Source organism: Aurantimicrobium minutum, assembly GCF_029893825.1.
In the GTDB taxonomy this organism is placed as follows: Bacteria; Actinomycetota; Actinomycetes; order Actinomycetales; family Microbacteriaceae; genus Aurantimicrobium; species Aurantimicrobium minutum_C.
Map to the genome: position 1 here is coordinate 286,877 of NZ_JARXXV010000001.1, position 57,671 is coordinate 344,547.

Here is a 57,671-nt window from a genome sequence, read left to right on the forward strand (position 1 = left end):
CCGCCTAAGGAGACAAGTCCCACAACTTTCTCACCAGATTCAAGCTCGATGTAGTCGGAGCTGTTCACCGCTGCAGCGAGCGAAACGCTGGAGGCAGGAACACCAGGTAACGAAACAGGGGAGAAGTGAACCAGACGTCCTGTGCTTGTGACCGCACCAATGAGGCCACGACGAGTTGTGGCAATGTTCGAAACAATCCCATCGTGAGCGGTTCGGTGGGTTCCTTGAGCAATAGAATCACTTGCGTTCTCAAGATCAACCCGTGCCAACCTACCACTTGCAGAAAGCAGCACTCGGCAAGCGGTATCCTCCAGTTGAAGTGCTTCAGGCTGTGCGGCAGCTGCACGAGCTGCCGTGGTTGTTGGTGCCACTGTTGAGGTGGACAACACGGTTCTACGTGGTGTGCCTAGAGTCTTCGAGACTTCCTGGAGTTCCTTCACCACCACGTCGATCAGCTTCTTCTCACTACCGAGGATGGTCTCCAGCTCTGAGATTTCTTTACGCAAGCTATCTGCTTCAGCTTCAAGTTCTACCCGTGAGAACTTGGTGAGTCGTCGCAGACGCAGCTCAAGAATGTAGTCAGCCTGTGGAACAGAAAGTTCGAAGACCTCCATCAAGCGTGCGCGTGCTTGTTCGGTGTCATCGCTTTGACGAATCAGTTGAATAACTTCATCGATATCCATGATTGCAATGAGTAAGCCATCAACAAGGTGTAGTCGTTCTTGTCTCTTCGACAGCCGGTGTTTTGATCTGCGCTGAACCACCTGCTTGCGGTGATCAACGTAAACCTGAAGCATGTCACGAAGACCCATTGTCTGGGGGCCACCGTTGACTAGTGCAACGTTGTTAATGCTGAACGAATCCTCAAGTGGGGTGTAGCGATAGAGCTGTTCTAAGACAGCTTCAGGGTCGAAACCTGTTTTGATTTCAATAACCAACTTGAGACCGTGATGACGATCTGTCAGATCAATCACATTAGAAATACCGTTGAGTTTTTTACTTGTAACACCGTCTTTGATCTTGTCGATCACCTTTTCAGGACCGACAAGATAGGGCAGTTCAGTGACCGTAATGCCCATTTTGCGTGGGGAAATGCTCCCCATGGTGACCCTGGCACGTGTCTTGAAGCTTCCACGGCCAGTTTCATATGCTTCACGGATTCCGTCGAGGCCCATGATCACGCCGCCGGAAGGAAGGTCTGGACCTGGCACGAACGCCATCAGTTCATCCAGTGTTGCGTGAGGGTTACGTAAGAGGTGAATTGACGCTTCAATCACCTCGATGAGGTTGTGAGGTGCCATGTTGGTTGCCATACCCACGGCAATACCGCTAGCACCATTGACCAGCAGGTTGGGGTAGGCCGCTGGTAACACATCAGGCTGTTGAAACTGGTTGTCGTAATTTGGGACAAAGTCGACTACGTCCTCATCCAAGTTGGCTGTCATGGCCAACGCAGAAGCTGCGAGGCGTGCTTCGGTATAACGAGCCGCAGCAGGGCCGTCATCGAGTGAGCCAAAGTTTCCATGGCCGTCAATCAGTGGGAGACGGAGAGAGAAATCTTGTGCCAAACGAACCAGGGCGTCATAGATGGAGGCATCGCCATGTGGGTGAAGTTTTCCCATCACTTCACCGACAACGCGGGCGGACTTCACGTGTCCCTTTTCTGGGCGAAGACCCATTTCGCTCATCATGAACAAAATGCGTCGTTGAACGGGTTTCAGCCCATCACGCGCATCCGGAAGGGCACGTGAGTAAATGACGGAGTAGGCGTATTCGAGAAAGGAATCCCGCATCTCGGTGGAGACATCAATGTCTTCGATACGTTCGACTGCATCGTGTGCAGGGGAGTTGGGCGTCATCTCAGTTCTTTCGTTACGCATACATCGACAGCAGGCATATCTGGCAAACGCACAACTATGAAAGACTGACGTCGATGTCCATCATGTTACCGAGCCAGATTTTCGCTCAGTTGAGCCTTGCCGACGTGTTGCCAAGTTGCCTCGCGAGCATGGGTGCTGAGGATTTTCCCAATAACCTCGGACTTTCTCCCGCTCGTTCTGCGGTCGTGGTACTGGTTGATGGTTTAGGGCTTCACAATCTGAAAAATGCCCAAGCACATTCACGATTTTTAGCCAGCAATCTGGGTGCTTCTGCAGTTCTTTCCACGGTGTTCCCCAGCACAACAGCTGCAGCATTGGCATCTCTCACAACAGGAGTTACCCCAGGTCAACACGGGATGACTGGGTACAAAACCCGGAATCCGCTCTCGGGTGAAGTCCTCAACCTATTGACTGGTCTCGGTGCTCTCGAGGACCTTGACTCATGGCTCACCAGTTCCTCCCTCTTTGAGGTTGCCCGCCGAAATGAGATTGCATCATCTGTTGTGGCACATCCACGATTTGCAGCAACACCACTGACGCAGCTCATTCATGCAGGTGCCACCCAACTGAGTGCAAAAGACCTCGACGATCGGGTCTCTGCAACGGTGGCATCTGTTTCCGAACCGGGACAACAACTCGTTGTTCTTTATGTTTCAGAACTTGACGAGATTGCTCACAACAAAGGTGTGAATAGTTCTGAGTGGGCAGCAGCGCTCGAATCTCTCGATGGGGCTCTCAAACATCTTTCACAACGTCTTCCTCAGGATGTTGGAATGGTCATCACTGCTGATCATGGGGTGCTAGATGTCCCATCCTCAAAGCACTACCTCTTTGGGAATGACAGCGAACAGATGCAATATATCGACCAGGTTGGTGGCGAGCCGCGCTGTTTGCAGTTGTATTTCTCTGAAAACACTTCGCAAGAGCAGCGTGAGGCGACATTAGCTTCTTGGCGCCGGGATTGGTCAGAACTGGCTTATGTTTTGACCAGAGACGAGGTCGCCACCTCCGGGCTTTACGGACGAATCCGAGAGGGTAATGAAGAACGTCTAGGTGACATCTTTGTGATGGCCAAGAAAGACGTCGCCTTTTATGACGAACGAGATAAGTCCAAGAAGGGAAGATCCATGATTGGCCAACATGGCGGGATTTCACCTATTGAAATGGCAATCCCAGGAATACTTCTTGGAGCTTTCGCCTAGGCGGGATCGTCGTCAGAACGCGTTCCGAACACAATGTCATCCCAGGAAGGCATTGCAGGTCGGCCATTCTTGCCAATTTGCTTCGAGTCATTCTTTGACTCTGCCGGGGCAACAACCGGAGCCTCTTCAGAAACACTCATGTCGAATGGCTCAGTGAAGTTGATAGTCGCATCGAATTCCACTGTGTTACCACTGATAACCGTGTCATCGCTGACTACATCGATAGCTTCCGTGGCAGCGCTGACTTCGTCTTTGAGCCAGGCAGGTGTGGCTTCGCGCTCATTACGTCGTTTGCGTAATGCTTCCAATAAATCTGCAGTGGGACTGTGTTCCCGAGTTTGAGCGGCAGGGGCTTCTTCTAGCTCTGTTGAAACAACTGGAGCAATTCGAGGGGAATCCTCTGCAACGGGTTGAACAATGACGGTGTCAGCACTGTCAGGTGCTACAGCGCGAAGTTTAGGAATGAGTCCTGTGTTGAGTTCGCTCTTTTGAGACAAGGTTGATGCATCGCTGTTGACTGGGGTGAGCGTTCGCTTACGAGGTTCAAAAGACCACCGTGCATCGTGTTCAATCGAGTTTGCTGTGAACAAGAGCTTGACTATCCACGAGCCAGTTTCTTCTTTCCAGGTTGCCCAACGTTCAGAAGTGGCACCCAGGCTGTGGAGTCGCTGGGTTATCACGGTTCCAAAAGCAGTACTGAGGTTTCCGGTTTCAGTTTCTACAGTTGTTTGCGTAGGAACGGACAATGCAGAGCTAATAATGAATTCGCGTTCTGCCAGGACAGGCGTTTCGAATCGTTGAATCAAATCCAGAGTTGCACCAGTCAAGGCAGAGATTTCTTCATTAGAAAGACCGGCACGCAAGTGCGCTTGAATGTCCTTGGGTGAAACACGAGGGCCATCTTCGGAAGCGCGAGTGTGACGCAGACGGCGCAGTGAAGTTTCATCCACGGGAATACGGAATTCGTTCCCCTCGGGATCTGTGGCGATGAGGGTCGCGCCATCAACATCGGTGACAGTAAGTTCACGCATAACGAGGTGCTCCTTGGCCAAAAAACTGCTGTTTAGAGAATTCCATGTATTCGCACACTTGGTCTGTAGCCTTTGCGCGTGCCGAGGAATTACATTTCTGAAGCAACACGCCCTGTCAGGTTTTTGAAATTCTGAGCACAATGGGGCAAACTGTCCGCGCCGGGGCTTTTCAACCTCGGTGACGTGACGAATTGGAACCTGAAGATGGCAACTGACTACGACGCACCGCGTAAAAATGACACAGACGACACAGAATCGATCGAAGCGCTCAAGGAGCGCGTGCCTGACAAGCTCTCTGGAGCAGTAGACGCGGAAGACGCCGACAACCCTGGTGGTTTTGAGCTTGCAGGTGCAGACCTCTCTGACATGGAGCTTGATGTCGTTGTTTTGCCGCCTCAGGATGACGAATTCACTTGCGTGAGCTGCTTCCTGGTCAAGCACCGTTCACAGGTGGACCACGAAGAAAAACTTGGACCCGTGTGCAAGGAATGCGCTTTCTAAAGTCTTCTTAACTACCTAGGGCCGGCATTTGCCGGCCCTAGGTAGTTAACCCGTTGATTCACCCTTTGCGAGAGCTCCTCAAAGCGGCGACTAATTCTTCTGGTCTGCGGCTTGAGAATAACCAGTATGGAGTTGGGTCCTGAGGGTCAGTGATTTCTACCTTGACCACAGGGTTAACCCATCCGCGCAGAAAAATCCACGCACGGGCATCAAGTTCTGGTCCACGTGCAGCGACGGCATAGTTGCCGGAATACGCGCTTACAGAACCCACATAGGCAAGATCAATATGAGCCTTGCCCACGCGTAACTCATCAGAAGTGACAGTAATTGTGGGTGAGGTCGCAAACATGGGAATAACGATCAGCAAGTAAACCACGATGGAAATGATGATTCCCAAGATGAGGTTGATCGGCGCCATCACCAAAATGATGGTGGGAATCATGAAAGCTGCGATGAGATACATCCACCATGATGGGCGTAATACTTCACGAAAAGTCGACATACATCTATTCGACCACTGTTTTTGGGCTAACCTCGACACGTGGCCGAAACAGTCGAAGTTCTCATCAACGCGCAAAACATTCCTAGCTACTCTCATCCGGGAGATGCTGGAGCTGATCTGTCGTCGTCGGAGTCCCTCACGCTTGCTCCGGGGGAGCGTGCAACAGTTGGGACCGGAGTGTCTATCGCTTTGCCAGCTGGTTTTGTTGCCTTCGTAGTTCCTCGCTCAGGACTGGCTGCAAAGCACGGAATTACAGTTGTTAACTCTCCAGGCACAGTGGATGCTGGATATCGGGGAGAAATAAAGGTCACGTTGCTCAACACGGATTCGTCTGTGCCATTTGACATTGCCGTCGGCGATCGAATTGCTCAAATCATTGTGATGCCGGTTACTCAAGCACGTTTCATCCCTGTCGAGAAACTTCCGCTAAGTGAACGTGGTGAGTCTGGTTTTGGCTCTACTGGGCTTTCTGCACGGAAAGGAAACTAATTCATGACTGGACCAATTTCAGATGCAAAGAGCGCTCCCGCGGATCGCGAGACGACCGGGCCTTTTGATGAATCCGAAGTCAGTGGTGTTCGCCCATGGGTTGACCTAGGCTCCCTCAAACTCATACCCCGTGAAGGTCTGAACCTTCGTCTCGAAGTTGAGGAAGGGTCTGGACGAGTCGTTGCTGTAGCAATGGACTATCTGGGGTCAACCTTGCAGGTGCAAGCTTTCGCCTCTACGCGGTCCCAGGGACTGTGGCACGAGGTGCGCGCTCAACTCACCGAGCAGATTACTTCTCAGGGTGGAATCGTGGAGGATTCCCTTTCCGAACTAGGCCCAGAATTACTGAGCAAGGTTCCTGCACTACTTGATGGCAAGCAAGTATTCCAAGAAGTTCGATTTATCGGCGTTGACGGTCCTCGCTGGTTCCTTCGCGGAGTTATTGCCGGTCCAGCAGCGACTAACCCTGAACAAGGTGCGCGGATGATTGAGTTGTTCCGCGACATCGTCGTTGTTCGTGGTCAACAGCCGATGCCTCCACGTGAACTGATGCCACTACGTGTACCCGAGCAAGCATCAGGTATTGCTCCTACCCAGCGCTAGTCATGTCTGACAAGCAAGGTGTAGCGGCGTTAGCTGCTCAGTTGGGTGGAAGTTCAAACGGTAAGCATCCTTTGTGGAATGCCATGGGCGGTGCTTTGGGAATCGTCGAAACTGTTCTTCCAGGCCTGCTCTTTGTGGCAGTTTTCACTCTCACGCAAAATTCATGGCTTGCAATCGGTGTCTCTGTATCGATTTCTGTTGTATTTACTGCGTACCGTTTGATTCGCAAACAGGCGGCAACTCAGGCACTTGTGGGATTGCTGGGTGTTGTCATCTCCGCAGTGCTTGCCATCATGTCCAACAAGCCAGAAGACAACTTTGTTGTCGGCATGGTGACCAATGGTGTGTATGGGTTCGTGTTTCTTGTCTCTGTCCTCGTGGGTTGGCCCATTATTGGCGTCGTGGTCGGGATGGTTCGAGGTGAAGGCACGAAATGGCGGACCAACCGCCATCACAAACGTGTCTATCAGGGTGTTACTGCAATGTGGGTGGCGATGTTTGCACTTCGTCTGGCAGTCGAATATCCGTTGTATCTTGCGGGGGATATTGCAGGTCTAGGAACAGCAAAGCTTGTCTTGGGGCTGCCCTTGTATGTACCAGTACTTGCGTTAACCTGGTTGATCGTTCGATCGCTGTATCGAGAAAAATCTGTGAATTTACAGAAATAACTGTCAAAAAAGCCGACTAAGATATATCTTGATATCGAGAGACTTTTTGTTCTCTCGTTGCGCACCACAATTTATACCTGCGTAGTACGCCCAATGGAGGAGCAGCACGTGTCGGCAGTAAACAGCTTTGGAGCTAAGAGCACCCTCGAGGTATCGGGAAAGTCGTATGAGATTTTCCGCCTCGACTCCGTTCAGGGACACGACAAGTTGCCCTACAGCCTGAAAGTTCTTCTTGAGAACCTTCTGCGTACTGAGGACGGCGCAAACGTCACTGCTGAGCAGATCAAGGCATTGGGAAGCTGGGTACCTTCAGCTGAGCCAGACACAGAAATCCAGTTCACCCCCGCACGCGTCATCATGCAGGACTTCACTGGTGTTCCCTGTGTAGTTGACCTGGCAACCATGCGTGAGGCTGTAACTGAACTTGGTGGAGACCCCACCAAGATCAACCCGCTTGCACCTGCTGAGCTTGTCATCGACCACTCCGTCATCGCGGACCTCTACGGTTCGGCAGATGCTCTCGAGCAGAACGTGGAAATTGAGTACGAGCGCAACGGTGAGCGCTACCAGTTCCTCCGCTGGGGCCAGACCGCTTTTGATGACTTTAAGGTAGTTCCCCCAGGAACCGGTATCGTCCACCAGGTCAACATTGAATACCTGGCACGTGTCACCATGGCGCGTGAAGTTGCTGGCGTGCTTCAGGCATACCCTGACACCTGCGTGGGTACCGACTCTCACACCACCATGGTCAACGGTCTTGGTGTTCTTGGTTGGGGTGTTGGTGGTATTGAGGCCGAGGCAGCAATGCTTGGTCAGCCCGTATCCATGCTGATTCCTAAGGTTGTTGGTTTCAAGCTTTCTGGTTCAATTCCTACCGGTGTAACCGCTACCGACGTTGTGCTGACCATCACCGAAATGCTGCGTAAGCACGGTGTGGTTGGTAAGTTCGTCGAGTTCTACGGTCCCGGTGTTTCGTCTGTACCACTGGCAAACCGCGCCACCATCGGAAACATGAGCCCCGAGTTTGGTTCCACCGCGGCCATGTTCCCCGTTGATGATGTCACCTTGGACTACCTGCGTCTCACCGGTCGCTCCGAAGAGCAGGTTGCACTCGTCGAGGCTTACTCCAAGGCTCAAGGCCTCTGGTTTGACCCTTCCAACGAACCCAACTTCTCTGAGTACATGGAACTGGATCTTTCCACTGTTGTTCCTTCTATCTCTGGTCCAAAGCGTCCTCAGGACCGCATCGTGCTCTCCAAGGCTCAGCAGCAGTTCGCTGAAGATGTGAAGAACTACTCACACGGTGACGCAGTTAAGGTCAGCGTTGATGGGGGAGAAGAGTTTGAGCTGAAGAATGGTGCCGTCACCATTGCAGCAATCACTTCGTGCACCAACACTTCGAACCCTTCGGTCATGCTTGCTGCTGGTCTTCTTGCACGTAACGCTGTGAAGAAGGGCCTGAAAACCAAGCCTTGGGTGAAGACCACTCTTTCTCCTGGATCAAAGGTAGTGACCGACTACTACGAGAAGGCCGGAGTTACTCCTTACCTGGACGAACTCGGATTCTTTCCCGTTGGTTACGGCTGCATGACCTGCATTGGTAACTCTGGTCCTTTGAAGGAAGAAATCTCTTCTGCAATCAACCACAACGACCTTGCAGTTACTGCTGTTCTTTCGGGAAACCGTAACTTCGAAGGCCGCATCAGCCCCGATGTGAAGATGAACTACCTCGCCAGCCCTCCACTGGTCATCGCGTATGCACTTGCTGGTTCAATGGACTTTGACTTTGACAAGGATGCACTCGGAACTGGATCTGACGGCAACCCTGTCTTCCTCAAGGACATCTGGCCTGACACTGCTGAGGTTGAGAAGGTCATTGGCGAGTCCATTGATACTGCGATGTTCGACCACGAATACTCTTCTGTATTCAACGGTGACGAGCGCTGGCGTAACTTGCCCACTCCTACAGGTGCAACCTTCGAGTGGGACAACAAGTCCACCTACGTTCGCAAGCCTCCATACTTCGAAGGTATGAAGAAGGAGACCACCCCAGTTACTGACATTGCGGGTGCTCGCGTATTGGCAACTCTTGGTGACTCAGTGACTACTGACCACATCTCTCCAGCTGGAAACATCAAGGCTGGCACTCCCGCTGCTGTGTACCTCGATCAGCACGGTGTGGCACGTGCGGACTACAACTCCTATGGATCGCGTCGTGGAAACCACGAAGTCATGATCCGTGGAACCTTCGCAAACATCCGTTTGAAGAACCAGCTCCTGGATGGTGTTGAGGGTGGTTACACCCGTGACTTCACTCAGCCTGATGGTCCTCAGTCCTTCATCTACGATGCAAGTGCCAACTACCAAGCTGCCGGAACTCCACTGGTGATCTTCGGTGGAAAAGAATACGGTTCTGGTTCTTCACGTGACTGGGCTGCAAAGGGAACCGCACTTCTGGGTGTGAAGGCAGTGATTACTGAGAGCTTTGAGCGTATTCACCGCTCCAACCTCATCGGTATGGGTGTTCTTCCATTGCAGTTCCCTGCAGGTCAGAGCTGGGAATCCTTAGGGCTTGACGGCACCGAAATCGTCTCGATTGCTGGTGTTGAAGAACTCAACAAGGGTGTTACTCCCAAGACTGTTCGCGTAACAGCAGTTCCATCCGAGAACTCACCTGCTGGAAAGCAGACCATCGAGTTTGACGCAGTAGTACGTATCGACACCCCTGGTGAAGCTGACTACTACCGCAACGGTGGAATCTTGCAGTACGTACTGCGTTCGCTCGTCGCTTAGTCAGGGAATTCTTGGGCACAAACAGGTTCGTTTCCTCATAGACTCGATCCATGGCAATTCTTGAGACTGTTCACGGTCCACGCGACCTCGACAAGCTCACTAACGACCAACTGATCGAGCTTGCTGGAGAAATTCGTGAGTTCTTGGTGCGCGAGGTTGCCCGCTCTGGCGGGCACCTCGGCCCCAATCTGGGCGTTGTTGAAATGACGATTGCCATACACCGGGTTTTTGATTCGCCCAAAGATTCCATTGTCTTTGACACCGGTCACCAGTCGTATGTTCACAAACTACTCACTGGTCGTCAGGATTTCTCTAAGCTGCGCGAAAAGGGTGGCCTGGCAGGTTATCCGCAACGTTCAGAATCAATCCATGACATTGTCGAGAGCTCTCACGCCTCGAGTTCCTTATCGTGGGCAGACGGCATTTCCCGCGCCTATGCAATGTCCGGTCAAGAAGACCGTCACGTGGTTGCGGTTGTTGGTGATGGTGCCCTAACCGGTGGAATGACCTGGGAAGCACTCAACAACATTAGCCATGACAATGCTCGTAACCTGGTCATCATTGTCAATGACAACGGCCGAAGCTATGCACCCACAATTGGCGGTATGGCTCGTTTCCTGGATAGTGTTCGCACACGTAAGGGCTACCGAAATCTTCACTTCACCAGTAGTCGTCTATTCGCAATGATGGGTCCTTATGCCCGTGCGTTCTATCGGGGTGTGCGCGGCGGTGTCCACGGCTTCTTGAGCAGATTCACCAACAATCAAGACCTCTATGCCAACCTCGATATCAAGTATCTTGGCCCAGTTAATGGTCACGATGTGAAAGCGATGGAGTCAGTACTCCGCCAGGCAAAAAACTACGGAGCACCCGTCATTGTTCATGCAATTACCGAAAAGGGTAAGGGCTATGAACCTGCTCGTCGAGATCTTGATGACCAGTTCCACGCGGTCGGAAAAATAGATCCAGCCACAGGTAAATCGCTGGGTAACTCAACCTCTATTGGCTGGACCGATGTGTTTGGCGATGAACTCGTCGCCCAAGCCGAGCGCAACGATAAGGTCGTTGCCATCACTGCTGCGATGCTTCGCCCCACGGGTCTTCACAAAATGCTGGAGCGCTTCCCAGAGCGCACCATCGATGTGGGAATTGCAGAGCAGCATGCTGTTGCTTCTGCGGCTGGTTTAGCTTTCGGTGGCATGCACCCTGTCGTTGCCATCTATGCGACCTTCGTGAACCGTGCCTTTGATCAAGTATTGATGGATGTTGCACTCCACAAAGCGGGGGTCACGTTTGTTCTTGATCGCTCTGGTGTAACCGGACCAGACGGCCCAAGTCATCATGGTGTCTGGGACCTCGCTATCTTGCAGGTTGTCCCACACATTCGACTTGCGGCACCTCGTGATGCTACGCGCCTGCGTGAAGAGTTTGCAGAGTCACTTGACGTAAATGATGCGCCCACGGTTATTCGCTTCCCACGCGGCTCTGTGGGGGCGGATATTGATGCTGTGCGTCGCACTTCCGATGGGGTGGACGTGCTCGTTGAAGCCGCACACAAAGATGTTCTCATCGTTGCCATTGGTGTGTTTGCAGGACTGGGACTCGAAGTTGCTGCACGACTAGCTCAACAAGGTATTGGTGCAACCGTAATTGACCCACGCTGGGTCGTCCCCGTTCCCGCCAGTGTGATTGAGATGGCACGAGATCACCGTTTGGTCATCACTCTTGAAGATGGTGTTCGAGTCGGTGGCATTGGCACGCGCATCCGCCAAGATCTTCGCAATGCAGGCGTTGATACTGCTGTTGATGAGTTGGGTCTTCCCGATGAATTCCTCGATCACGCAAGCCGCGAAGAAATTCTTGCCGAAGCAGGATTGACTGCTCAAGACATTGCGCGAGATGTAGTCGCCCAGGTGCTCGGCAGCAAAATTCCTGTCGCCAGGCCATTGCCTGAAGAGTCACACATCAACGACTCTCTTCGCGCAGAATAACTCTCTTACTTCGTTGTGCCCGCAATAGGTGGGTTGTGGAAGGTTCCACCAAAGACTCGCTGACTTGCGCCAATACGGTCAAGGAATGGAGTTGCACCACCCATTTGGAAAGGCCAACCAGCACCCATGATCATGCAGAGGTCAATATCTTCTGCGGCAGAAACTACGTTCTCATCCAACATGCGGTGAATTTCATCGGCAAGACCATCCTCAATCCGAATGCGGATTTGCTCTGCAGTCATGGGGGATGTTCCACCCTTCACAATGGCTTCAGCACCTCTGTCATAGCCAGTGATTTTGCCTGTGCGACCGCGAACAATGATCGAGCCATGCTCTGCAAGTTTGTGCAGGTTGTCGCTGCGGAAGAAACGCTCTGGGAAGGCGGCATGGTGGGTGTCAAGAACGTGGGCGCCAACCTTGAGGCCTACGAGGTCCAGGAGCTCAAAAGGTGCCATAGGCATCCCGAATGTTGACACTGAGTCATCGACGGTCTTGAATGGTGTTCCAGTGTCAACAGCATGCATCGCTTCACCCAAGAGGCGTGCAAGTAGTCGGTTCACGACGAATCCGGGGGAGTCGGTCGTGATGACCGCAGTCTTTCCTAGTTTCTTTGCTGTGTCCATTGCGGTTGCGAGAGTTACCTCATTGGTTTGAGGTGCGTTGACAACCTCAACAAGGGGCATCACGGCAACCGGGTTGAAGAAATGGAAACCAACTAGGCGTTCTGGATGTGAAAGCTTTGCGCCGATTTCTTTAACTGACAAGCTCGAGGTGTTTGTGGCAAGAATGGCTTCTTCAGAAACGTATTGCTCGATATTGGCAAACACATCTTGCTTTACAGTAAGTTCTTCGAAGACTGCCTCAATCACCCAGTCTGCGTCAGAGAAAGCTTGTGGGTTAGTAGTTCCACTGACGAGAGCTTGTAATCGCTGATTCTCATCTGAGGAAATACGACCTTTGTCATGCATAGCCTGAATCTCGGCATGAATATAAGCGAGAGCTTCGTCGAGCTTGTCCTGGTTGATATCCGTGAGTACTACAGGAACTTTGAGTTTGCGTACGAAGAGCAAAGCAAACTGGCGGGCCATCAGGCCAGCACCGATAACACCAACCTTGCCCACTGGCTTAGCGAGCTTGGGATCAGGTGCACCAGCAGGCTTCTTCGCACGCTTTTGAACCAAATCAAACGCATACATCGAAGCTTGGAACTGGTCTCCAACAATCAGAGAAGCAATCGCTTCGTCTTCGCGGGCGAAGGCAGCTTCTTTATCAACCTTGCGTGCTTGTTCGAGAAGTTCGAGAGCAGCATAGGGGGACTTGGCAACTGTGCCCAGTTTCTCCTCAACGCTCTTTTTGGCAATGTTGACGGCCAAGTTCCACTTGGCCAAGCGCTCAACCTTGCCGGGCTGGTTGGGGCGATGAGGTTGGTGGCCGTTGAGGACAGAGTCTGCCCACACAATTGATTCTTCGAGGAAACGTGCAGAACCAAACATGGCGTCTGCAATACCCAATTCGAAAGCAGCCGATGCATTGAGCATGCGGTTGTTCTTCAGCGGGTTCTCAATAATGACCTTGAGAGCGTTCTCAATGCCAATCAAGTTGGGAAGCAGGTACGCACCACCCCAACCGGGAATCAGTCCCAAAAAGACTTCTGGCAATGCGATTGCTGAAACGTTTTCATCCACGGTGCGATAGTCGGCGTTGAGCGCAACTTCAAGACCGCCACCGAGGGCTAAACCATTGATGAAGACAAAGGAGGGAACTCCTAGTTGACCAAGTCGTCCCAGGGCGCGGTGACCAAGCTGTGCAAGCTTGACAGCCATTGCTTTGCTCGGAACATCACCAACTCTGCTGAGATCAGCGCCAGCGGCCAGAATGAATTCCTTACCGGTAACGGCAACACCATGAATTTCTCCCTGAGCAGCTCGGTCGCTGAGAGCAACCAGGGTCTTGTCCAGCTCCATCAAACCCTTGGGTCCTAGGGTGTTTGGGCGCTTGTAGTCCATGCCGTTATCGAGAGTGACGAGGGCAAGAACTTTGCCACTGGGCAAAGGAATATCGCGGACAAAGCTGTGGGTGACGACTTCTTCATCACTCAACGCGAGAAGGTCAGTGAAATCAATAGCATCGTAATTTGTCATTACTTCGCTCCCTTGTAGTGAGGGTTTTCCCAAATGACGGTGCCGCCCTGGCCTAACCCAATACACATAGTGGTCATGCCGTAACGCACCTCAGGGTGACGTTCGAACTGGTGTGCAAGCTGAATCATGAGGCGAACACCGCTACTAGCTAACGGGTGTCCAAGGGCAATAGCGCCACCGTATTCATTGACGCGGGGATCGTCATCTGCAATACCGAAGTAATCAAGAAACGCCAGAACTTGGACTGCGAATGCTTCGTTGACCTCAAAAAGACCAATATCAGCAATCGAAAGGCCTGCTTTACGCAAGGCTTTCTCTGTAGCAGGAACAGGGCCGATACCCATCACTTCTGGTTCCACGCCGGCAAATGCGAAGGAAACCATCCGCATTTTCACACCCAAGCCGAATTCTTCTGCTGCCTGTTCGCTGGCAAGCATGCAGATGGTTGCACCATCATTCAAACCACTGGCATTTCCTGCGGTTACTCGACCGTGAGGGCGGAATGGTGTCTTCAGACCTGCGAGACCCTCAAGAGTGGTCTCTGGGCGAGGCGCCTCGTCGACGGTTGCCAGAGTCCAACCTTCAGCGGTCTTTGCCGAGACGGGAATCAAATCTGGCTGGATATACCCAGCTGCATAGGCCGCAGTCACCTTTTGTTGCGAACGCAGAGCATACGCATCAGCACGTTCCTTGGTGAGGTGAGGGAATCGGTCGTGCAAACGTTCAGCGGTGGCACCCATGTTGAGGGCATCAGGGCTGACAAGCTTTTCTGCCAAGAAGCGAGGGTTAGGGTCTGCATCAAAACCCATGGGGTGACGACCCATGTGCTCGACGCCACCGGCAAGAACAATGTTGTAGGAACCCATTGCAATGCCACCAGCGGTGGTTGTCACTGCAGTCATAGCTCCAGCACACATGCGGTCAATAGCAAAGCCAGGAACGTGACGGGGGAGCCCAGCAAGAATTCCTGCAGTTCGACCCAAGGTAAGTCCCTGATCTCCCTGTTGAGTAGTGGCTGCAATAGCTACATCATCGATTTCTTCCACTGGGACGGCAGGATTGCGCTCGAGCAAGCCCATCATTGCTTTGACAATGAGATCGTCTGCGCGAGTGTTCCAATACATGCCTTTTTCGCCAGCACGGCCAAAGGGTGTTCTCACACCATCGACAAATACAACACGATTTCCCGCTGTCATGATTTCCTCTCGAAGCGACATTGCTATCTTGATGCTAGTTTGTGGGATTCAGCTGTGAAAGACAGATGTAAGACCCTTACGAATCTTCTGCGACTTCTTCGGCAAGTTTTTGGTCGGCTTCCACAAAAGCATTAGAAATCAGTGCGCAGGTTTCAGAAATTTGCCACACGCGTGCACCCTGCTTCTTCAACGCAGCAGTGATGCTTACAACGGTGATGGGGCTAGGTGGAGCCCAAGCAAGTTCACGCAGAATACTTGGTGTGAGTAGGTTTTCTACCGGCATAGAAAGTTCTTCAGCTTTTGATGTGAGAGCTTCACGTGCAGTTTGCAGGCGTTCTAGTGCTTCAGGTTTGCGATCAGCCCACGCACGCGGCGGCGGGAGAGTGTCACTGGGGACTCTCATGACAGGAAGTTGTTCGTCTTGGAGACCTGCCACAACGGCGTTCCACCACGTATCTAGCAAGCTTTTACTAGCCCGGCCATTGAACTCTTTGAGTTGAATGAGTTCTGCCTTGTTGGCTAATTGAGTGCGGCTAGCAGCAACGATTGCGCTATCTGGAATCAAACGCCCAGGAGAAACATCTCTGCGCTGCGCTATGTCATCACGTGCAAACCACAACGATCGCGCAACAGCAAGCTGTCGTGGTGTGCGCAGGGTATGTAGACCAGAAATTTTGCGCCAAGGCTCAGCACTAAGTACCTTTTCTGGTTTGTCCAGAGTCGCTTGGAATTCTTCGTGGGCCCAAGCTAATTTGTTCGATTCGATGAGCAGCTTTTCAATCTCATCTCGAACATCAACAAGAAGTTCAACGTCCAAAGCTGCATATGTCAGCCACGGTTCAGGCAGTGGTCTTGTAGACCAGTCAGCGGCACTATGTTCTTTTGCTAAGTGAATACCCAGTAAAGATTCCACTACAGGTCCTAGACCAACACGTTCCATACCTAGAAGGCGAGCAGAAAGTTCCGTGTCGAAAATGCGTTTGGGGGCGATCCCTACTTCACGCAAACAAGCGAGGTCTTGACTCGCTGCGTGGAGTACCCACTCTTCATCTTCGTTCTGGGTAAACAGCTGTGACATGTCACCAATTGCCGGCGGGTCAAACAAGAATGTTCCTGCCTCACGGCGGTGAACTTGAATCAAATATGCACGCTGAGAGTACGTAAATCCAGAAGCGCGTTCGGCATCAATCGCGATTGGTCCAGAACCTGAGGCGATAACAGCGCACGCGTGAAGAAAGTCTTCAGCGTTATCGATAACGTGAACGCTAACCACGCTCCCGGCGGCGTGCAGTCAGGCTGACAGCATCTGCGGTGGGTGGAAGTCCTGCCAACATACACAGCAGCTCACCCCACGCCTCTGCTTGTTCACCCATTTGAGGGGAAGCAGGGGACCAGGATGCCCTGAGCTCAATCTGTGCCCCTTCGCCAGAGTCGGCAAGTTCGCCAAAACCTGTCGAGAGAATACGTGTTGCTGTACCTGATGCGTTGAAGTAATCAGCTTCCCGAATAGCCAAGGCATCTGTTAGCCATGACCAGGCAACGTTTGCGAGGAAAGGATCAAGACCAATCTCTGCTTCAAGCGGAGCCTGAGCAAAGGCGACGACACGGAAAGGCCCACCCCAAGATTCAGGTTCTTCCGGGTCATAGAGCAAGATGAAACGACCGGTGCCGTGCTGAGATTCGTGCTCATGCTCTGCGATGAGAACATCAGCCGCTAATGCATAGCTGTAGGGAGCAACACCGGAAGGGGAGTCGATCTGGCGAACTGTGAGTTCGTCGCGAAAAGACACGGATTTGATGCTCTCGAGGGCAAGTTTGAACGCCTCAGGCAAGTTCTCGGTGTCTGTCACACTTCGACCCTAAAGTCGCGGCTTTACTGCTGCGCTTCGGCTCGCCGCCAAAATTGGAAAGTCATGTTGTGCTTGGTGTCAGTAAGTACCTCGCACAATTTGACTTCTTCCCCAATTCCCAGTGCTTCAGGAAGGGGCAGATCTGAGGTTCTTCCCATTCGAGTCAGAGCAATTTCGTCAAAACCTATCTGCTGCGCTAACTGCTGAGCTACTTCCAATCCGCCTTCACAGAGGATGTGTGTTTCATGCTCTTTCAAAGAATGAATCAGTGCCGAGATGCTGGGATACACATGAACTCTGGATCTATCTGGACAGCTTTCCCATGGAAGATTTCCCGAGCGAGAAAGCACCGCTAAGCGACCCAGGGGTGGAAGAAACCACCCCTCCGCACGAATAGATTTCGCCCCGGAGATAACCACATCTGCGGGTTGGCGGATCACACGAAGAATACGCCGGTCTTCTGAAGAAGTGAGGGTGTTGGATGTCCCGTCTACGCCTTGAGAATGCCCTGATTGATCAAGCACCATATTCAGGCGAAAAGTTCTGGTAGTAGGCCAGAGGTAAAGCTCAGAGAGCTGGAGGTCTGTGAGCTGCGAGCTCTCCATATTTAGCCTTGTGACTTCTCACGGATCTGGCGCTTCATGCGCCACAGCATTCCGGTCATTCCTCTCACGCGCAAGGGTGAAATTAACGAATTCAAGCCAAGAGTGCTCGGGAAGTCATCGGGGATATCCAGAGCTTCTTCAACGCTGAGACCGGACAGTCCCTGAGCAAGAATGCTGGCAAAACCTCGTGTGGTTGGTGCTTGCTCTGGTGCGGTGGCAAACACCGCAACCTTGCCGTCCTCTACTTCAACAAAGATATAAACAGGCGACTGACATTCCTCAACTTTTTCTAAGAGTTCAGGGTGGTCTGCGTATCTTGCGGGGAGTTCGGGGAGTTCTTCCGCAAACTCAATCAAGAGCTGGATCTTGTCCTTATCTCCCAAGTCAAGGAAATCGTCACGCGTTTGGGAAAGAACTTCTGGAAGGTCACTCATGATGCTTCCATCTTCTCAGTATTTGGAGGGATAAAAGAATGGGAGCCACCCGAAGGAGGCTCCCATCGCTACTAATCGACCAGTGCGCCTGGCGCTGTCCCCTTGACGATGGGGACGCGAACTGCAGACCCCCACTCGGTCCACGATCCGTCGTAGTTACGAACACCGGTAAAGCCAAGCAGGTAGTTCAACACAAACCAGGTGTGGCTGGAGCGCTCACCAATACGGCAATACGCGATGATGTCATCGCCTGGCTTGAGGCCTGCTTCACCGAGGTAAAGGGCTTCGAGGTCTGCACGGGACTTGAAAGTGCTGTCTTCGTTTGCAGCACGTGCCCAGGGCACGCTGGCTGCCCCTGGAATGTGGCCGCCACGCAGTGCGCCTTCTTCAGGGTATGCAGGCATGTGGGTGCGCTCACCGGAATATTCCTCGGGGCTGCGAACGTCGATCATGGGCTTGCCAATGTGGGCAAGAGTGTCGCTGAGGTAAGCGCGAATGGGAGCATCATTGCGCTCAGTGACGGGATAGTTGCTTCGCTGAAGAGCAGGTTGTTCCTTGGTTAGCTCTCGTCCTTCGGCAATCCACTTGTCACGGCCGCCATCTAGTAAGCGAACGTCTTCGTGACCGAAAAGCTTGAAAACCCAGAGAGCATAAGCAGCCCACCAGTTGCTCTTGTCTCCGTAAATCACAACAGTTGAGTCGCGAGAAATTCCTTTAGAACTCATCAATTCCGCAAAAGCTTCTCCCTGAACATAGTCACGAAGTACGGGATCGTTGAGATCGGTGTGCCAGTCGATTTTCACTGCACCGGGAATGTGCCCGATTTCGTAGAGAAGAACATCCTCATCTGATTCCACAATGACAAGATTTGGAGTGGCGAGATTCTCAGCAAGCCAGTGAGTGCTGACAATGGCTTCTGGGTGCGCGTATTCAGCAAATTTGGAATTGGTATCGATAGGTACGCTCATAGCTCCATCATTCTTTATCGAAGACATACACCACAAACGTTGTGTCGGATTTTGCCAATAGGCTTGAGGTGCACTTTCGAGACTACGTACACATTGTGTTTGTGCCAACCCCGATGGCCTGATTCACACCTAATGTTGAGGAATATTTCACGCGATGACTTCTCCCGTTTCACTGGTCGAACGTCATCCGACCCTCGATGCTGGCTCTATCGTGAGCAGCCTCGTCCCGCCTCCTCAGTTCGTGCAGGCGCGATTTGATAATTACATTCCCAACCCGGAATTCCCTTCACAAGAAGAAGCTCGACACATTCTTGAGGAATTTGCGTCACAGAACACGTCAGTGATCAAACAAAGCAAGTTATTTGGGCGTGCAAAAAAAGTTGAAGAAGTTCCACCAGGCGTTTACCTCGATGGTGGTTTTGGTGTGGGTAAAACTCACCTCTTGGCAGCTGCCTGGAACACTGCATCAGGAAAGAAGTATTTCGGTACCTTTCTGCAGTACACCTCATTGGTTGGTGCACTTGGTTATGTCAAGGCGGTTGAAGCACTCAAGGGTGCGAGCCTGATTTGTATCGATGAGTTTGAACTCGATGATCCAGGTGACACCATGATGATGACCCGAATGCTGGGTGAATTAGTTGCCGGTGGCACCCGCATCGCTGCAACCAGTAACACCCCACCGGCTGCCTTGGGCGAAGGTCGGTTTGCTGCAGCTGACTTTTTGCGAGAGATTCAAGCATTGGCATCACATTTCCGCACATTGCGCATTGATGGAACCGACTACCGTCAGCGCACAGCAGAGGGTGTTTCACTTGTGCTCAGCAATGCCGAATTCACCAAGACTGTCGAGTCCAAGGTTGCTGAAGGACTCACCGTGTCAGTCGATTCTTTCGATGCTTTACTGGAGCACTTGGCTACAGTGCACCCTTCTGTGTATGTGCGCATCCTTGAAGGTTTAGACGTCATTGCTCTAGAAAATGTGCATGTCATGCTGAATCAAACAGATGCACTGCGCTTGGTTGCATTTATTGACCGTGTATATGACGCTCAAATCCCCATCATCGCAACCGGCTCACCTTTGTCAGAGGTTTTCGGCGGTGACATGATTCACGGTGGTTACCGCAAGAAGTACCTCCGCTGTGTCTCTCGTTTGATCGCCCTGACAAATTCTTAGCCTGAAACCCATTGGTAACAATGGCTGTGGATTTGTAACATCAGCGTCACCTCGCTGAACAGTTTCGGTAATCCTGCTGCAGCACACTCATTTCATGAGATGGGTATGTCCCCGTCACAATTCGTGAAAGAGGTTGAAATGGATCAAGGCAACACAGCCTTTGTACTCATCAGTGCAGCATTAGTGCTCCTGATGACTCCCGCCCTGGCGTTCTTCTATGGCGGACTTGTCAAAGCTAAGAGCGTTGTCAGCATGATGATGCTGAGCTTTGGTTCACTCGCACTCATTGGTGTGCTGTGGGTTATCTATGGTTACGCCATCGCATTCGCCAACTACGGCACTGACACCTTCTACGGTATCGATGGTGTGATTGGTATCGACACCGCATTCATTGGCCTGGACGGACTTCTTACTACACCCGATGGAGCTGCTTTCCCTCCGCTTGCTTTTGCAGCATTCCAGGCAACCTTCGCCATCATCACTGTGGCTCTGATCAGCGGCTCGATTGCTGACCGTGCCAAGTTTGGCGCATGGCTAGTTTTCGCAGGAATCTGGGCGACTGTGGTCTATTTCCCAGTCGCATCGTGGGTATTCAACTTCACCATTGTTGACGGAAAAATAGTCGACGGTGGTTGGATCGCTTATAACCTCGGCGCAATCGACTTTGCCGGTGGTACCGCAGTTCACATCAACGCTGGTGCTGCTGCCTTGGCTCTGGCTCTTGTTCTGGGTAAGCGCATCGGTTTCGCTAAGGGTGTTGCCAAGCCTCACAACGTTCCACTTGTTCTCCTCGGTGCTGGTTTGCTGTGGTTCGGCTGGTTCGGTTTCAATGCTGGATCCGAACTCGCTGCTGATGGCATTGCTTCGCTTGCTTTCATCAACACCATTGCCGCTCCTGCTGCCGCTGTATTGGGATGGCTGCTCATTGAGCGCATCAAAGAAGGTAAGGCAACCTCAGTTGGTGCCGCTTCAGGTGCTGTAGCTGGTTTGGTTGCGATTACTCCCGCTTGTGCAAACCTCACGCCAATGTGGGCAATCGTGCTTGGTCTCTTGGCAGGTGCTGTTTGTGCACTAGCAATCGAACTCAAGTTCACCTTCGGTTTCGATGACTCACTCGATGTAGTCGGAATTCACCTCGTCGGTGGTCTGATCGGAACGCTGTTCCTTGGCTTCTTCGCAACTGACGTAGGACTGATCTTCTCTGGTTCATTTGAGCAACTTGGTAAGCAGGCAATTGCTGCCTTCACAGTTCTCATCTTCTCCTTCGTGATTAGCTACATCATCGGAACGATTATTGAGAAGACCATGGGCTTCCGTATCAAGAACGAAGATGAACTCGCAGGTATTGACACCATCGTTCACGGTGAAGAGGGATACGCGCTCCAGGACGCATAAATCAAAAAATATAACTGAACAAGCACGCGCTGGGCCCTGCAGAATACTGCAGGGCTTGGCCGCGTTAACGTGTTCGAAACATAATTGCTTCACAACTGAAACGCTGGTGGCAAAGAATCTCCTCTGGAGGTTCTCATGGATACAGGTAACACCGCTTTTCTGATCATCTGCACGGCGCTCGTTTTGATGATGACGCCAGCTCTTGCATTCTTCTATGGCGGATTAGTTCGCGCGAAGAGTGTGATCAGCATGATGATGCTGAGTTTTGGCTCGATGGCCATCGTCGGTGTTCTGTGGATTATCTATGGCTATGCCATTGCGTTCCCCGCGCTTGATAGTTCTTCCTTCTACGGCGTTCCTGGAGTTTTCGGGATTGACCTTGCGCACATTGGGTTAGAGAACCTTATCCAGATTCCAGATGGCGCAACAGTCCCGCCCCTGGTTTTCGCAGCATTCCAGGCAACCTTTGCCATCATCACAGTTGCACTGATTTCAGGCGCAATTGCTGACCGTGCAAAGTTCGGTGCCTGGATGGTTTTTGCTGGCGTGTGGGCAACCTTGGTTTATTTCCCAGTTGCTTCGTGGATATTCAACTTCACAGTCGCAGATGGTGAAATGACCAGCGGTGGATGGCTCGTCTATAACGTGGGTGCACTTGATTTTGCTGGTGGTACAGCAGTTGAAATTAACTCTGGCGCTGCCGCACTTGCACTTGCTCTCGTATTGGGTAAGCGCATCGGCTTTGCCAAGGGGGTTCATAAGCCCCACAACGTTCCATTTGTGCTCCTAGGAGCAGGTCTGTTGTGGTTTGGCTGGTTTGGTTTCAATGCAGGTTCAGCCGTGGCTGCAGATGGTATTGCGGCGGTTGCTCTGATCAACACGATGGCTGCTGGCGCTTCGGGAATTATTGGATGGCTCATCATTGAGCGATTCAAGGATGGTAAAGCTACCTCAGTAGGTGCTGCATCCGGAGCCGTGGCAGGTTTGGTTGCCATCACTCCATCCTGCGCGTATTTGACCCCAACCTGGGCGCTCGTACTCGGATTCGTTACCGGTGTGCTGTGTGCATTGGCAGTTGAACTGAAATTCACCTTCGGTTTTGATGACTCACTTGATGTGGTCGGTATTCACCTAGTTGGTGGACTAATCGGAACCTTGTACCTGGGAATTTTTGCTACCGAAGTTGGTCTGATCTACTCAGGTTCATTCGAACAATTGGGGAAGCAAGCAATTGCGGCCTTCAGCGTTCTGATCTATTCGTTTGTTTTGTCGTTCGCTATCGGTTGGGTCATTGATAAGACAATGGGCTTCCGAGTTCGCAATGAAGATGAACTTGCCGGTATTGACCTCGTCATGCACGGTGAAGAGAGCTACGACTACTAAATCTGCGTGTCAGGTTTTGCGTTAGAGCAAACTTCTCGATAAAGTTCCAAAGTACTCAATTAGAGTGCAACGCGGATGTGGCGCAGTGGTAGCGCATAACCTTGCCAAGGTTAGGGTCGCGAGTTCGAATCTCGTCATCCGCTCGAGTGTGGTCATTCTTTAGACTTACTCATTGTTAGCGTGGGCAACCACCTACGGTGGATTGGTCGAGAGGATAGGCAGCGGCCTGCAAAGCCGTCCACACCGGTTCGAATCCGGTATCCACCTCCAAAACTAGGTTGTAAGACTTAGCTTTGAGCGATTGGCGCAGCGGTAGCGCGCTTCCCTGACACGGAAGAGGTCGCTGGTTCGATCCCAGTATCGCTCACTGAAAACCCTCGGAATTCCGGGGGTTTTTCTTTTAGCTAGGCTGGTAGTTGAGAAAGTTCCTAGAGGAGTTCACTTCGTGTCTGATGTTCCCGGTGCACTAACCGTTCAAGCTTCAAGCGACGGGTTTGCGTTGTTTACAGATCGCAGCATTGTCGCCATGCGCGTCAATGGTGAATTGCGAGACCTGGCACACCTGCTTTCTGCAGGTGACGTGGTTGAACCAGTCACTATTGACTCTGCAGATGGACTGAACATTTTGCGTCACTCTGCTGCACACGTGCTTGCTCAGGCCGTACAGAATGTGAACCCTGAAGCAAAGCTGGGCATCGGCCCACCCGTCACCGATGGTTTTTATTACGACTTCGATGTTGAGCAGGCGTTCACGCCTGAAGACATGAAAGCTCTCGAGAAGGCAATGTCGAGAATTGTTCGTGCCGGTCAGCGGTTTATGCGACGTGTCGTGACAGAGGAAGAAGCTCGTGCGGAACTTGCCTCTGAGCCCTACAAGCTTGAACTCATTGGACTCAAGGGTGGTAACACTGGAGACGACAATGAAAGCGTTGAAGTTGGTGGCTCGGAACTGACAATCTACGACAACGTGGATCCAGCTACGGGGGAGACCGTGTGGAAGGACCTCTGTAGAGGCCCTCACATCCCCAACACTCGCATGATTGGTGAAGGTTTTGCCCTGACGCGTCTAGCCGCAGCGTACTGGCGTGGTTCAGAAAACAATCCTCAGTTGCAGCGTATTTATGGCACTGCGTGGCCATCGAAAGCAGACCTGAGGGCATACCAGGAACGTCTTGAAGAAGCTGCTAAGCGCGATCACCGTCGACTGGGCAGTGAACTTGATCTGTTTAGCTTCCCTGACGAAATTGGATCCGGTCTTCCCGTATTCCACCCCAAAGGTGGTGTGATACGTCGCACCATGGAGGACTACTCGCGTCGTCGCCACGAAGAGGGTGGATACGAGTTTGTGTACTCGCCCCACATCACCAAGTCGAACCTGTTTGAAACCAGTGGTCACTTGGATTGGTATGCCGATGGCATGTTCCCACCCATGAAATTGGATGAGATTCGCAACGAGGCTGGTGAAGTCACGCGCCAGGGTGTTGATTACTACCTCAAGCCGATGAACTGCCCTTTCCACATTCTGATTTTCAAATCACGTTCAAAGAGCTACCGCGAACTTCCGCTTCGCTTGTTTGAATTCGGTTCGGTATACCGTTACGAGAAATCTGGTGTTGTGCACGGTCTCACACGTGTTCGCGGTATGACTCAGGACGATGCGCACATCTTCACTACACGTGAAAACATGAAGGAAGAGCTCACCAAGGTGCTCAACTTCGTGCTCTCACTGCTGCGTGATTACGGTCTCGATGACTTCTACCTTGAGCTTTCTACGAAGGATCCCAAGAAGTATGTCGGTGATGATGCAATCTGGGATGAAGCAACAGAGACCTTGCGACAAGTGGCGGAGGATTCCGGCCTGACGCTCGTGCCTGACCCAGGTGGTGCTGCCTTCTACGGACCAAAGATTTCTGTCCAAGCTCGTGACGCTATTGGTCGCACGTGGCAGATGTCAACGATTCAGCTGGACTTCAACCTGCCTGAACGTTTCGATCTTGAATACACCGGATCAGATGGAAACCGTCACCGTCCGGTGATGATTCACCGTGCACTCTTTGGTTCTATCGAACGATTCTTTGGTGTTCTGACTGAGCACTATGCGGGTGCTTTCCCCATGTGGTTGGCGCCAATTCAAGCCATTGGTATTGCGGTTGCTGAAGAGTATGAGGAATACCTCTCTGGTGTTCTTGACCTGCTCACAGCAGAAGGTCTCCGTGTTCAGCTGGACGCAAGCGATGACCGCATGCAGAAGAAGATCCGTAATGCAGCGGCACAGAAGGTTCCTGTTCAAATCATCGCTGGTGAAGAAGACCGAGCTAACGGTGCGGTCAGCTTCCGATTCCGGGATGGAAGTCAGCGCAACGGAATTCCGGTTGCAGAGGCAGTTTCTCTTCTCATAACCGCAGTGAAGGACCACCGACAGATTCTGAGTTCAGAGGACCTATGAACCACTATGGCGAAGGTGAATTCGAGGGAGTAGATCTCCGCTCTGCTTCAAGCTACGCAGCTGTGCCTGATGAATTTCAACGATTGTGGACTCCACACCGCTTGGCTTACATCGAAAACGGTCAACAACCTCCAGAGGCAGACTGCCCGTTTTGCCTAGCACCGGAAATGTCTGATGAAGATGCACTCATTGTTCACCGGGGGACTCATGCCTTTGTTCTCCTGAATCTGTATCCCTACAACAGTGGACATTTACTTGTCTGCCCCTACAGACATGTTGCAATGTATGACGAGGCAACTGTTGAAGAGACAGCAGAAATAGCTAGTCTTACTCAGGAAGCAATGCGAGTGCTTAAGAAGGTTTCTCGCAATGACGGTTACAACATCGGCATGAATCAAGGTCGAGTTGCAGGTGCCGGCATAGCAGATCACCTTCACCAGCATGTAGTACCAAGATGGGCTACAGACTCCAATTTCTTCCCCATCATTGCCAAAAGCAAAGCTGTGACTGCTTTGCTGGGTGATGTGAGGGCAGCTGTTGCGCAAGCTTGGCTGGAATCAAACTAAACTTTTTCATCTCACCTAATACACAGAGAAGTTGATACAACATGACTGAAAAGAACAACGCTCCACTCACTGGCAGCAACCGCGTCAAGCGCGGACTCGCTGAGCAGCTTAAGGGTGGTGTCATCATGGACGTCGTAAACGCCGAGCAGGCACGCATTGCTGAAGACGCAGGTGCGATTGCTGTGATGGCTCTCGAGCGTGTTCCTGCTGACATTCGTGCACAGGGTGGTGTTGCACGAATGAGTGACCCCGACCTGATCGAAGGAATTCAGGCAGCAGTAAAGATTCCTGTGATGGCAAAGGCACGTATTGGTCACTTTGTCGAAGCACAGGTTCTTGCTGAGCTGAAGGTTGACTTCATTGATGAGTCCGAAGTTCTCAGCCCAGCAGATTACGTCAACCACATTGACAAGTGGGCCTTTGATGTTCCCTTCGTGTGTGGTGCAACGAACTTGGGTGAAGCTCTTCGCCGTATCAACGAAGGTGCTGCCATGATTCGCTCCAAGGGTGAAGCTGGAACTGGTGACGTTTCTGAAGCAACTAAGCACATCCGCAAGATCAACTCTGAACTGCGCTGGTTGTCTTCGATGGCTAAGGATGAACTCTACGTTGCCGCAAAGGAACTTCAGGCTCCCTACGACCTCGTTGTTGAGGTAGCTGCAGCAGGCAAGCTTCCTGTGCCCATGTTCACTGCCGGTGGCGTCGCAACCCCTGCTGACGCAGCAATGATGCTTCAGCTTGGTGCTGATGGTGTTTTCGTAGGCTCTGGAATCTTCAAGTCAGGTGACCCTGCCGCTCGCGCAAAGGCCATCGTGAAGGCAGCTGCTTTCTACGACGACCCCAAGGTCATCGTTGAAACTTCGCGCGGTCTTGGTGAAGCAATGGTCGGTATCAACGTTGCTGACATTCCTGCACCACACCGCCTCGCAGATCGTGGCTGGTAACTTTCACCACCTCCGTATTGGCGTTCTCGCCTTTCAAGGTGATGTTCGTGAACACATCCTTGTTCTTGAAGAACTAGGGGCTCAGGTCGTCAAAGTTCGTCGCCCAGACGAACTGGCTACTGTTGATGCACTGGTTATTCCCGGCGGGGAATCTAGTGTGATGGACAAACTGGTTCGTTTGTTCGGAATGCAGAAACCTTTGCGTGAGGCAATTGCGTCTGGTTTGCCGGTGTTTGGCACCTGTGCGGGACTGATCATGATGGCAGACCACATCGTTGATGCAATCGCAGAACAAGAATCACTCGGTGGATTACATGTCGATGTTCGTCGCAACGCTTTTGGCACCCAGATCGATTCTTTCGAGGTTGACCTGGACATGCCTGGAGTCACTTCAGAGCCTGTTCCAGCTACCTTTATTCGTGCACCGATTGTCGAACGGGTGGGTGAAGGTGTCAGAGTTATTTCCCAATTGGCCGATGGTCGCATCGTGGCAGTTGAGCAAGGGTATTTGCTCGGAATTTCTTTCCACCCTGAAGTTAACGGCGATACCCGAGTTCATGAATACTTCCTTGGGCGCGTAGCCCAATCTGTAGCCGAGAAGAAAGCTAGTATCTAAGGCATGTCTGGACACTCCAAATGGGCAACTACAAAGCACAAGAAAGCCGTCATTGACGCTCGTCGTGCAAAGTCGTTTGCCAAGCTGATTAAAAATATTGAAGTTGCTGCCAAGCTCGGCGGTGCTGACCTTTCTGGAAACCCCACTTTGGTGGATGCGGTTCAGAAAGCTAAAAAGACAAGTGTCCCCAACGACAACATTGATCGCGCCATTAAGCGCGGTGCAGGTCTCACCGGAGACTCTGTTGAGTACACCACCATCATGTATGAAGGCTATGGCCCCAATGGTGTTGCTCTGTTGATCGAATGTTTGACCGATAACAAGAACCGTGCTGCAGCTGAAGTCCGCACTGCAATGAGCCGTAATGGTGGCAACATGGCCGACCCAGGTTCTGTCGCATATAACTTCACACGCAAGGGCGTTATTCGAGTCTCTGCACAAGACGGAATTAATGAAGACTCCATTCTTGCTGCCGTACTGGACGCAGGTGCTGAAGATGTTGAATCTCACAACGGATCTTTTGAAGTAATTTCTGAACCACAGGATCTTGTGAAGGTTCGTGAAGCACTTCAGGCCGCAGGAATTGACTACGACTCTGCAGACGCAGAATTTGTGCCGAACCTCGAGGTTGAAGTCGATGCAGACACTGCTCGTAAGGTGTTCAAGCTCATCGATGCACTTGAAGACTCTGACGATGTTCAAAACGTTTTCAGCAACTTTGACTTGAGCGAGTCCGTGCTCGCTGAGCTCGAGCAGGACTAACTTGCGTATTCTCGGAGTCGATCCGGGACTCACCCGTTGTGGTGTCGGAATTATTGACGCCTCTGCGGATCGAAAAGTTTCCTTAGTCTCGGTCACTGTTCTCAAAACAGATAAAGATCTCGAGTTACCTGCTCGTTTATTGCAATTGCAGAATGAACTGGCTGCGCTTATTGAAGAATTCCAGCCAAAGCGGATTGCCGTTGAAAGAGTTTTCGCGCAACACAACCTCCGCACAGTCATGGGTACTGCCCAAGCAAGTGCTATTGCTTTTGTTGAAGCTGCACAGCGAGGTATTCCGGTGGATCTGCACACCCCTAGCGAAGTGAAGGCCTCGGTTACCGGTACTGGTCGAGCGAATAAGGTTCAAGTCGCCACCATGGTGGGCAGGCTTCTCACTCTTCCTGACGGGAAATTGCTCCCTGATGCAACTGACGCACTTGCTTTAGCTATCTGTAATGCGTGGCGCGGGGGAGCTGGCACTGCGCCCCAGGGCACCTTGACCCCTGCCCAGAAGCGTTGGAGAGATGCGGAGCGTCAGGCCAAGAAACGTGGCTAACAACGCTTAAGCTGGGCTGGTGATTGCCTCCCTCCGTGGAACCGTTTTGGCGGTTCGCGAAAATACATGCATCGTTGATGTCAACGGTGTTGGATATGCGGTTAATGTCACCCCGGCTCACAAATTCAGCGTGACTATTGGTGCAGAACACACTTTTTTAACTTCTCTGATTGTTCGCGAGGATTCACTCACGCTCTTTGGTTTTGAAAATCCTGAAAGCCTCGAACTTTTTGAACAACTCCTCTCCGTCTCGGGTGTAGGTCCCCGTTCTGCTTTGGCGGTATTGGCAGAGATGTCACCTGCCGAAATATTGACTGCAGTTGTCAACGAAGATGACAGCGCTTTCAAGAAAGTTTCTGGGGTAGGCCCCAAGACAGCAAAGTTAATCATTGTTCAACTTGCAGGCAAGCTCACTGCTTTGGCGGATTCAGAAACCATCTCTCATGCTGCGCAGACGGTGTCACCTATTTCGCTCAGTGTCGTCCAAGCCCTTGTTGGATTGGGATGGAACGAGAAGGTTGCACGAGAGGCAGTTGATTCACTCGATTCCTCAAGCCCCGCCGCAACAACTGCCTCGATTTTGAAAGAAGCCTTAGTGTCTCTGGCAAGGAATAGTTGATGTCCGAGGAAAGTGTGATGTCTTCTGAGCCGTTGGATGCTGCAGAACTCGACTTTGAAGGGGCATTGCGTCCTGCCTCGTTGAGTGAATTCGTCGGACAACGTCGCGTCGTGGGACAGCTGGATTTACTTCTCAGAGCTGCAGAACTAGATAGCCGCACACCAGACCACATCCTTCTTGCAGGGCCTCCTGGGTTGGGAAAGACAACTCTGGCAATGATTGTGGCGCATGAGACCGGACGTGCATTGAGAATGTCTAGCGGTCCTGCAATTTCTCACGCGGGTGATCTTGCAGCACTTCTTTCTTCGCTCGTGCCAGGGGAAGTTCTCTTCATTGATGAAATTCACCGGATGGCACGTTCTGCCGAAGAAATGCTCTATTTGGCTATGGAAGACTTCCGCATCGACATCATGGTGGGCAAGGGAGTGGGCGCCTCGAGCATTCCACTCGAGCTGCCACCATTCACGTTGGTGGGAGCAACCACTCGTACAGGTCTGCTTGCCAACCCTCTCCGTGATCGTTTCGGCTTCACCGGGCACCTTGAGTTTTATGAAACAAATGAACTTCTCAATGTGTTGACCCGTTCATCTGCACTTTTAGGGCTAGAGATTCCCCAACCCGCTTTGGCTGAGATAGCTGGACGAAGTAGAGGAACACCTCGAATTGCGAACCGATTGCTACGCCGTGTTCGCGACTACATGACAGTTCATCCACGCGAGGGTGCACTCGAGGCAGTCAACAACGCGCTTGCGCTCTATGACGTAGACCCACGCGGTCTAGATCGACTTGACCGGTCTGTTCTTGAGGTTCTCATCAATCGTTTTGCTGGGGGACCAGTTGGTGTTTCTTCCCTTGCGGTCTCAATTGGTGAAGACGCCGAAACGATTGAGGCAGTTGTTGAACCATTCCTTATTCGTGAAGGACTCATTGTTCGAACACCACGAGGCCGTGTGGCAACACCTGCAGGCTGGGAACACCTCGGACTCACGCCACCGGCAAATGACCTCTCGCTTTCGTGACCTATACTCAATTAGCGGTGATTATTCACCATTTCACCCATTAACTAAGGACTTCTCGTGGATCCAATGACACTCTTCATGATGGCCGTATTGGCTGTTCTGGTCTTCTTCATGTTCCGTAATGGGCAAAAGCGTAAGAAGGCAGCTCTTGAGCTTCAGAACCAGGTAGTGGTTGGTGCACATGTCATGACCACTTTTGGTGTGTATGGAACCATCAAGTCCATTGATGATGCAGAGAACATTGTTGTTCTTGAGACCTCACCAAAGAACACACTCAAACTTCACCGTCAGGCGATTGCCCGTGTCGTTGAGTCTGCAGCAGTTGCTCCCTCCGCTGGTGAAGCTATCGGTGCTGACCTCACAAACCTTGCTCTCAACCCTGAAGCTGAATCTGGTGCGCTAGAAATCGACCCTCAGTTCGGTGAGCGTAAGCCTAAAAACTCGAAGTAATGGCACGTTCTCAGTCATCGCGCAAAGCTCTGCGCTCTCTGACCTGGCTCCTCGTCCTCGTTGCAGGCCTGTTCGGCATCAATGCTGCTGGTGTGCTCTGGGGTGGGGGTTCCTGGCTTCCCAAACTCGCTCTTGACCTTGAGGGTGGTACGCAGATTGTTCTCTCTCCCCAGTTAGAGAGCGGTCAGACTGTCACTGCTGAGCAGATGACTCAAGCTGTTTCGATTATTCGTCAGCGTATTGACGCTGCCGGTGTCTCGGAAGCTGAAATTAATACACAGGGAAACAACAACATTGTTGTGTCCATCCCTGGTACTCCAGATGATGCAACACTGGCCCGTATTGAAGCATCTGCCAAGCTTGACTTTCGTGCAGTGCTGGTTGCCGGTGCTCCTACGTCGACTGCAGTCGGTGCTGATGGAACTGCAACCCCAGTTCCTCAAGGAACTGTTGACCCTAACTTGTCTACGGTTCCCGCAGTGGCTCCGTCAAACGGAAGTGACCTCAACTGGATCACTCCTGCGCTCCAGGCACAGTATGAACAGTTTGATTGTGCTTCTGAGAATGCCCAGGCCGCAAATACTGCTCCTGAAGATCTTCCTCTGATCACCTGTGACTTCACGAATACTGTGAAGTATCTCTTGGGTCCTGTTGAGGTTTCCGGTTCAGATATTTCTAACGCAACTGCAGGAATGGTCACCACATCCACTGGTGCTACTACTGGACAGTGGGCAGTTGACCTTGCCTTTAACGGCAAGGGAACCAAAGCATTTGGTGACGTAACTACTCGTCTGAACGGTCTGACTGGTTCTCAAAACCAGTTCGCCATTGTTCTTGACGGCAAGGTGCTCACAGCTCCTTCAACGAATGCGGCAATTACTAATGGAAATGCGCAGATTACCGGTGGCTTTACCCAGGCCAGTGCCAAGACTCTTGCTGATCAGCTGAAGTACGGTGCATTGCCCATTGGCTTCCAGGTTCAGTCATCAGACACTATCTCCGCGACATTGGGTTCCACCCAGTTGATGAGTGGTCTGCTTGCCGGTGCCATCGGTTTGTTGCTGGTTGTTCTCTACTCGCTCTTCCAATATCGCATGCTTGGTTTAGTTACAGTTGCTTCGCTCGTCGTTGCTGCAGTGTTGACCTACCTCGTAGTGACGATTCTGTCGTGGCGTGAAGGCTACCGCCTGTCCCTAGCCGGTGTTGCTGGTTTGATTGTGGCGATTGGTATTACCGCTGACTCCTTCATCGTTTACTTTGAACGTATTCGTGACGAACTTCGAGATGGTCGTGGGCTCGAATCTGCTGTAGATGCGGGTTGGAAGCGTGCCATCCGAACCATCATTGCAAGTGACACCGTCAACTTCCTTGCCGCAGGTGTGCTGTTCATCCTTGCTGTCGGTAACGTGCGAGGCTTCGCGCTAACTCTAGGTTTGACTACCGTTGTCGACCTCTTTGTCGTCTCGCTCTTCACACACCCACTGTTGCAATTGATTGCACAGACAAACTTCTTTGCAAGTGGACACAAGTTCTCAGGTCTTGACCCACAAGCTCTTGGTGCTGCGTATCGTGGCCGTGCACAGTTTGCGCCGGCTCCAACTGTAACGTCAGGCAAATTGGCCAAGTCTTCTAAGGAAGCTCTCAAGCGTCAAACGATTGCTGAGCGTAAGGCTCAACTCTCCTCCGGTGAGAAGGGAGAAGACTAATGGCTAGTTTTTCTCAGTTCGGTAATGATCTTTACACCGGTGCGCGTTCACTCAACATTGTTGGTCGTCGCAAGCTTTGGTACACCATCTCTGCGGTATTGATTCTGGTCAGTATCGTCGGCCCCATCCTGCGTGGTGGTTTCAACTTCGGAATTGAATTCACAGGTGGTAGTGAGTTTGTCGTTTCCAACGTTTCTGACACCTCGCAAACCATTGCCAGTGATGCAGTAATTTCTGTTGACCCCAACACCGTTCCCAAAGTTTCTAGACTGGGTGATAGCAGTGTTCGTGTTCAGACCGAACAACTCACTGATGCTCAGACCCGTGAAATCAGAAACGCTCTGGCGACGGGGTATTCCGTCCCCGTAGAGAACGTTACAAGCTCATTTATTGGTGCTAGCTGGGGTCAGGACATTACTTCCCAGGCAATACGTGGTTTGTTGGTATTCCTTGTGCTTGCTGCACTTGTGATGGCAATTTACTTCCGAACCTGGAAGATGTCCTTGGTTGCAATCATTGCTTTGCTCCACGACTTGATCATTACTGCAGGCATTTACGGAATCACTGGTTTCGAAGTTACGCCAGGTGCAGTAATTGGTCTTCTGACAATCCTGGGTTATTCGCTTTATGACACCGTTGTTGTCTTCGACAAGATTCGCGAAAACACACGAGGTTCTTCACGAGAAGCGGGACTGACCTTCTCACAACAGGTCAACCTGGCTGTCAACCAGACTCTAGTTCGTTCCATCAATACCTCTGTCGTTGCGGCTTTGCCTGTTGCCTCGATTCTGTTTATTGGTGCTTTCGTACTGGGTGCTGGAACTCTGCGTGACATTTCTCTTGCACTGTTGATCGGCATCATGGTTGGCACCTACTCCACCATCTTCCTTGCAACTCCTCTCTACGCTCAGATTCGTCAGAATGAGCCAGAAATCAAGAAGAGCGACAAGAAGATTTTGGCTTCACAGGGCAGGGCAGATGCTGCTGCTGAGCCAGTCTCTGCTTAAATTCAGCTGAGCCCGTCATAATGGAAACCTCAAGGAGGCGACATGGTTGATACGACGGGAACGACGTCACTACGTCGCCTTGTGCCACGTATCTTTAGCCGTGCGCAACCAGCTGATGGTTTCGACAAGCTCGTCAAGACTGTACGCCAGCACCATCCTCGTGCCGACCTTGTGCAATTGGAACTTGCTCACGAAGTTGCGCGCAAGGCACACGAAGGTCAAAAGCGCCGCTCAGGCGAGCCATATATTACGCACCCGATTGCTGTTGCACAGATTTTGGCAGAGCTCGGTATCGGACCCAAGACTGTTATTGCAGCTTTGCTGCATGACACAGTTGAAGATACTGAATACACCTTGGAAGAATGCCAGGCACAATTTGGTGCAGAAGTGGCAATGCTCGTAGATGGTGTGACCAAACTCGACAAGGTCAAATACGGGGATAGTGCGCAAGCAGAAACCGTTCGCAAAATGATTGTCGCCATGTCTAAAGACATTCGCGTTTTGGTTATCAAGCTTGCTGACCGGCTTCACAATGCTCGCACCTGGGGTTTTATGCCTGTGGAGTCTGCCCAGAGAAAAGCGCGTGAGACTCTCGAGATTTATACCCCACTGGCACACCGTCTCGGTATTCAAACGCTTAAGTGGGAGCTGGAGGATTTATCCTTCGCCGTGTTGCACCCCAAGATTTACCAAGAAATTGAAAATCTTGTTGCTCAACGAACCCCACAGCGTGAGTCCTTCGTTACTTCTGTGATCCAAGATATTGAAAACGACCTCAAAGCTGCACGTATACGTGGTGAGGTGAAAGGTCGACCAAAGCAGTATTACTCCATCTATCAAAAGATGGTTTTGCGCGGTCGTGAATTCGATGAAATCTATGATCTTGTCGGAATTCGTGTCATCGTCAACAGCGTTCGTGACTGCTACGGCATACTCGGTTCAATCCACGCTAGGTGGAACCCTATTCCTGGGCGCTTCAAGGACTACATTGCCACACCAAAATTCAATCTCTATCAGTCACTTCATACGACAGTGATGGGTCCTTCTGGACGTCCCGTTGAAATTCAGATTCGTACTCCAGAAATGCATCAGCGAGCTGAGTTCGGTGTTGCAGCTCACTGGATGTATAAAGACCGAATGAATTCAGGCAAGAGCGATAGCCTCTCCGTTCAGGACACAGATATGGCTTGGCTTGCACATATTTCTGACTGGCAGGCAGAAACTGAAGATCCGGGGGAGTTCCTTGACTCCTTACGCTTTGAAATCGGTGCCAAAGAAGTTTATGTATTTACGCCAAAGGGTCGTGTTATCGGTCTTCCCGCGGGTGCTACCCCAATTGACTTCGCCTATGCGGTGCACACCGAAATCGGTCACCGAACGATGGGGGCAAAAGTCAACGGACGTCTCGTCCCACTCGAAAGCAAGCTTTCTAGCGGCGATGTGATTGAGGTCCTCACTTCAAAAAACCCAGATGCTGGTCCTAGTCAGGACTGGTTGAGCTTTGTTCAAAGCACCCGCACTCGAAACAAAATCAAGCAGTGGTTCACTAAAGAACGCCGTGATGAGGCAATTGAGCAAGGTAAAGACGCTATTGCTCGAGCAATGCGTAAGCAAAACCTTCCCCTGCAAAAGCTGATGACTCAAGATTCATTGGCAGAGGTAGCAAGCAACCTTCGTTATGAAGATGTCTCCATGCTCTATGCAGCAGTTGGTGAAGGTCATGTTTCAACGCAATCTGTGATTGAAAAGATCCTTGCGAGCATTCGTGAAGATGGAGACACTGAAGACGCCGAATTTGTTCTGCCTACTCGGGGGCCCTCAAAGCCCCTCTTACACAGTGATTCTGGTGTGCTCGTTCGTGGTGCTCCAGACATTCTGGTGAAACTTGCCAAGTGTTGCACTCCAGTTCCTGGAGATGCCATTTCTGGTTTCGTCACTCGTGGACAGGGTGTCTCAGTGCACCAAACCAGTTGCCACAACGTGGCTAACATGCTTTCTGAACCAGAACGCATGATTGAGGTGGAATGGTCCCCATCGTCTAAGAGCGTCTTCTTGGTGCAGATACAAATTGAGGCGTTGGACCGTTCTGGACTTCTTTCAGACGTGACCCGTGTTCTTTCGGAACATCACGTCAACATTCTTTCTGCCACGGTCAGTACAACGCAGGATCGTTTAGCTCTCAGTCGCTTCGTATTTGAGATGAGCGAAGTGACCCACCTCGATCGAGTACTTAACGCTGTAAGACGCATTGATGCTGTGTATGACGTGTATCGCGTCTCAGAAGGCTAATTCCTGAGATCTTCTAGCCTGTGAAGTGCCTGCCTTACGTAAGGGTAGAACGGCATCGAATTGAGATTCGATCGTATTGATTCGTAAGTGATGCCATAGTTGTTCATGAGTGCAACAACTGCTGTTGTGACATCTGTTGAACTGTGCTGCTGTGAGCGCAAAAGGTCTGTGATTGTTCTCAACGGTCTGGTAACACCGGTATGACCATTGATCAACATTTCAGTGTCCAAGAGATTACGTTGCTCAATTTTGAGTGAAAGATGTTTTGGGGCTCGTATGCGGTGGACAGTGATTGTTGAGGCAGTGTGCCCTGATGGTTCAGTAATGACGCCATGAGCCCACGCTGCTGAAAGTCCTGTGAGCACGAGCGGGTGCAGTTCTCGAGAGAGTACTTTCCAAGAACGTGTTCGCCAATCGTCAGATTCTTCCCACATTTCGTGGGCAGGCGAGATGTCGCCGTTCAAGCGCAGAGCTGAGAGCTCAGCAAGAGTGAATGTGTTGAGGGAAAGAAAGTGGCCCATTCGCACAGTGTGCAAGATGGGCCACAATTTCATTGCTGAATTTTCACAAATGTGGAAAACCTACTTCAGAACAGCAAGCCATTCTTTTTGGGTTTTGATAGCTGCTTCGAGTTCAGAAACAGCCGCTTTGTCCTTTGCTGCTTGAGCAATGTGCAACTCTGCTTCGAGCTTCTCAATCTTTTCTTCGATTTGACCTGCAAGACCCTCAGATCGTGCAAGCTTCTCAGGGTTAGATGCGTTCCAGTGGTTATCTTCAAGCTTGCGAACTGCTTGTTCGACCTTGCGCATACGCTCTTCAGTCGACTTGAGTTGTGCGCGAGGAACCTTGCCTGCTGCGTCCCACTTCTTCTGAAGTGCGTTGAGCTTTGCTCTGGCTTCTACCCGGTCAGTAGCGTCGAGGAGTGCTTCAGCTTCCACCAGGATTGCAAGCTTTACCTCGAGGTTGCCGGCAAATGAAGCGTCCTCTGCTTCGTCTTGCTCTTTCTTCGCAGCATAGAGCGCATCTCCAGCAGCCTTGAAGCGAGCCCAGAGCGCATCGTCAATTTTCTTTCCCGCACGTGGGGCGAGCTTCCACTGATCTAGGAGAGCACGATAGGCGGCTACACCATTTGCTCCCTGAGCCTGAAGGGCTTCAGCCTTGGCGATCAGCTCTTCCTTGGCATTCTTTGCGCCCTTGTTCTTTGAATCGAGGTCAGCAAAGAATGCACGGCGGTGCTGGTCAAGCTTTTGGCGTGCATCTCGGAAACGCTTCCACAACTCATTCGACTCAGTCTTTGAAAGCCGAGGACCACCCTTTTGTGCTGCCTGCCACTGGGCGAAGAGTTCATCAACTTTTGCCGTAGTTGTCTTCCATTGAATCTTTGCTGGATCGGTAGCGGCGAGCGCTTCGATCTGTTCAACAATTGCAACACGTGCCTGACGAGCCGCTTCTACTGCGGCAGCGTTCTTCTCTTTCTCTGCTTCGGAGAGTTCACTGAGTGAACCGAGCAGCTTTTCAAGACGCTCAGAAAGTGCTGCATAGTTTCCGATGCCATTGCGAGCTTCGATCTGCTCAGCAATCTTTTTGGCGCTGTCAGATATTTCTGAAGCAGGTGCTCCACGCTTTGCGCGCTGTTCGAGCAGCACGAGTGCTGAATTGGTGTCGTTGAACTTTCGTTCGAAGAAAGCAAGTGCTTCTTCTGGAGTCACATCGGCATACTGGCCAATCAGACGTTCACCGTCAGCTTCGACGACATATACATGGCCGGCTTCGTTGACACGCGCCGTTGTCTTTTCAGACATAACAATCCACCTCATAGGGATAAGGAACAACCAGCCTCAAGCCTAGAGCACCGGTTCCTTTTGTGGAGACTGTTACTTGATGGTTACTCCGGTGAGGGTGACGGGAATCTTAGGTGCCCCATCCCCAGAACCGTCTGAAGTTCCCTGGCTGGTTACTTGTGAGATGAGTTCAGGAAGTCCACTGGTGATGTGGCCTATCACGGTATATCCACCTGCAGCGTCACTAGGAATAGTGCTGTCTTCATAAACAATAAAGAATTGGCTTCCCATCGAGTTAGCGTTGCCACCTTGACGGGCCATTGCGATTGTCCCAGCAGGGTAAACATTGTCTGCAGGGGCGTTCTCTACTGGGCCATATGAGTATCCGGGTCCGCCGGAACCGTCACCGTTGGGGTCGCCGCATTGCAAGACATAGATTCCTTGCGTGGTGAGGCGGTGGCAGGAAATTCCTTCATAGAAACCTGAACCAATGAGTGAGATGCTGCTTGCTACAGCCTGTGGAGCGGCTGCGCCATCGAGTTCAAAGGTGACGGGAACTCCAGCCACACTCATCGAACCTTCCCACGTGCGGTTTTCGCTCAAGGCAGCATCGGGAGCAGTTCCTTGTGAAGCTGATGGAGTTGGCGTAGCTGATGAGGAGGTTGCGGGGGAGGTCATTGACACGACGGCCGAATAAACGCCAATACCGAGTGCAAGGATAAATACACCTGAAATAGAACCCACAATCAGGCGGTTGCGTACCTTCTTCGCTTTTTGAGCACGCTCGTATGCCGCCTTGCGGTCTGAATAGGACTTAATCCTGTCGCGGTCTTCTTTGGTTACGCGGTTGTCGTTCGTCTTTGCCATAGCAAGCAACGCTAATCTAAAGCAATGGCTCATGGTGAATCGACACTCGGTGGACAGACCGCACCACTTGCTGTCCGCATGCGTCCACGAAGCCTCGAGGAAGTAGCTGGACAAGAACAGCTCCTCAAAACTGGATCGCCGTTGCAGGTCTTAGCTACCCCTGGCTCACAGAGCTCAGTATCTGTCATTCTCTGGGGTCCTCCAGGCACGGGCAAAACCTCTTTGGCACATGCCATCGCCACCTCATCTGATCGGCGCTGTGTGGAACTTTCTGCCGTGACGGCAGGTGTCAAAGATGTGCGCACCGTGATGGAAGAAGCTCAGTCACAGCGCGATCTCTATGGCGTGCGAACTCTCTTATTCCTTGATGAGATCCATCGTTTTAGTAAAGCTCAGCAGGATGCACTTCTTCCCGGAGTTGAAAACGGTTGGGTTACCCTCATTGCTGCCACCACCGAAAATCCATCCTTCAGTGTTGTCACTCCATTACTTTCACGGTCACTCCTACTTCGACTGGAGCCACTTTCCAACGAAGCTCTGGATGGACTTATTCAGCGTGCCCTCGATGAACCTTTTGGGTTGGCAAAGAAATTCAATGCTGATGCCGATGCTCGGTCTGCAATCATCAACTTTGCTTCTGGTGATGCTCGTCGTGTGCTCACCTCACTAGAAGCCGCCGCCGCCATCGCTCAGCAGACCTCAAAAAAGAAGACTGGAGTCATTGCAATCACTGCTGAACACGTCTCAGCAGCGGTTGATTCTGCACTTCTTCGTTACGACCGTAACGGTGATGAGCATTATGACGTCATCAGTGCTTTCATCAAATCAATCCGCGGATCTGACCCCGATGCGGCTGTGCACTATCTGGCTCGAATGATTGCTGCGGGGGAGGACCCACGCTTCATTGCGCGGCGTTTGATCATTTCTGCCTCAGAAGATATCGGTCTTGCAGACCCGCAAGCTCTGGGCATTGCTACCGCTGCAGCGGATGCTGTGGCGATGATTGGTATGCCTGAAGGGCGAATTCCACTTTCGGAAGCGACCATTTACCTGGCTACTGCCCCAAAATCTAATGCCGCTTACCTAGCAATCAATCAGGCATTGGCAGATGTTCAGGCCGGAAAATCGGGATCAGTTCCGAAACACCTTCGTGATGCTCATTATGCCGGGGCAAAGAAACTTGGTCACGGCAAGGGATATGACTATCCCCATGACAATCCGCTCGGCGTGGTGGAGCAGCAATATTTACCGGACACTCTCAAACAGGTTGAGTATTACTCACCAACAGATCACGGTGCTGAACGAGAAATTCATGCTCGGTTAGAGAAACTCAGAGCAATCACCAAGAAGCGTCGATAGTACCTCGCCGGATAGTGGTAAGGTTTTAGAGTCTATTTCGACTGTGAAGCGCGGCTGCATCACAGAAACGAAAGAACTGGATCGCCCTGTAGCCGGGCACCGTGACAAACCCCTCGATTTTCGCTCTCTATGAGCGTGTTCATTTTGTTTGTTCAATCGAAAAGGAAATTGTGTCTACTAAGTCACGTACCCGTAGCAAGACCCGTCTTTCGCGTGCCCTCGGCATCGCTCTGACTCCTAAGGCAGCAAAGTACCTGGAAAAGCGTCCCTACGCTCCAGGTGAGCACGGCCGCACCAAGCGCAAGGCAGACTCTGACTACGCAGTTCGTCTGCGTGAAAAGCAGCGTCTTCGCGCACAGTACGGTATCCGCGAAGCTCAACTGCGCAATGTTTTCCAGGAAGCCCGTAAGACCCAGGGTCTTACCGGTGAGAACCTGGTTGAGCTCCTCGAGATGCGTCTTGACGCCCTCGTATTGCGTGCAGGTTTTGCTCGCACCACCGCTCAGGCTCGTCAGCTGGTTGTGCACCGTCACATCCTCGTTGATGGCCAGCTGGTTGACCGTCCATCTTTCCGCGTAAAGCCTGGACAGCTCATCCACGTCAAGCCACGCTCTGAGGTTCTTGAGCCCCTGCAGGTAGCTGCTGCTGGTGGACACGCAGAGGTTCTTCCTCCCGTGCCTGCTTACCTCGATGTTGAGTTGGACAAGCTCCACGCAACTCTGGTACGTCGTCCAAAGCGTTCTGAAGTTCCCGTCACCTGTGACGTTCAGCTCGTTGTTGAGTACTACGCAGCTCGCTAAATTATTAGCTCTGAAAGGGTGTGGATCTTCGGATCTGCACCCTTCCTGTTTTAACGCTCGGGTGCTCCTCCCGTAGACTGGTGTTTCGCTATTGCACCGTTCATCTGGAGAAATCATGAAGCAGCTTTTTTGGCTAATTGTTGGCGTAGTTGCCGGCTTCTTTGTTGCGCACAAAGTTAACCAGACAGAACAGGGCCAGGCCTTTTTCGCCAACTTGGACGCGAAGACTCGTGATTTCACCGATGCACTGGTTGAAGGCTACAAAGAGCGTGAGGCAGAGCTGCGTTCAGCTCGTAAGAACTAATCATGCAGACTGCTGAAATTCGCCAACGTTGGCTTGACTTCTTTGCTGCGCGTGGACACACCGTTGTTCCTTCGGCTTCACTCGTTAGTGATGACCCCACCTTGCTGTTCACCGTCGCAGGTATGGTTCCTTTTATTCCCTACCTCTCAGGTGTTGTTCCACCTCCATACCCTCGTGCAACGAGCGTTCAGAAGTGCATCCGAACACTAGATATTGAAGAGGTAGGTAAAACTACCCGCCACGGAACTTTCTTCCAGATGAACGGTAACTTCTCGTTTGGTGATTACTTCAAAGAACAGGCCATTGAATATGCCTGGGAGCTACTGACTACTTCTCAATCAGAAGGTGGCCTCGGTTTCCAGGAAAAGGACCTCTGGGTCACCGTCTATGAAGACGACGACGAAGCAATTGGTTTCTGGAAAAAGACCGCTGGGCTTCCTGACGAGCGTATTCAACGCCGTGGCAAGGAAGACAACTACTGGTCTACAGGACAACCTGGCCCTGCAGGCCCCTGTTCCGAGATCTATTTCGACCGTGGACCTGCCTATGGTATTGAGGGTGGTCCGGTAGCAGACGAAGATCGCTACATCGAAATTTGGAACCTTGTGTTTATGCAGTATCTGCGTGGCGAGGGAACAAGCAAAACCGAGTTCGAAATTTTGGGTGAGCTTCCCAATAAGAACATCGACACAGGTATGGGTCTTGAACGTGTTGCTTTCCTCAAGCAAGGTGTTGAAAACCTGTATGAAATAGATCAGGTTCGCCCTGTGCTTGACCGCGCTGCAGAGCTTGCAGGTGTTACCTACGGCGCAAACCACGAAAACGATGTTCGACTACGCGTCGTAGCCGACCACGTGCGTTCTGCTCTCATGTTGATGGCAGACGGTGTGCAAGCCTCTAACGAAGGTCGTGGATACATCCTGCGCCGTTTGTTACGTCGTTCAGTTCGTGCAATGCGGTTGCTTGGAGTTGATTCTGCAACTTTCCCCGAGCTTTTTACTGCCTCACGAGATGCAATGAAGGCTGCGTATCCAGATGTCGAATCTGAATATGCACGTATTTCACAGATTGCCTATGGCGAAGAAGAGACTTTCCTCAAGACCCTTGCCTCAGGAACCACCATTCTTGACACAGCTGTCTCAGAAACCAAGAAGTCTGGTTCATCAGCGTTGGCGGGGGATACCGCGTTCTTGTTACATGACACCTTCGGTTTCCCCATTGATCTCACTCTTGAGATGGCCGAAGAAGCAGGACTGTCAGTAGATCGAGCAGCTTTTGATGCTCTCATGCTCGATCAGCGCACCCGTGCCAAAGCAGACGCGAAGGCAAAGAAATCAATCCTTGCTGATCTATCTATCTACACAGACCTTCGTGCTCAGGGTGAAACAGTATTCACTGGTTACACCGACCTCGAAACCGAAACAAGCATTCTCGGCCTGTTGAAGGATGGTCTGCCCGTTCAATCTGCTTCCGCTGGTGACGTGGTTGAAGTCATCGTTGGCGCCACGTCACTCTATGCAGAATCTGGTGGTCAGGTTTCTGATGCAGGTTCGATTATTGGCGACGGTTTTGATTTGGAAGTACTTGACGTTCAAAAGCCCGTCAAGGGCTTGGTCAGCCACACCGTTGAAGTGCGCAGTGGTCAGGTAAACGCCGGTGCAGCTGCGACGACAGTTGTTGACAAAAACTATCGCGCTGCTGCTGCCGCTGCACACTCAGCAACTCACCTCGTTCACGCAGCACTTCGTGAAGTTCTAGGAGAAACTGCACACCAGGCTGGTTCGCTCAACAAGGCGGGCTACATGCGTTTCGACTTCTCCTGGAACGAGGCACTTTCTGTCGATACCCGCACAGAAATCGAAGAGATTGCAAACAATGCAATTCTCGCTGATTACGACGTGGTCACCCGTGAAATGGCCCTTGACGATGCCAAGAAGATGGGTGCGATGGCACTCTTTGGCGAAAAGTATGGTGAGACCGTCCGCATGGTTGATATCGGTGGCCCCTGGTCCCGAGAATTGTGTGCTGGTACTCACGTAACTCACTCTTCGCAAGTTGGTTTGATCAATTTGGTCAGTGAGTCTTCTGTTGGTTCATCCAACCGTCGTGTTGAAGCGCTGGTTGGTGCAGACGCATTCAAATCACTAGCTGCAGAACGAGCAATTGTGCATGAACTCAGCTCTTCTTTGAAGGCCCCCCGTGAGCAGGTCACCTCTCGTGTGGCGGACCTTATGGCAAACCTCAAAGCTGCGGAACGCAAGATTGCCGAATTTGAAGCTGCTGCAGTTCGTGAACAGATTCCTGCTCTGGTTTCGAAAGCTTCACCTGCAGGTAAAGTCACAGCAATCATTGAGTCAGTCGCTGGTGTTGCTTCGGTCGATGATCTGCGTAACCTCGTCACCGGTGTACGCGAAAAAGTTCAGTCAACGAACACAGTTATTGCTCTTGGCGCCGTCATTGATGGAAAGCCTGCGGTCATTGTTGCAACTACTGAAGGCTCACGACACGACGGTGCCAAGGCCGGTGCGCTGGCTAAGGTTGCCGCCGGAGTTCTCGGCGGTGGCGGTGGCGGTCGTGACGACATGGCTCAAGGTGGAGGCACTAATGCTGACGCCCTGGATGCTGCAATTGCTGCAATTGCCTCGGAGTTGCGAAGCCTCTAATGCGTTCAGGCGTTCGCGTTGGGATCGACGTCGGCACAGTACGCATCGGGATTGCACGGAGTGATCGCGACGGGCTCATGGCTACGCCAGTAGAAACTGTTGATCGAACCTCAGGAAATGCAGTCGAACAGATTGTTCAGATCGTGCATGAACTCGAAGCTCTGGAGGTAGTGGTTGGCTTACCCCTATCCCTCAGCGGTAAATCAACCGCTTCAACTGAAGATGCCCTATTTGTCGCACGTGAAATTGCCGGGGCAGTAGATGTCCCCGTGCGACTTGTAGATGAACGTTTGACAACTGTTTCTGCTCACTCAGCCTTACGTGCTTCTGGGAAGAAGGAAAAACAAACTCGATCGGTCATCGATCAGGTAGCTGCAGTAATGATTTTGCAACATGCGCTGGATTCTGAGCGCTCTAGTGGCAACCTTCCGGGGAAAGACATCAGCGAGTTTCCAGCTCAGTCTTAGGTTGTCTCGATAGGCTGAAAATCAGTCCCTCCACGAAACAGGCTGTGATGTCAGACGAAAACTACTCTCCGCTTTCAAGCAACTCGGCACCTCAAGCGTCCTCTGGTTCCACAGTGCCCGGAAAGCGTCGCAGAAAAAGTAGTAAAAAGTCTGCAGTGGTCATTGGCTCGATCATTGGCGTAGTCGTGCTCATCGGCGCCGTGCTTGGTGGTCTCTTTTTTACTGGCGTCATAGGCGGTAACGCTAACGACTACTCAGGTTCAGGGCATGGTGAGGTCAATTTCAAAATTAATGAAGGTGAAATTGGCGATCAGATTGCGAACAACCTGGTGGAGGCAGGAGTAACGAAGAGCTTTGATTCGTTTTATCAATTGCTTCTCGAAACCAAGCCAGAACCTGTCTTCACTCCTGGTGTTTATCGTTTGAAGTTAGAAATGTCAGCAAAGGCCGCTCTAGCGGCTTTGCTAGACCCAGCAAACCGTGTGGAACTTTCGGCAACCATTCCTGAAGGAACAACTGAAAAGAACGTTCTCAAAATCCTCGCTGAAGGCCTGTCCATACCTTTGGCTGACCTTCAAGCAGCTGCTGCAAATCCTGCTCAATATGGAGTTCCTGCGGAAGCGACAACCCTAGAGGGATTCCTTTTCCCTGCCACCTACACTTTCTCTCCTGGAGTAAGTGCAACAGAAGTTATTCAGCGACTTGTTGATGAGTCTCTTGCTGCTCTTGACGCAGCTGGTGTTCCACAAGACCAGCGTTGGGATGTCATTCGTCTTGCATCAGTAATTCAACGTGAGAGTGGACCAAATCCTGATGACATGTACAAAATCTCGCGGGTATTTCACAACCGCCTAGATCAAGGAATGAATCTTGGTTCTGATGTGACCACCTGTTACGGTGCAGGATTGACCGGTAAGGATTGCTTGCTTATTACGCAAGCAGCCTTGGATGACAAGACCAACCTCTACAACACGCGTATCCTTCCAGGGCTACCTATAGGTCCAATTTCTAACCCAGGTGCGGAAGCCATTGATGCGGCCTATCACCCAACTGAGGGTCCTTGGTTGTTCTTTGTAACCGTGAACCTCACCACGGGCGAAACGGTCTTTAGTGAAACTGCAACGGAGCATGAAGCAGCGGTAGAGCAATATTACGCATGGCTTGATGCCCACCCTGAAGCAGTTGGCTAACCCATTATGAGCTCTATTCAGACTCTTGCAGTGGTGGGGCATCCCATTGCTCATTCGCTTTCACCTGCACTTCATTCAGCGGCGTATAACTGCCTTGGGCTTAACTGGAAATATGTGGCAGTTGATGTTCAACCCGGTCAGCTTTCAGATTTCATCAATTCAACAGACAGTTCGTTACGCGGACTCTCTGTGACGATGCCTCACAAGGTTTCTGCACTTGAGCTATCGGATTCAATCGACCTGATCGCTGAACGAACTCATTCTGTAAACACTCTTCGTTTTGAACATGGTGTTGATGGTGGACGTTCCGTTACTGGCTACAACACAGATGTTGCCGGGATTGTGAATTCCTTCACTGACGCGGGAGTTGTGAAAGCTAGTCATGTTGCAGTCATTGGTGGGGGTGCAACAGCTTCTTCCGCTGTAGTCGCCGCGGCCGAAAAGGGTGCTGAACATGTCTCCGTCATAGCGCGCACACCCGAAAAGGCCCTCTTTCTTGAGCAAGTTGGTCAACAGGTGGGAGTGAATGTATCCGTGCACCCGCTAGAAACAATGGAGACCTTGTCGCCCGTTGATGTCGCTATCTCAACACTGCCTGGGGATGTTGAACTCTCTTTATCTCCACTTCCCAGGACAGCACGAGCAACTCTTCTTGATGTGGCATACAACCCTTGGCCCAGCAAGCGCGGTGCACAATGGTCGCAAGCAGGGGGAGAAGTTGTCAGCGGTTTACGTATGCTTGCTCACCAAGCACTGATTCAAGTCCGTATTTTTGTCAACGGTTCTCCCTGTGATGAACTCCAGAACGAGACTGATGTCAAGGTAGCTATGTTTCATGCAGTGGGCCTCGAAACACTCTGAGTGCAAAATCACCTCTCTGGACTGTGACAAACTTGATACATGCTTAGATGGCTTACCGCAGGTGAATCGCACGGACCAGAACTGATTGCCGTGATTGAGGGTTTGCCTGCAGGTGTTCCCGTTCTTGCGGAAGACATCCAGCTTGACTTGCAACGTCGCCGCCTTGGCTATGGCCGCGGTGCACGCATGAAGTTTGAAAAGGACGAGCTCAACATTTCAGGTGGTGTTCGCCACGGGAAGAGCTTGGGTGGACCCATCGCACTTCGCGTAGGCAACAGCGAATGGCCTAAGTGGGTTGATGTTATGAACCCTGCACCTGTTGATCCTTCTGTGTTGGAATCTGGCCGTGGAGCAGCTTTGACAAGGCCACGTCCAGGTCACGCTGATCTAGTTGGTATGCAGAAATATGACTTTGATGAGTCGCGACCCATTCTGGAACGTGCAAGTGCGCGTGAAACTGCAGCACGAGTTGCTTTAGGTGCTGTCGCTCGATCTTTCCTTCAGGAACTAGGCATTACTTTGGTAAGCCACACCATTGCAATTGGCCCTGTCAGTGTCCCAGAAGGCACACCTTTGCCACGTCCATCTGACGTGGATGCTTTAGACGCCGATCCGCTGCGTTGCTTTGATCAAGCCACCAGTGAATTAATGTTTGCCGAAGTAGAACAAACCCACAAAGACGGTGACACCATCGGTGGTGTCGTTGAAGTTCTGGCATACGGCCTGCCACCAGGACTCGGATCTCATGTTCACTGGGATCGTCGTTTAGATTCACAGCTTGCTGCTGCTCTGATGGGTATCCAAGCAATCAAGGGCGTTGAGGTTGGTGACGGCTTCGAAACTACTCGTCGCCGCGGCTCTGTAGCGCATGATGAGCTTTTCGCGACAGAAGAGGGCATCGCGCGTGAAACAGATCGCGCTGGTGGCATTGAGGGTGGAATGAGCACTGGAACAGTACTTCGTGTTCGTGCAGGGATGAAGCCCATTGCGACAGTTCCTCACGCTCTGCGCACCATAGATACTTCAACAGGTGAAGCAGCCCCTGCACACCACCAGCGCTCTGATGTGTGTGCTGTCCCTGCTGCTGGTGTTGTAGCGGAAGCTATGGTCGCTTTGACTTTGGCCAATGCTGTTCTCGAGAAATTCGGTGGCGACAGTATTGGGGAAACCAAACGCAACCTTGAAAACTACCTCGCTCACATTCCTGAGTCTGTCCACACTGTGCAAAGCAAGTAACCAGTGGCCTCACCTGTAGCCGTTTTCATTGGCGCTCCTGCCTCTGGTAAATCGAAGATTGCCAAAAGAGTGTCTGCTTTGCTTGAAATTCCTCGCGTAGACACCGACAAGGTGATTGTGGCGGCACATGGACCCATTGCTGAGATTTTCGATACTCAAGGCGAAACTGCCTTCCGTGAGCTCGAACGAGCTGCAGTTGTAGAAGCGCTCTCACAACAAGCTGTAGTGAGTTTGGGCGGTGGAGCAGTTCTGGACCCCGCCACTCAGGCTGATTTGAGGAATGTTCCAGTAGTTCTGCTCACTGTTTCCCAAGACGCTGTGGCGGAGCGAATTACTGACCCTAAGCGGCCTTTATTGCGCGATGGTATCGATGCATGGGTGAATTTAGTTCAGAAGCGCATGCCGATCTATCAGGAACTTGCTTGGGTTACCTTTGATACATCTGATGGAGATTTAGACAGAATTGCGTCAGAGGTTGTTTCCTGGATTTCTGCTGGCTACCCACGACAAGGTGTGTGAAATGAGTAATACCGAGATTCACGTCACTGGTGGCGGGGACTACAACGTCACTATTGGCCGGGGAATGCTTGCTAACCCTGAACCTTTTTTTGCTCCAGTCTTTGGTCCTGCCGTGAATAAGGTGCTCATCATTCACCCACCGACCATGGGAGCAATTGCCAACAAATTACGCGAACAACTCATGGGGGAGCGCGAAGTGCTCCTCGCTGAGGTTCCTGACGCAGAAAACGCTAAGCGGGTTGAAGTTGCTGCTTTTTGCTGGCAGGTTCTCGGACAGGCCGATTTCACACGTTCTGACGCCATTATTGGCCTCGGCGGTGGTGCTGTTACCGATCTTGCTGGATTTGTTGCTGCTACGTGGCTTCGTGGTGTCAAGCTGATTCAAATCCCGACGACGGTGCTTGCAATGGTGGATGCCTCGGTAGGAGGCAAAACTGGAATCAACACCGCTGAAGGTAAGAATCTTGTTGGTTCTTTTTATGCACCTCATGCCGTGGTGTGCGATCTTGATGTGTTAGAAAAACTTCCCCGTAATGAGTTACTTGCGGGCTTTGCTGAAATCGTCAAGTGCGGTTTCATCGCTGATCCAGAAATCCTCGACATTCTTGAAGCTGATGTCGATAAAGCAACGGATCCAACCACTGAAGAATTTCAACGACTGATTGAACTCTCGGTAGGTATCAAAGCACGTGTGGTCTCAGAAGATTTCACGGAGCAAGGTCAACGCGAGATTTTGAACTATGGTCACACTTTCGGTCACGCAATTGAACACGCAGAGCGCTACACCTGGAGGCATGGCGCTGCCATCAGTATTGGCATGGTTTTCGCTGCGGAGCTGTCCCGAATGACTCAAAACCTTCCTGATGAAGTTGTTGATCGTCATCGTCGAATACTGGAGTCCTTAACTCTTCCCACAACATACAATCCAGATGCGTGGGAGCACCTCCTGGCAACTATGAAGCGCGATAAGAAAGCGCGAGGATCCATGCTGCGTTTCGTTGTTTTGCGTGATGTTGGTCAGCCAACCATCTTGAACGTGCCGGACACCTCGATACTCTTCACCGCTTACCAAGAGGTCAGTGCTTAATCTTCGTTAGGCTTGAAGTTATGGCACGCATCCTCGTACTCAATGGCCCAAATCTCGGGCGTCTTGGTTCGCGCGAACCTGATGTTTATGGAAGTCAAGATTTAGAGGCTCTTGCCACAGTGCTGAAATCAGATGCTCCACGTTTCGAGATTGAAGTTCGACAAACCGACTCTGAACCTGAACTCATGTCGTGGTTGTTCGAAGCTGTTGACACAAAGACTCCAGTCATATTGAATCCTGCAGCATTCACTCACTACTCATATGCTTTGCGCGATGCTGCAGCAATGGTGACCAAAGCCGGTGTTCCTCTCATTGAGGTACACATCTCAAATCCACACTCTCGTGAAGAATTCCGGCACAACAGCGTAATTTCTGCTGTTGCTACGGGCGTTATCGCAGGTTTTGGCTTTGACTCCTACCGACTCGCATTGAGTCAGCTAACCCGTTAGACCCAGAACGGTCAGTTCACTGCGACCGTCTCCCATAGACTTGACTGTTGGGTCACCACCCACAGTTTTGCCTCTGAGGCATTTTGATTCATAAAAAGGAAAACTCATGGCTTCTACCGCTGATATCAAGAACGGCATCGTCCTCAACATCGATGGTGCACTCTGGACCATTATTGAGTTCCAGCACGTAAAGCCTGGTAAGGGTGGTGCGTTTGTTCGTACCAAGATGAAGAACCTGATGACAGGCAAAGTAGTCGACAAGACCTACAACGCAGGTACCAAGATTGACATCACCAACGTTGATCGTCGTGATTTCCAGTACCTCTACAACGACGGTAACGAATACGTCTTCATGGACAAGACCAACTACGAGCAGCTTTCTGTTCCTGAGGTTGTTGTTGGAGACGCAAAGAACTTCATGCTCGAAAACCAGGATGTTCAGATTGCTCTGCACGAAGGAACTCCACTTTACGTAGAGCTTCCAGCATCCGTTGTACTCGAGATCACTTACACCGAGCCTGGCCTACAGGGTGATCGTTCAACCGGTGGTAACAAGCCTGCAACTGTAGAGACTGGCTTCGAGATTCAGGTTCCTTTGTTCCTGGAAATTGGTACCAAGGTCAAGGTAGACACCCGTGACGGTTCCTACCAGGGCCGCGTAAACGACTAATTCATGAGCGCACGCAGTAAAGCACGTAAACGTGCTCTAGATGTGCTGTTTTCTGCTGATGTCCGAGATATCTCGGTTGCAGAAGCGCTTGAAGCTGAAGCACAACGTGCCGCCAGTGAGCCTGAGCGCGCAGCATCGTGGCTTTATGCCCGCGAAATTCTTGATGGTGTGATTGACCACAGCGTGGAAATCGACGAAACAATCGAAACCTACGCTCGCGGCTGGTCACTTGAGAGAATGCCCGCAGTTGACCGTGCAATCGTACGTATTGCGGTGTGGGAAATCCTCTACAACTCTGAAGTTCCCAATGCCGTTGCGTTAGACGAAGCTGTCGAGGCAGCTAAGAGCCTTTCAACAGAAGAGTCTTCAGGTTTTGTTAATGGGCTTCTTGCTACTATCGCTTCCACCGCAAACTGATACACTAATCAGACCACCGACATCCTTTAATTTCCGTCCAGAGAGGCGGGGAAGGAGGTCAGAATGACTGCACGAGCCATCATGCAGGCGACTGACATGCACCGCGCGTTGACGCGGATTGCTCACGAGATCCTCGAATCTAACCGAGGCGCTCAGTCCCTTGTTCTTCTTGGCATCCCAACTCGTGGTGTCACACTCGCACATCGACTGGCTTCGATACTTGAATCCATCGTCCCTGGTGCTTCGGTTCCCGTGGGTTCACTTGATGTGACGATGTATCGCGATGACCTCTACCAACACCCCACTCGATCGACTGCGCCAACTGAAGTGCCAGTGTCTATCGACGATGCAACCGTGGTTCTTGTTGATGACGTTCTATATAGTGGCCGAACCGTCCGTGCAGCGCTGGATGCGCTGACCGACCTTGGCCGCCCTAAGGTAGTGCGCTTGGCAGTACTTGCTGACCGCGGTCACCGTGAACTTCCCATCCGAGCAGATTTTGTTGGTAAAAACCTTCCTTCAGCCCACGGCGAGCGCATCAATGTTCGATTGGTGGAACATGACGGTGAAGACGGTGTCGAAATCGAAGAGGCGGTGACCGCATGAAACACCTTCTCAGCACACGTGATCTCTCACGAGAGGAAGCTATTCAGCTTCTAGATATTGCTGAAGACATGGCTGCAGTCAACGAGCGTGAAGTGAAGAAGCTCCCTGCTTTACGAGGCAAGACCGTAGTGAATCTGTTTTTTGAAGATTCCACTCGAACACGCATCTCCTTCGAGGCAGCTGAAAAGCGCCTTTCGGCAGATGTCATCAACTTTGCAGCCAAAGGTTCCAGTGTTTCTAAAGGTGAAAGTCTCAAAGACACGACTCAGACTCTCGCGGCGATGGGGATTGACGCTGTAGTTATTCGACACGGCGCTTCTGGAGCTCCTCAGGTGCTTGCACAAAGTGGCTGGATTGATGCACCTGTGATCAATGCAGGTGACGGCACACACGAACACCCCACCCAGGCACTGCTTGATGCATTCACTATGCGCAAGCGACTGCACGGTACTGGTTCTCGAGGTAAAGGTCTTGACGGAGTCAAAGTAACCATCGTGGGGGATATCCTGCACTCGCGAGTAGCCAGGTCTAATGTGTGGCTTCTTGAAACACTTGGTGCTGAAGTTCAACTCGTGGCTCCACCCACACTGCTTCCACATGCCGTTGATAGCTGGCCTGTATCTGTGAGCTACAACTTGGATGAGGCCCTTGCATCTAGTAAGCCAGATGTGGTGATGATGCTCCGCATTCAGCAAGAGCGTATGCATGATGCTTTCTTCCCCAACGAGCGTGAATATTCAAACTTGTGGGGTCTTACTCAAGAGCGATTCTTAGCTCTTCCAGCTAAGACAATGGTGATGCACCCCGGCCCGATGAACCGCGGTCTTGAAATTAGTTCTGCCGCAGCAGACTCACCACAATCCACAGTGCTCGAACAGGTCGCCAATGGTGTCTCTGTGCGAATGGCAGCTCTATACATGGTTCTCACCGGTGAACGAGAGGTAACTCATGACTAATCCAAACCTGCTCATCACTGGAGCTACACTTCCTGATGGCACACGATCAGACATTCTTATTGAAGGAACTCAGATCACTGCAGTTGGCAGTGGACTCAGCTCTGCTCATGCAGAAAAGATTGATGCTGATGGTCTCGTAGTTCTTCCTGGTTTAGTAGATCTTCATACACACCTTCGTGAACCTGGTTATGAGCAGTCAGAAACTGTCCTCACTGGCACTCAAGCGGCAGCTCTTGGTGGGTTCACCTCCGTATTTGCGATGGCCAACACACTCCCGGTCGCTGACACTGCTGGCGTTGTTGAGCAGGTTTTGCGTCTTGGTTCCGAAGCTGGTTATGCGACCGTCAGACCAATCGGGGCGGTGACCAAGGGACTCGAAGGCGTTCAGCTGGCAGAACTTGGCGCAATGGCTAACTCTCGTGCACAGGTTCGCGTGTTTTCTGACGACGGTAAGTGTGTCTTTGATCCCCTGATCATGCGTCGTGCTCTTGAATACGTCAAGACTTTCGGTGGCGTGATTGCTCAGCACGCACAGGAACCACGTCTGACGGTTGATGCTCAAATGAACGAGGGTGAGGTTTCGGCTCGCCTTGGGTTGGCAGGATGGCCAGCAGTTGCGGAAGAATCCATCATTGCCCGCGACGTCTTACTTGCCGAACACACAGGCTCGCGCCTGCACATCTGCCACCTCTCAACAGCCGGTTCTGTTGATGTCATTCGTTGGGCTAAGAAGCGAGGAATCAACGTTACTGCTGAGGTAACCCCTCACCACCTTCTGCTCACAGATGAACGTGCTGAAAGTTATGACGCACGATTCAAGGTGAACCCACCACTTCGTCGTCAAGAAGATGTTCTTGCTCTGCGTGAAGCTCTTGCAGATGGCACCATCGACATCGTTGCTACAGACCACGCCCCACACCCTGTTGAAACCAAGGACTGCGAATGGGGAGCTGCTGCCTTCGGAATGGTCGGTCTAGAATCAGCACTTGCCGTCGTTCACACCACCATGGTTGAAACAGGACTCATCGGTTGGAAAGATGTTGCCAGAGTACTGTCTGAGGCTCCAGCTCGAATTGGTGGGCTTGCCTCACACGGGCACGCAATCACTCCTGGTGTTCAAGCAGAACTGGTCTTGGTTGATCCCACCACTCGCCGCAACTTTGGTGTTGACGACCTAGCAAGCCTTTCGCACAACACTCCCTATCTTGGTGTTGAACTCTCGAGTCAAGTAGTGGCCACAATCCACCAGGGATATCTGACGGCATCTAATCGTGCGATTGTTGATGCAGAGTCAGTTGCTGCTCGTGCACAGGCGGTGCTGCGTGGATAAGGCTCTCGTCAGCGCGATTGTGGTCGCACTCATTGCGTTGGCCATCTTTGGCATGGTGATGTCATGGCGTAAGCGTGTGGCCAGAGACCGTCGTTTTTCTGTTGTGCTTCCTGGAAGCACTGCTACTTCTCATACTCAATCACCTGCTGAGTTTTCCGGCCTCTATGTCGCGACAACCCTCGCAAACGATCCACTTCAGCGAGTGACACTTCCTGGCCTTGCTTTCCGTGCAGATTCTCACCTGTTGATGAGCACTGAGGGTGTGAGCATTGCGCCCCGGGGTGAAAAGGAAACTTTTATTCCTGCGGCACAGATTGTTCAGATTCATCGCTCACAGGTGACCATCGACAAAGCAGTTGAAAAAGATGGTCTGACTGCCATTTCATGGACTGCTTATGACAACGAACTCTCTGAGCCTGTTGAATTCACATCATTTTTCCGCATGTCCATTCCAGAAGTTCGTCTGGCATGTGAAAACGCACTGACGACATATTTCCCCCACGCCACATCGAAAGAGGTTGCCTCGTGAGTCTCACGACCCCCAATGCCGTACTCGTCCTTGAAGACGGTTCCACCTATGAAGGCCGCGCCTATGGCGCAGAAGGAACCACCTTCGGAGAGATCGTGTTTGCGACCGGAATGTCTGGTTACCAAGAGACACTCACCGACCCTTCCTACGCGGGACAAATTGTTCTCATGACTGCTCCTCACATCGGTAATACCGGTATGAACGATCTGGACATGGAATCTCGTCGTATCTGGGTTTCTGGATACGTCGTTCGTGATGCGTCACGCATCGTGTCCAACTTCCGTGCAGAGCGCAGCCTTGACAATGATTTAGACCACGAAGGCATCGTGGGTATTCAAGGAATAGACACCCGTGCAGTTACCCGCCACATCCGCTCTAAAGGTTCGATGCGTGCTGGAATTTTCTCAGGCGCTGCCGCTGATTTGAGTCACGAAGACCAGCTTAAAAAGGTTCTCGAAGCCAACCAGATGGCTGGTCAAAACCTTTCAGCTCAGGTTTCAACTCAAGAGGAATATGTTGTCCCAGCAGTGGGGGAGAAGATTGGTTCTGTTGCCATTCTTGACCTGGGTGTGAAGACTTCCACGGTCAACTACATCGCTGAGCGTGGATTCGACGCCCACGTACTTCCCCAGACGGTAACTGCTGAGCAGATTCTTTCAATGAAGCCTTCGGCACTGTTCTTCTCTAATGGCCCAGGTGACCCAGCTGCTAGTGACAAGCACGTAGAGCTCCTTCGAAGTGTGCTGAAGGAAGGGATTCCCTTCTTTGGTATTTGCTTCGGTAACCAGTTGCTTGGACGAGCCCTGGGTTTCACCACGTACAAGCTGCCTTTTGGTCACCGTGGTATCAACCAGCCCGTTCTGGACAAGGCAACTGGCCGTGTTGAAATTACGAGCCAGAACCACGGTTTCGCTGTAGACGCTCCTATTGATGGTGTGCTCGAATCTCCCGCAGGTTTTGGACGCGTCGAAGTAAGCCACTACAGCCTCAATGACCAAGTTGTTGAAGGACTTCGATGCTTAGACATTGATGCATTCTCTGTTCAGTACCACCCAGAAGCTGCTGCAGGTCCCCACGACAGCAACTATCTCTTTGACCGTTTCCGCGACATGGTCCTCGCGTCCGCTACTACTTCGGGAGCATCACTCTAATGCCACGTCGTTCAGACATTAACTCCGTCCTCGTTATCGGTTCCGGGCCGATTGTGATCGGTCAAGCTTGTGAGTTTGATTACTCGGGTACTCAGGCTTGCCGCGTGCTTCGCGAAGAAGGCATCCGAGTCATTCTGGTGAATTCAAACCCAGCAACCATCATGACTGATCCTGATTTTGCTGATGCAACCTACGTAGAACCCATTACCCCTGAGGTAATTGAGTCCATCATCATCAAGGAAAAGCCAGACGCCATCCTTCCAACCCTTGGTGGCCAAACAGCTCTCAACGCAGCAATTGCACTGCACGAGAATGGAGCTCTAGAGCGTCACGGTGTTGAACTGATTGGCGCCAAGGTTGAAGCAATCCGTAAGGGCGAAGACCGACAGATCTTCAAGGATCTGGTTATTGCCTCAGGTGCAGATGTTGCGAAGTCATACATTGCACACACCTTGGAAGAATGTTTGGAAGCCGCCAAGGATCTGGGTTACCCCCTCGTGGTGCGTCCATCGTTCACCATGGGTGGTCTGGGGTCAGGTTTTGCTTATAACGAAGAGGACCTCATCCGCATAGCCGGTGATGGTATTCACTCCAGTCCGACCAGTGAAGTGTTGCTTGAAGAGAGCATCTTGGGCTGGAAGGAATACGAGCTCGAGCTCATGCGTGACACTGCAGACAACACTGTTGTTGTGTGTTCAATTGAGAACGTTGACCCCGTCGGTGTCCACACCGGTGACTCCATCACCGTCGCTCCAGCTTTGACGCTGACTGACCGTGAGTATCAAAACCTTCGAAACATTGGTATCGAAATCATCCGTTTGGTCGGTGTTGACACCGGTGGATGTAACATCCAGTTCGCCATTGATCCCAAGGACGGTCGCGTCATTGTGATTGAGATGAACCCTCGTGTTTCTCGCTCATCCGCTCTTGCATCTAAGGCAACGGGATTCCCCATTGCCAAGATTGCTGCCAAGTTGGCAATCGGGTATCGACTGGATGAAATTCCTAACGACATCACCAAAGTCACTCCAGCATCTTTCGAGCCCACACTCGATTACGTTGTGGTGAAAGTTCCTCGATTCGCTTTCGAGAAATTCCCTGCGGCAGATGCCACACTCACCACGACGATGAAATCTGTCGGTGAAGCTATGGCAATCGGTCGTAACTATGCAACGGCGCTGCAGAAGGCACTTCGATCGCTTGAAAAGCGTGGAAGTTCATTCCACTGGGGTGAGGAAACACGCACTGTCGAGGAACTTCTCACTATCTCGAAGATTCCTACTGACGGTCGAATCGTGACGGTTCAGCAGGCACTTCGCAAGGGTGCAACGCTGGAGCAAGTCTTTGAGGCAACCAAGATTGACCCTTGGTTCATCGACCAAATCGTCTTGATCAACGAGGTTGCCGCAGAAGTTCAGGCTGCACCAGCAATGGAGCCTTGCGTGATTCGTTATGCAAAGGACTTCGGCTTCTCCGATGCTCAGATTGCTCAATTGCGAGGTTTATCTGAGCAAGAAGTTCGTGATCTTCGTTACGCACACAACATCCGTCCTGTTTTCAAGACTGTTGACACCTGTGCTGGTGAGTTCCCGGCACTGACTCCGTATCACTACTCCAGCTATGACTTGGAAACTGAAGTGATGCCAAGTGACCGCAAGAAGGTCGTGATTCTCGGTTCTGGCCCCAACCGTATTGGGCAGGGTGTGGAGTTTGACTACTCCTGTGTTCACTCATCCTTTGCGCTCTCGGATGCTGGTTATGAAACCATCATGATTAACTGCAACCCAGAGACTGTATCCACCGATTACGACACAAGTGATCGCCTCTACTTTGAGCCCCTCACCCTTGAGGACGTTCTAGAAGTGATTCACGCTGAGAGCGCCTCGGGCGAATTGGTCGGCGTAGTTGTGCAGCTGGGTGGACAGACTGCATTGGGACTTGCCAAGGGTCTCAAGGCTGCCGGAGTCCCTATTTTGGGAACCACCCCAGAAGCAATTGATCTTGCTGAAGAGCGTGGTGAATTCTCTCGAATTCTCGAGGAAGCAAACCTTCTGGCTCCACGAAATGGTACTGCAACCGATGTTGAGGGTGCAGTCAAGGTCGCAGAAGAAATCGGCTATCCAGTTCTCGTTCGTCCCTCCTATGTTCTCGGTGGTCGCGGAATGGAGATTGTCTTTGATACGGCAACTCTGCGTGACTATTTCGTTCGCATCGATGGCCAGGCCATCGTGGGACCTGATTCACCTTTGCTTGTTGACCGTTTCTTGGACGATGCTATCGAAATTGATGTGGATGCACTCTTTGATGGAGAGCAGCTCTACGTCGGTGGCGTGATGGAGCACATTGAAGAAGCTGGGGTTCACTCGGGTGACTCTGCGTGCACGTTGCCTCCGATTTCTTTAGGCAAGAAGGACGTTGACCGAGTCCGCGAAGCAACTCTCGCCATTGCGCAAGGCATTGGTGTGAAGGGCTTACTCAACGTTCAGTTCGCTATCGGTGCTGGTGTTCTCTACGTCCTCGAGGCAAACCCACGTGCATCACGAACAGTTCCCTTCGTCTCGAAGGCACTGGGTATTCCCTTGGCCAAGGCGGCCAGCCGCATCATGGTGGGGGAGAGCATTCGAGATCTCATTACTGAAGGTC

54 protein-coding genes and 3 tRNA genes (2 of these 57 running past the window's edge) are annotated in these 57,671 nt (G+C 51.7%); 44 read left to right on the forward strand and 13 right to left on the reverse strand.

The window, feature by feature from the left end:
* Positions 1-1,859 carry the 5' portion of a DNA gyrase/topoisomerase IV subunit A gene (locus M2120_RS01345; protein WP_280796936.1) on the reverse strand. 595 nt of this gene lie to the left of the window's left edge, so the window shows 1,859 of its 2,454 coding nt (coding positions 1-1,859); its start codon is at positions 1,857-1,859; the stop codon falls past the left edge of the window.
* A 74-nt stretch (positions 1,860-1,933) separates the two neighbouring features.
* Between M2120_RS01345 and M2120_RS01350 the strand changes: the two genes are divergently transcribed.
* Positions 1,934-3,082 carry an alkaline phosphatase family protein gene (locus tag M2120_RS01350; RefSeq protein WP_280796937.1) on the forward strand — a complete coding sequence of 383 codons (1,149 nt, stop codon included), beginning with the start codon at positions 1,934-1,936 and terminating at the stop codon, positions 3,080-3,082.
* Here M2120_RS01350 and sepH read toward each other — a convergent pair.
* Positions 3,079-4,113 (reverse strand): septation protein SepH, encoded by a 1,035-nt coding sequence (gene sepH / locus M2120_RS01355; protein WP_280796938.1) that lies wholly within the window; start codon positions 4,111-4,113, stop codon positions 3,079-3,081. The two genes, M2120_RS01350 and sepH, sit on opposite strands and share 4 nt — an antisense overlap.
* Positions 4,114-4,317: 204 nt before the next feature.
* Here sepH and M2120_RS01360 point away from each other — a divergent pair, with 204 nt between their 5' ends.
* Positions 4,318-4,614, forward strand: coding sequence for a DUF4193 domain-containing protein (locus M2120_RS01360; RefSeq protein ID WP_280798138.1), 297 nt, complete (start codon positions 4,318-4,320; stop codon positions 4,612-4,614).
* Positions 4,615-4,672: 58 nt separating this feature from the next.
* On the opposite strand, the gene M2120_RS01365 is transcribed toward M2120_RS01360, so the two are convergent.
* A complete protein-coding gene (locus M2120_RS01365; protein ID WP_280796939.1) occupies positions 4,673-5,116 on the reverse strand; it encodes a DUF3093 domain-containing protein in 444 nt (147 codons plus the stop codon).
* A 39-nt stretch (positions 5,117-5,155) separates the two neighbouring features.
* Between M2120_RS01365 and dut the strand changes: the two genes are divergently transcribed.
* From dut to dxs, 5 genes are all read left to right on the forward strand, one after another.
* Positions 5,156-5,605, forward strand: a complete 450-nt coding sequence (gene dut, locus M2120_RS01370) for a dUTP diphosphatase (RefSeq protein ID WP_280796940.1) — start codon at positions 5,156-5,158, stop codon at positions 5,603-5,605.
* 3 nt (positions 5,606-5,608) lie between these two features.
* A complete protein-coding gene (locus tag M2120_RS01375; RefSeq protein WP_280796941.1) occupies positions 5,609-6,208 on the forward strand; it encodes a DUF3710 domain-containing protein in 600 nt (199 codons plus the stop codon).
* 2 nt (positions 6,209-6,210) lie between these two features.
* Positions 6,211-6,876, forward strand: a complete 666-nt coding sequence (locus M2120_RS01380; RefSeq protein WP_280796942.1) for a DUF3159 domain-containing protein — start codon at positions 6,211-6,213, stop codon at positions 6,874-6,876.
* A gap of 93 nt (positions 6,877-6,969) precedes the next feature.
* Positions 6,970-9,669 (forward strand): aconitate hydratase AcnA, encoded by a 2,700-nt coding sequence (gene acnA, locus M2120_RS01385; protein ID WP_280796943.1) that lies wholly within the window; start codon positions 6,970-6,972, stop codon positions 9,667-9,669.
* A gap of 50 nt (positions 9,670-9,719) precedes the next feature.
* Positions 9,720-11,660: a 1-deoxy-D-xylulose-5-phosphate synthase gene (gene dxs, locus M2120_RS01390; RefSeq protein WP_280796944.1), complete on the forward strand. Its 1,941-nt coding sequence runs from the start codon at positions 9,720-9,722 to the stop codon at positions 11,658-11,660.
* 5 nt (positions 11,661-11,665) lie between these two features.
* Here dxs and M2120_RS01395 read toward each other — a convergent pair whose 3' ends face one another.
* The 7 genes from M2120_RS01395 to M2120_RS01425 form a co-directional block, all read right to left on the reverse strand.
* Positions 11,666-13,801, reverse strand: coding sequence for a 3-hydroxyacyl-CoA dehydrogenase NAD-binding domain-containing protein (locus tag M2120_RS01395; RefSeq protein WP_280796945.1), 2,136 nt, complete (start codon positions 13,799-13,801; stop codon positions 11,666-11,668).
* Positions 13,801-15,018 carry a thiolase family protein gene (locus M2120_RS01400; protein WP_280796946.1) on the reverse strand — a complete coding sequence of 406 codons (1,218 nt, stop codon included), beginning with the start codon at positions 15,016-15,018 and terminating at the stop codon, positions 13,801-13,803. The genes M2120_RS01395 and M2120_RS01400 overlap by 1 nt, the downstream gene beginning before the upstream one ends.
* Positions 15,019-15,073: 55 nt before the next feature.
* Positions 15,074-16,270 carry a ribonuclease D gene (locus M2120_RS01405; protein ID WP_280796947.1) on the reverse strand — a complete coding sequence of 399 codons (1,197 nt, stop codon included), beginning with the start codon at positions 16,268-16,270 and terminating at the stop codon, positions 15,074-15,076.
* The gene (locus M2120_RS01410) at positions 16,263-16,847 is read right to left on the reverse strand and encodes a DUF3000 domain-containing protein (RefSeq protein WP_280796948.1); all 585 of its coding nucleotides are present in this window, start codon (positions 16,845-16,847) and stop codon (positions 16,263-16,265) included. Before M2120_RS01410 ends, M2120_RS01405 begins: the two co-directional genes overlap by 8 nt.
* Positions 16,848-16,870: 23 nt before the next feature.
* Positions 16,871-17,452, reverse strand: a complete 582-nt coding sequence (locus M2120_RS01415; RefSeq protein ID WP_280796949.1) for a hypothetical protein — start codon at positions 17,450-17,452, stop codon at positions 16,871-16,873.
* 2 nt (positions 17,453-17,454) lie between these two features.
* Positions 17,455-17,886 carry a SufE family protein gene (locus M2120_RS01420; RefSeq protein WP_280796950.1) on the reverse strand — a complete coding sequence of 144 codons (432 nt, stop codon included), beginning with the start codon at positions 17,884-17,886 and terminating at the stop codon, positions 17,455-17,457.
* Positions 17,887-17,957: 71 nt separating this feature from the next.
* The gene (locus tag M2120_RS01425) at positions 17,958-18,854 is read right to left on the reverse strand and encodes a sulfurtransferase (protein ID WP_280796951.1); all 897 of its coding nucleotides are present in this window, start codon (positions 18,852-18,854) and stop codon (positions 17,958-17,960) included.
* A gap of 154 nt (positions 18,855-19,008) precedes the next feature.
* Between M2120_RS01425 and zapE the strand changes: the two genes are divergently transcribed.
* The 18 genes from zapE to M2120_RS01515 all read left to right on the forward strand — a co-directional run bounded on the left by zapE (position 19,009) and on the right by M2120_RS01515 (position 35,786).
* The gene (gene zapE, locus M2120_RS01430) at positions 19,009-20,028 is read left to right on the forward strand and encodes a cell division protein ZapE (RefSeq protein WP_280796952.1); all 1,020 of its coding nucleotides are present in this window, start codon (positions 19,009-19,011) and stop codon (positions 20,026-20,028) included.
* Positions 20,029-20,166: 138 nt separating this feature from the next.
* Entirely contained in the window at positions 20,167-21,423 is a 1,257-nt protein-coding gene (locus tag M2120_RS01435; protein WP_280796953.1) for an ammonium transporter, read from the forward strand.
* A 135-nt stretch (positions 21,424-21,558) separates the two neighbouring features.
* Entirely contained in the window at positions 21,559-22,806 is a 1,248-nt protein-coding gene (locus M2120_RS01440; RefSeq protein ID WP_280796954.1) for an ammonium transporter, read from the forward strand.
* Positions 22,807-22,877: 71 nt separating this feature from the next.
* Positions 22,878-22,949, forward strand: a tRNA-Gly gene (locus M2120_RS01445).
* A 53-nt stretch (positions 22,950-23,002) separates the two neighbouring features.
* A tRNA-Cys gene (locus M2120_RS01450) sits at positions 23,003-23,076 on the forward strand.
* A 25-nt stretch (positions 23,077-23,101) separates the two neighbouring features.
* Positions 23,102-23,173 (forward strand) — tRNA-Val (locus tag M2120_RS01455).
* Between the two features lie 159 nt (positions 23,174-23,332).
* The gene (gene thrS, locus M2120_RS01460; RefSeq protein ID WP_280798139.1) at positions 23,333-25,252 is read left to right on the forward strand and encodes a threonine--tRNA ligase; all 1,920 of its coding nucleotides are present in this window, start codon (positions 23,333-23,335) and stop codon (positions 25,250-25,252) included.
* The gene (locus M2120_RS01465) at positions 25,249-25,818 is read left to right on the forward strand and encodes an HIT family protein (RefSeq protein WP_280796955.1); all 570 of its coding nucleotides are present in this window, start codon (positions 25,249-25,251) and stop codon (positions 25,816-25,818) included. Before thrS ends, M2120_RS01465 begins: the two co-directional genes overlap by 4 nt.
* A gap of 41 nt (positions 25,819-25,859) precedes the next feature.
* Positions 25,860-26,762 (forward strand): pyridoxal 5'-phosphate synthase lyase subunit PdxS, encoded by a 903-nt coding sequence (gene pdxS, locus M2120_RS01470; RefSeq protein WP_280796956.1) that lies wholly within the window; start codon positions 25,860-25,862, stop codon positions 26,760-26,762.
* Positions 26,752-27,378, forward strand: coding sequence for a pyridoxal 5'-phosphate synthase glutaminase subunit PdxT (pdxT, locus tag M2120_RS01475; protein WP_280796957.1), 627 nt, complete (start codon positions 26,752-26,754; stop codon positions 27,376-27,378). Before pdxS ends, pdxT begins: the two co-directional genes overlap by 11 nt.
* Positions 27,379-27,381: 3 nt before the next feature.
* The gene (locus tag M2120_RS01480; RefSeq protein ID WP_280796958.1) at positions 27,382-28,140 is read left to right on the forward strand and encodes a YebC/PmpR family DNA-binding transcriptional regulator; all 759 of its coding nucleotides are present in this window, start codon (positions 27,382-27,384) and stop codon (positions 28,138-28,140) included.
* 1 nt (position 28,141) lies between these two features.
* Positions 28,142-28,696 (forward strand): crossover junction endodeoxyribonuclease RuvC, encoded by a 555-nt coding sequence (gene ruvC / locus M2120_RS01485; protein ID WP_280796959.1) that lies wholly within the window; start codon positions 28,142-28,144, stop codon positions 28,694-28,696.
* 19 nt (positions 28,697-28,715) lie between these two features.
* On the forward strand, positions 28,716-29,315 hold the full coding sequence (gene ruvA, locus M2120_RS01490) for a Holliday junction branch migration protein RuvA (protein ID WP_280796960.1): 600 nt from the start codon (positions 28,716-28,718) through the stop codon (positions 29,313-29,315).
* Positions 29,315-30,334, forward strand: coding sequence for a Holliday junction branch migration DNA helicase RuvB (gene ruvB / locus M2120_RS01495; protein WP_280796961.1), 1,020 nt, complete (start codon positions 29,315-29,317; stop codon positions 30,332-30,334). The genes ruvA and ruvB overlap by 1 nt, the downstream gene beginning before the upstream one ends.
* Before the next feature lie 66 nt (positions 30,335-30,400).
* Positions 30,401-30,784, forward strand: a complete 384-nt coding sequence (gene yajC, locus M2120_RS01500) for a preprotein translocase subunit YajC (protein WP_280798140.1) — start codon at positions 30,401-30,403, stop codon at positions 30,782-30,784.
* The gene (gene secD, locus M2120_RS01505) at positions 30,784-32,490 is read left to right on the forward strand and encodes a protein translocase subunit SecD (protein WP_280796962.1); all 1,707 of its coding nucleotides are present in this window, start codon (positions 30,784-30,786) and stop codon (positions 32,488-32,490) included. The genes yajC and secD overlap by 1 nt, the downstream gene beginning before the upstream one ends.
* Positions 32,490-33,497: a protein translocase subunit SecF gene (gene secF / locus M2120_RS01510; protein WP_280796963.1), complete on the forward strand. Its 1,008-nt coding sequence runs from the start codon at positions 32,490-32,492 to the stop codon at positions 33,495-33,497. Before secD ends, secF begins: the two co-directional genes overlap by 1 nt.
* A gap of 42 nt (positions 33,498-33,539) precedes the next feature.
* Positions 33,540-35,786, forward strand: a complete 2,247-nt coding sequence (locus M2120_RS01515; RefSeq protein WP_280796964.1) for a RelA/SpoT family protein — start codon at positions 33,540-33,542, stop codon at positions 35,784-35,786.
* On the opposite strand, the gene M2120_RS01520 is transcribed toward M2120_RS01515, so the two are convergent.
* The 3 genes from M2120_RS01520 to M2120_RS01530 all read right to left on the reverse strand — a co-directional run bounded on the left by M2120_RS01520 (position 35,783) and on the right by M2120_RS01530 (position 38,434).
* Positions 35,783-36,307: a hypothetical protein gene (locus M2120_RS01520; protein WP_280796965.1), complete on the reverse strand. Its 525-nt coding sequence runs from the start codon at positions 36,305-36,307 to the stop codon at positions 35,783-35,785. The genes M2120_RS01515 and M2120_RS01520 overlap by 4 nt on opposite strands.
* 60 nt (positions 36,308-36,367) lie before the next feature.
* The gene (locus M2120_RS01525) at positions 36,368-37,588 is read right to left on the reverse strand and encodes a DUF349 domain-containing protein (protein WP_280796966.1); all 1,221 of its coding nucleotides are present in this window, start codon (positions 37,586-37,588) and stop codon (positions 36,368-36,370) included.
* Positions 37,589-37,660: 72 nt separating this feature from the next.
* Positions 37,661-38,434, reverse strand: coding sequence for a peptidylprolyl isomerase (locus tag M2120_RS01530; RefSeq protein WP_280796967.1), 774 nt, complete (start codon positions 38,432-38,434; stop codon positions 37,661-37,663).
* Between the two features lie 24 nt (positions 38,435-38,458).
* Here M2120_RS01530 and M2120_RS01535 point away from each other — a divergent pair, with 24 nt between their 5' ends.
* The 19 genes from M2120_RS01535 to carB form a co-directional block, all read left to right on the forward strand.
* A complete protein-coding gene (locus tag M2120_RS01535; RefSeq protein WP_280796968.1) occupies positions 38,459-39,793 on the forward strand; it encodes a replication-associated recombination protein A in 1,335 nt (444 codons plus the stop codon).
* A 170-nt stretch (positions 39,794-39,963) separates the two neighbouring features.
* Entirely contained in the window at positions 39,964-40,593 is a 630-nt protein-coding gene (rpsD, locus tag M2120_RS01540) for a 30S ribosomal protein S4 (protein ID WP_114129027.1), read from the forward strand.
* Between the two features lie 115 nt (positions 40,594-40,708).
* The gene (locus tag M2120_RS01545) at positions 40,709-40,897 is read left to right on the forward strand and encodes a hypothetical protein (RefSeq protein ID WP_280796969.1); all 189 of its coding nucleotides are present in this window, start codon (positions 40,709-40,711) and stop codon (positions 40,895-40,897) included.
* 2 nt (positions 40,898-40,899) lie between these two features.
* Positions 40,900-43,560, forward strand: a complete 2,661-nt coding sequence (gene alaS, locus M2120_RS01550; RefSeq protein WP_280796970.1) for an alanine--tRNA ligase — start codon at positions 40,900-40,902, stop codon at positions 43,558-43,560.
* A complete protein-coding gene (gene ruvX / locus M2120_RS01555) occupies positions 43,560-44,027 on the forward strand; it encodes a Holliday junction resolvase RuvX (RefSeq protein ID WP_280796971.1) in 468 nt (155 codons plus the stop codon). Before alaS ends, ruvX begins: the two co-directional genes overlap by 1 nt.
* Positions 44,028-44,074: 47 nt before the next feature.
* On the forward strand, positions 44,075-45,217 hold the full coding sequence (gene mltG / locus M2120_RS01560; RefSeq protein ID WP_280796972.1) for an endolytic transglycosylase MltG: 1,143 nt from the start codon (positions 44,075-44,077) through the stop codon (positions 45,215-45,217).
* Between the two features lie 6 nt (positions 45,218-45,223).
* Positions 45,224-46,078: a shikimate dehydrogenase family protein gene (locus M2120_RS01565; RefSeq protein WP_280796973.1), complete on the forward strand. Its 855-nt coding sequence runs from the start codon at positions 45,224-45,226 to the stop codon at positions 46,076-46,078.
* Positions 46,079-46,117: 39 nt separating this feature from the next.
* Positions 46,118-47,314, forward strand: coding sequence for a chorismate synthase (aroC, locus tag M2120_RS01570; protein ID WP_280796974.1), 1,197 nt, complete (start codon positions 46,118-46,120; stop codon positions 47,312-47,314).
* A gap of 3 nt (positions 47,315-47,317) precedes the next feature.
* Positions 47,318-47,833, forward strand: coding sequence for a shikimate kinase (locus M2120_RS01575; RefSeq protein WP_280796975.1), 516 nt, complete (start codon positions 47,318-47,320; stop codon positions 47,831-47,833).
* A 1-nt stretch (position 47,834) separates the two neighbouring features.
* Complete coding sequence (gene aroB / locus M2120_RS01580; protein ID WP_280796976.1) at positions 47,835-48,920, forward strand: 3-dehydroquinate synthase; 1,086 nt, start codon at positions 47,835-47,837, stop codon at positions 48,918-48,920.
* A gap of 20 nt (positions 48,921-48,940) precedes the next feature.
* Complete coding sequence (locus tag M2120_RS01585) at positions 48,941-49,369, forward strand: type II 3-dehydroquinate dehydratase (RefSeq protein WP_280796977.1); 429 nt, start codon at positions 48,941-48,943, stop codon at positions 49,367-49,369.
* Positions 49,370-49,475: 106 nt separating this feature from the next.
* Complete coding sequence (gene efp, locus M2120_RS01590) at positions 49,476-50,039, forward strand: elongation factor P (protein WP_280796978.1); 564 nt, start codon at positions 49,476-49,478, stop codon at positions 50,037-50,039.
* A gap of 3 nt (positions 50,040-50,042) precedes the next feature.
* A complete protein-coding gene (gene nusB / locus M2120_RS01595) occupies positions 50,043-50,456 on the forward strand; it encodes a transcription antitermination factor NusB (protein ID WP_280796979.1) in 414 nt (137 codons plus the stop codon).
* A 63-nt stretch (positions 50,457-50,519) separates the two neighbouring features.
* Positions 50,520-51,062, forward strand: a complete 543-nt coding sequence (gene pyrR, locus M2120_RS01600) for a bifunctional pyr operon transcriptional regulator/uracil phosphoribosyltransferase PyrR (protein ID WP_280796980.1) — start codon at positions 50,520-50,522, stop codon at positions 51,060-51,062.
* Positions 51,059-52,018, forward strand: coding sequence for an aspartate carbamoyltransferase catalytic subunit (locus tag M2120_RS01605; RefSeq protein ID WP_280796981.1), 960 nt, complete (start codon positions 51,059-51,061; stop codon positions 52,016-52,018). The genes pyrR and M2120_RS01605 overlap by 4 nt, the downstream gene beginning before the upstream one ends.
* Positions 52,011-53,348: a dihydroorotase gene (locus tag M2120_RS01610; protein WP_280796982.1), complete on the forward strand. Its 1,338-nt coding sequence runs from the start codon at positions 52,011-52,013 to the stop codon at positions 53,346-53,348. The genes M2120_RS01605 and M2120_RS01610 overlap by 8 nt, the downstream gene beginning before the upstream one ends.
* A complete protein-coding gene (locus M2120_RS01615; RefSeq protein WP_280796983.1) occupies positions 53,341-53,877 on the forward strand; it encodes a hypothetical protein in 537 nt (178 codons plus the stop codon). Before M2120_RS01610 ends, M2120_RS01615 begins: the two co-directional genes overlap by 8 nt.
* Complete coding sequence (carA, locus tag M2120_RS01620; RefSeq protein ID WP_280796984.1) at positions 53,874-55,028, forward strand: glutamine-hydrolyzing carbamoyl-phosphate synthase small subunit; 1,155 nt, start codon at positions 53,874-53,876, stop codon at positions 55,026-55,028. The genes M2120_RS01615 and carA overlap by 4 nt, the downstream gene beginning before the upstream one ends.
* Positions 55,028-57,671, forward strand: the 5' portion of a protein-coding gene (gene carB / locus M2120_RS01625; protein ID WP_280796985.1) for a carbamoyl-phosphate synthase large subunit. The gene runs 647 nt beyond the window's last position; only the first 2,644 of its 3,291 coding nucleotides appear in the window; the start codon lies at positions 55,028-55,030; its stop codon lies off the right edge, out of view. The genes carA and carB overlap by 1 nt, the downstream gene beginning before the upstream one ends.

Coding starts and splice junctions, on each gene's coding strand:
- aroC (WP_280796974.1), top strand. CDS start 46,118: ATGCTTAGATGGCTTACCGCAGGTGAATCGCACGGACCAGAACTGATT.
- M2120_RS01515 (WP_280796964.1), top strand. CDS start 33,540: ATGGTTGATACGACGGGAACGACGTCACTACGTCGCCTTGTGCCACGT.
- ruvB (WP_280796961.1), top strand. CDS start 29,315: ATGTCCGAGGAAAGTGTGATGTCTTCTGAGCCGTTGGATGCTGCAGAA.
- acnA (WP_280796943.1), top strand. CDS start 6,970: ATGGAGGAGCAGCACGTGTCGGCAGTAAACAGCTTTGGAGCTAAGAGC.
- M2120_RS01465 (WP_280796955.1), top strand. CDS start 25,249: ATGAACCACTATGGCGAAGGTGAATTCGAGGGAGTAGATCTCCGCTCT.
- mltG (WP_280796972.1), top strand. CDS start 44,075: ATGTCAGACGAAAACTACTCTCCGCTTTCAAGCAACTCGGCACCTCAA.
- M2120_RS01530 (WP_280796967.1), bottom strand. CDS start 38,434: ATGGCAAAGACGAACGACAACCGCGTAACCAAAGAAGACCGCGACAGG.
- M2120_RS01480 (WP_280796958.1), top strand. CDS start 27,382: ATGTCTGGACACTCCAAATGGGCAACTACAAAGCACAAGAAAGCCGTC.
- M2120_RS01380 (WP_280796942.1), top strand. CDS start 6,211: ATGTCTGACAAGCAAGGTGTAGCGGCGTTAGCTGCTCAGTTGGGTGGA.
- M2120_RS01605 (WP_280796981.1), top strand. CDS start 51,059: ATGAAACACCTTCTCAGCACACGTGATCTCTCACGAGAGGAAGCTATT.
- M2120_RS01440 (WP_280796954.1), top strand. CDS start 21,559: ATGGATACAGGTAACACCGCTTTTCTGATCATCTGCACGGCGCTCGTT.
- M2120_RS01520 (WP_280796965.1), bottom strand. CDS start 36,307: ATGGGCCACTTTCTTTCCCTCAACACATTCACTCTTGCTGAGCTCTCA.
- alaS (WP_280796970.1), top strand. CDS start 40,900: ATGCAGACTGCTGAAATTCGCCAACGTTGGCTTGACTTCTTTGCTGCG.
- M2120_RS01360 (WP_280798138.1), top strand. CDS start 4,318: ATGGCAACTGACTACGACGCACCGCGTAAAAATGACACAGACGACACA.
- ruvX (WP_280796971.1), top strand. CDS start 43,560: ATGCGTTCAGGCGTTCGCGTTGGGATCGACGTCGGCACAGTACGCATC.
- efp (WP_280796978.1), top strand. CDS start 49,476: ATGGCTTCTACCGCTGATATCAAGAACGGCATCGTCCTCAACATCGAT.
- aroB (WP_280796976.1), top strand. CDS start 47,835: ATGAGTAATACCGAGATTCACGTCACTGGTGGCGGGGACTACAACGTC.
- M2120_RS01525 (WP_280796966.1), bottom strand. CDS start 37,588: ATGTCTGAAAAGACAACGGCGCGTGTCAACGAAGCCGGCCATGTATAT.
- M2120_RS01565 (WP_280796973.1), top strand. CDS start 45,224: ATGAGCTCTATTCAGACTCTTGCAGTGGTGGGGCATCCCATTGCTCAT.
- M2120_RS01585 (WP_280796977.1), top strand. CDS start 48,941: ATGGCACGCATCCTCGTACTCAATGGCCCAAATCTCGGGCGTCTTGGT.
- M2120_RS01535 (WP_280796968.1), top strand. CDS start 38,459: ATGGCTCATGGTGAATCGACACTCGGTGGACAGACCGCACCACTTGCT.
- M2120_RS01395 (WP_280796945.1), bottom strand. CDS start 13,801: ATGACAAATTACGATGCTATTGATTTCACTGACCTTCTCGCGTTGAGT.
- sepH (WP_280796938.1), bottom strand. CDS start 4,113: ATGCGTGAACTTACTGTCACCGATGTTGATGGCGCGACCCTCATCGCC.
- M2120_RS01375 (WP_280796941.1), top strand. CDS start 5,609: ATGACTGGACCAATTTCAGATGCAAAGAGCGCTCCCGCGGATCGCGAG.
- nusB (WP_280796979.1), top strand. CDS start 50,043: ATGAGCGCACGCAGTAAAGCACGTAAACGTGCTCTAGATGTGCTGTTT.
- M2120_RS01400 (WP_280796946.1), bottom strand. CDS start 15,018: ATGTCGCTTCGAGAGGAAATCATGACAGCGGGAAATCGTGTTGTATTT.
- pyrR (WP_280796980.1), top strand. CDS start 50,520: ATGACTGCACGAGCCATCATGCAGGCGACTGACATGCACCGCGCGTTG.
- dxs (WP_280796944.1), top strand. CDS start 9,720: ATGGCAATTCTTGAGACTGTTCACGGTCCACGCGACCTCGACAAGCTC.
- M2120_RS01415 (WP_280796949.1), bottom strand. CDS start 17,452: ATGGAGAGCTCGCAGCTCACAGACCTCCAGCTCTCTGAGCTTTACCTC.
- pdxS (WP_280796956.1), top strand. CDS start 25,860: ATGACTGAAAAGAACAACGCTCCACTCACTGGCAGCAACCGCGTCAAG.
- zapE (WP_280796952.1), top strand. CDS start 19,009: ATGACTTCTCCCGTTTCACTGGTCGAACGTCATCCGACCCTCGATGCT.
- secF (WP_280796963.1), top strand. CDS start 32,490: ATGGCTAGTTTTTCTCAGTTCGGTAATGATCTTTACACCGGTGCGCGT.
- secD (WP_280796962.1), top strand. CDS start 30,784: ATGGCACGTTCTCAGTCATCGCGCAAAGCTCTGCGCTCTCTGACCTGG.
- yajC (WP_280798140.1), top strand. CDS start 30,401: ATGACACTCTTCATGATGGCCGTATTGGCTGTTCTGGTCTTCTTCATG.
- M2120_RS01425 (WP_280796951.1), bottom strand. CDS start 18,854: ATGAGCGTACCTATCGATACCAATTCCAAATTTGCTGAATACGCGCAC.
- M2120_RS01610 (WP_280796982.1), top strand. CDS start 52,011: ATGACTAATCCAAACCTGCTCATCACTGGAGCTACACTTCCTGATGGC.
- thrS (WP_280798139.1), top strand. CDS start 23,333: ATGCGCGTCAATGGTGAATTGCGAGACCTGGCACACCTGCTTTCTGCA.
- M2120_RS01435 (WP_280796953.1), top strand. CDS start 20,167: ATGGATCAAGGCAACACAGCCTTTGTACTCATCAGTGCAGCATTAGTG.
- M2120_RS01420 (WP_280796950.1), bottom strand. CDS start 17,886: ATGAGTGACCTTCCAGAAGTTCTTTCCCAAACGCGTGACGATTTCCTT.
- M2120_RS01350 (WP_280796937.1), top strand. CDS start 1,934: ATGTCCATCATGTTACCGAGCCAGATTTTCGCTCAGTTGAGCCTTGCC.
- M2120_RS01365 (WP_280796939.1), bottom strand. CDS start 5,116: ATGTCGACTTTTCGTGAAGTATTACGCCCATCATGGTGGATGTATCTC.
- M2120_RS01545 (WP_280796969.1), top strand. CDS start 40,709: ATGAAGCAGCTTTTTTGGCTAATTGTTGGCGTAGTTGCCGGCTTCTTT.